The organism is Actinoplanes sp. NPDC026670 (assembly GCF_040638175.1).
Lineage (GTDB): Bacteria > Actinomycetota > Actinomycetes > Mycobacteriales > Micromonosporaceae > Actinoplanes.
In genome coordinates, this window is record NZ_JBEZXU010000081.1 from 1 (window position 1) to 50,161 (window position 50,161).

Sequence of the window (50,161 nt, forward strand, 5' to 3'; positions counted from 1 at the left end):
CGCAGGCGTTGCGCCAGTTCGAGCAGATGTCGGTCCGGCATACCGACCGTCGTACGGTCAGCAGCCAGCCGGTCGCCGCGGCCACCCTCGACGTGGAGCGGATCGGTCAGGCGACGAACTCGCTGCTGGTGGCGCCCAGGATCGCGGCGCTGTCGGCGACCACGACGCGGTAGGTCTGGCCGGGCATCAGGCGGGTGATCATCGCCTTGGCGGGCGAGTTCGGCGCGGTGTAGGCGCCGACGGCACGCCAGGCGCCGTTGATCTTCTGCTGGATCTCGGCCGGGCGGCCGATCGCGCCGGTCAGGGTCACCTGGACCTGCCCGAAGCCGGCCTTGGCCACGGTGACCGCGGCCCGGACCTGGTAGCCGACCGGCGCCGAGGTGACCGTGTCAGCCTTGACGACGACCTGGTAGGACGCCTTGGCGGAACGGTCGACCCGGACCTGGCCGAGGTCGTCGGTGCTGGTCTCGGTGCACTGCCGCGCGGCGCCGGTCTCGGTCACGCAGACCGACACGGCCTTGCGGGACCACGCCTGCTCGCCGGACTTGACGGTGAAGGTGGTGACGGTCGTGGTGCCGTAGATGACGTTCCCACCGGTGGTGTCCGCGGTGATCACCGGCGCGCCCTTGACCGGGGCGGTGGTGACCGGCGGGGTGGTCGGCGCCTTGGTAGGCGGCGTGGTCGGGGCCTTGGTGGCCGGCGGGGTGGTCGGCGCCTTGGTGGCCGGCGGCGTGGTCGGGGCCTTGGTCGCCGGGGTCAGCAGGTTCAGGGCGGCGAGCGCGTCGACGCGGCCGTTGCCGAAGTCGTTGTCGAACCCGGCCGGGCCGAGGTCCACGGCCGACTTCTCCAGGGTGGCCTCGATCTGGTCCGGGGTGAGCGAGCTCTGGTAGCTCTTCAGCAGCGCGGCGAGGGCAGCGACGTGCGGCGACGCCATCGAGGTGCCGCTCATGGTCTTGTACTGGCCGTTCGGGGCGAGGCTGAGGATGTCGGTGCCGGGCGCGGCGACGTCGACGTAGTTGCCGGCGTTCGAGTAGACGCCGACCCGGTCGTTCGAGTCGGTCGCGGCCACACCGATGACACCGGCGTCAGCGGCCGGGTACGACGTGGGGCTGCCCTGCTCACGGCTGTTGCCGACGGCGGCCACGACGGTGACGCCCTTGCTGCGGGCGTACTTGATCGCGTTGCTCACCGCAGCGACCTGCTGGGTGCCACCCAGCGACATGTTGATCACCTGGGCGCCGTGGTCGACCGCCCACGTGATGCCCTCGGCGGTGTCCGACATGTTGCCGCTGCCGTCGTCGCCGAGCACCTTCACCGGCATGATCTTGACGTCCGGGGCGACGCCGGAGACACCCGTGGCGTTACCGGTGACGGCGGCGATGGTGCCCGCCACGTGGGTGCCGTGCCCGTGCCGGTCGGTGGTGGCGCCAGCCTGGTCGGTGGTGGCGTCGAAGCCGCTGACCATGTTGGCGGCCAGGTCCGGGTGGGTGCCGTCGACACCGCTGTCGATCACGGCGACGACCACGCCGGCGCCAGTCGACTTCTGCCACGCCTCAGTCGTGTGGATCTTCGGGATGTCCCACTGCTTGGCACGGTAGGTGTCCGTGCCGGACGGGGCGCCCAGGGCGTACACCTTGGCGTCCATCTCCACACCGACCGCGCCGTCCGCGTTCTGCGCCGCCTCGACCAGCTTGATCGCGGAGGCCTTGTCGGTCGCCTCCTTGACCGTGACGACCGGGCGGCCGTCCTCGTCGATCGTCGTCGACACGATCCGGGCCGGCTGGGCCTCGGTGACCGTCGCCGGAACAATCCGCTCCGGTGCCGCGGTCAGCCCGTAGCTGACCGGGGCCCAGTCCGCCGACCCGCCCGGAAGGGCGAGGGCACCGACCGCGGCGAGCGCACCAGCAGCGACGGCACCGAAGGCGAACTTACGGATCTGGACGTTCTTCAAAACGGTTCCTCTTCCCCTCGAACAACTGGACTGACATCAGATTCGAGGGGAAGAGTTGTCACCGCCGGTGCCGGCCCGTTGCCGGTCGGGAGCAGCGTCTCAGGCCAGCACCGTCCCGCTCGTCGCGCCGAGGACGGCTGCGGTGTCCGGCACCAGAACCCGGTATCGCTGGCCGCTGACCAGGCCGGTCACCGAGACCCGGGCGACCGCGTCGTAGCTGGCGACGGTGATCCAGTCCCGCGCGACCGTGTTGTAGATCTGGATCTGCGCGCGCTGGCCGGCCACCCCGGTGATGGTCACCGTCATCATTCCCCGGCCGGACAGGCTCGCCGCCACCTTGGCCCGGACCGTGTACGTCGTGACCGGTGACGTAGCAGCCGTGGTCGTCTCGGTCTCGGCCGTCTTCACGAACACCTGGAAGCCGGCCGTGGCGGCGCGGGACACCACTACGGTTCCGCTGATGCTGGTCTTGGTGTCGGTGCAGGAGAAGCCAGCGCCCGCCTCGGCGATGCAGACCGACGCCGGCTTGTTCGCCCACGGGCTGCCCGACACGCGGACGGTGAACGTGGTGGCGGTGGCGGCGCCGTAGGCCACCTCACGGGTGGCGACGTTCGAGGTGATCAGGGGGTTGAGCTTCGGCTTGGGCGGGGCGGTGGTGGTCGGGCTGGCCGTCGGGGTCGTGGTCGGGCTCACCGTCGGCGCGCTGGTCGGCGGGGTCGTGGGGGCGGTGGTCGGGGCGGTCGTCGGCGGAGTGGTCGGGGCAGTGGTGGGAGCGGTCGTCGGGGCGGTCGTGGGCGGGGTGGTCGGCGCGGTCGTCGGGGGTGCGACCGTGGCGAGGGCGGCCACGGCGTCGATGCGGCCGTTGCCGAAGTCGTTGTCGAAGCCACTGCCGCCCAGGTCGACGGCCGACTTCTCCAGGGCGGCCTCGATCTGGTCCGGGGTCAGCGAGCTCTTGTAGCCCTTGAGCAGCGCGGCGACCGCCGCGACGTGCGGGGACGCCATCGAGGTGCCGTTCAGGGAGGCGTACGAGCCCTTGTAGGTGCTGATGATGCCGCTGCCGGGCGCGGCCACGTCGACGTAGCTGCCGGCGTTCGAGTAGGAGGCGACCCGGTCGGCCGAGTCGGTCGCGGCGACCGCGATCACCCCGGCGTCGGCGCCCGGGTACGAGGTCGGGCTTCCGGACGCACGCTCGTTGCCCGCCGCCGCCACCACGGTCACACCCTTGCTCCGGGCGTACGCGATGGCGTTGCTCACCGCCGCGACCTTGCTCGTCGAGCCGAGCGACATGTTGATCACCTGGGCGCCGTTGTCGGCGGCCCAGACGATGCCCTCGGCGGTGTCCGACATGGTGCCGCTGCCACTGTCGCTGAGCACCTTGACCGGCAGGATCTTCACATCCGGGGCGACACCCGACACCCCGACGCCGTTGCCGGTCACCGCAGCGATCGTGCCCGCCACATGGGTGCCGTGCCCGTTGCCGTCAGAGCCGGCCGCGACCCGGTTCGCGATCGCGTCGTACCCCTGGAGGACGTTGCCCTTGAGGTCCGGATGCGCGGAGTCGACCCCGGTGTCGATCACCGCGACGACGACCCCGCTGCCTGTCGACTTCTGCCAGGCGTCAGCCACCCGGATCTTCGAAAAATCCCACTGCTGAGACCGATAAGGATCAGATCCCGACGGTACGCCGAGCGCGTGCACAGGAGCATCCATCTCGACGCTGACCGCGCCGTCCGCCTGCTGCGCCGCCTCGACCAGCTTCTTCGCCGACGCCTTGTCGGTGGCCTCCTTGACGGTGACGACCGGCCGCCCGTCCTCGTCGATCGTGGTACTGACCACCCGGGCCGGCTGCGCCTTGCTGACCGTGGCCGGCAGGATCTCCTCGGCGCTCTGCGTCAGCCCGTAGGTGACCGGCGCCCAGTCCGAGCTCCCGGTGGGCAGCGCATAGACGCCGACGGCGGCGAGCGCGCCCGCCGTCACCGCCCCGGCGGCGTACTTGAGCAGCTGAACCTTCATCTTCGAAGCCCCTCCCGTTGCGGTCGGGAAGGAGCATCGGCGGCCCGTTGCGGGCGCTCATTCTTTTGTCAGTTGCAGTCGGGTAGTAGCGATCCGTCAGTACGGCCCGACGGTGAAGGTGGCGCCGCTGCTGATGATCGTCGGGTCCGCGGCCGGCCCGGCCGTGGGATCGCCGCTGGCCACCACGGTCAGGATGTAGGCGCCCTCAGCGATCGTCGTGTCCGGCAGTACCGAACTGTCGACCGCGCTCAGCCGGGCGGCCGCCAGGTCCAGCGTGCAGATCAGCTCGTTGTCGCTGATCACGACCACCACCGAGCATTCCGCCACGCCACGGTTGGCCGCCGCGTCGTAGGCGTCCTTCACCAGGAAGACATGGGCGTGACCGTCGGCCGGTGATCCGGAGGTGAAGTCGAGCGCTTCGAAGCCGGCGCCTAGGACGTCGATGTCCACGCTGCCGCCGACCGGCCCGGTGTTGGGCGTGATGGTGATGCTGTTGCTGTAGCTGAACGGGATCGGCGCGTCGGGTGTGCTGTCGTCACCGTCCTGGGCCAGGCCGTTGTCGTCCGGATCGAGGCTGCTCACCGAGCCGCCCGGCGCGGTGACGACCAGCGCCAGACCGGTGTCCGCGGCTCGCGGCCCGGTCGTCGCGGTGAAACTGTTCCCGTTCGCCGCGACCTTGATCCCGGTGAGGTCCGCTCCGCCGATCGAGGCGCTGAGCCCGGTGACGACGGTGCTGAAACCGGAGCCGTTCACGGTGATCGACTGACCGCCGCCGGCCGGGCTGCCGGCCGGGATGATCGACGTGATCACCGGGCGGGGCGCCACCGTGTAGACGGCCGTGGCAAGCAGCGTGCTGTCCGTGGTCGAGTCGGTGTCGTAGACGCAGACGTTCCACCGCGAGGAGTCCTGCCCGTCCAGGAGCACCAGTCCGTCCGGGTTGACCGTGCTCGGGTCGCCGTTCCCGTCCAGTTCCGGATAGGCGCCAGCGGGCACCTCGAAGGCGATCTTGCCGGCGGTGAGCCGCTTCACCGTGTCCGGCCGGACGATCAGCACCCCCGCGGTGGTGGCCGTCCCGGACGCGGTGATCTGAGCGACCTCCTGCGCGGTGGCGCGGCACGAGGTGGAGCCCGCCCCCACGAACTGGAACTGAACCACCGGAACGGTGCCCGCCGGAAACGGCCCGTCCGCTGCCGTGGTGCCCGTGATCATGACGCCGCCGCCGCTCGGGCCGGTGGCGCTGCTCAACGTCAGAACCGGCTCGGCCGCCGCAGCCGGGGCACTCGTGCCGGCCGCGGTGATGACGGTTGCGGCAACGGCGGCGAGAACGGCCCGGCCGACGAATTCGGACATCATCCAGCCCTTCGCGATCAGGTCACTCCGCGGCTTCCCGCAACATCTCCAATTGATCGGCGATGATGGGTGTGGCCTTCTCGGCCAACTCGCTCACCGCCGGATCGCTGCCTTTGGCGACCTGCCCGGAAAACAACTTCTGAGTCTCCTGGTGAGCGGTCACCTGGGTCGAAATGAAGTACGCATCGAATGCCCCGGCCGCGGTCGCCTCGTAGCGGGCGGTCAGTTCCTGCTGCTCGGAGTTGGGTTCGAGCGGGAGGTCGATATGGAGCGTGCGGGCCGCCTGCGAGAGCGCGGCATCCATGTGGATGTGGTTACGCATGAGGGTCGCCGCCACATTTTTGACCACCGGGTCGGTCGTCTTCTTCCATGCAACCTGACCTGCGGCTATCTCTGCGAGATTCACCTGATGCGCCTGCTTCATGAAGGCGATGTCGTGAGCGGAAGGCTCGGCCGCCTGCGCGGGAATACCGACCAACATCATCGGGAGGGCCAGTCCGATAACCAAACCGATACGGCGAATGTTCACAACAATCTCTCCTTTTCAAGTCAGACCGAGCCTACCGAAAAAGCCGCGCTCCCTAATGCGGATCGCAATTCCGCCGACCTCGACCCCGTCGTTTCACCCACGATTCTCAGTGATCACTCATGAAACTCTCAGGTGATTCTGGCTGGTTTTGCCCCGGGTTATCCGGACTGTTGGGACTATTGGGTTTCGAGGTCCGCCGACCCGACTTCGGCGGACAGCCAGCCGAAACTAAGGGACTTCGATGAGTGAAGAGGTCAACCACCAGCCGGAACAAGTGCAACGACCACTGAGCCGGTCCCGATGGGGCCGCGGTCGTATCGCCGCCGGGACTGCCGGGCTAGCCGCACTCCTCGGCGTCGGTGCCTACGTCATCACCGGCCAGATCGTCGCCGATGACGAACAGACCCAGGTTGCGCAAGAGATCCGGCGGATCGGCCCGGCCGGAACCGGGTCTGCGACACCGTCCGCCTCCAGTGCGCCACAGGCCTCCGAGTCGGCCACCGGCACCTCCGCCTCACCGACAGCGTCACCCACGCCGGTGCCGTCCGAGGTCGTCGAGGAGATCAAGGAAGCACGCCGAAAGATGGCCGCGGAAGGTGTGCCGGTCAAGCCTCCGGTCAAACCGAAGGTCGCCCAGGCCACCGCCGACGTCGACATCTCCGACAAGGGAACGCTCAAGGAGGGCGGCATCGTACGCATCATGTCCTCCCGCAGCGACCTCACCGGACAGCGCGAACTCGCCTATGTGGCCGGCGGCATCTTCAAGTACCGCAAGGCGTCGTGCTCGCAGACGTTCCAGTTCAGCACGAACCCGAGTCCGGCCAAGCGGGACAACTTGCTGATGTGCTGGCGGACCAGCGACGACAAGAGCGTGGTCGCGATGGTGGTCGACCCGAAGGGTCACCCCTCCCGCGAGAAGGCACTGGACGCGCTCGAGAAGAAGTGGCGCGACATGTGACCGATCGGCCACGGCACAGCGGCCCGGAGTGTGAACTCCGGGCCGCTGTTTCAGCTGTTCAGTTGAAGGTTCGGATCAGAACGAGGCGACCGTGAAGGTCGAGCCGCTCGACACGACCGAGAGCTCGTAGTTGGCCGAGTCCAGGCCGTCCGCGTCGTTCGCAATCGTGATCGTGTAGGTACCGGCCGGGACCGCGCCGCCACCCAGCGTCAGCTGGGTACCGCTGGTCGAGGCAACACTCGCGGTCAGCGAGAGCGTGCAGATGATTTCGGTGTCGCTGATCGGCAGCACGGTGTTGCAGTAGCTGATCGGCTTCACCGCGTAGGCCGTGAGGTTGGTGAAGGACTGTGCGTTCCAGGTGTTGTCGGTGAGCAGCACCAGGGACTTGCCGGCGGTGGGCACTGCGCTGGCGGCCACGTTCTCGAAGGACAGTGCGTCGAAGCCGGCACCGGTGATGTCCAGGACCGGGTTCGCGGTGTTGGCCGCCGTGTTGGGCGTGACGGTGATGCCGTAGTTGTAGGTGTACGGCTGGTTGGCGGTCGAGTCGGAACCGGCCGCCGTGGTCACCTTCAGGTCCACCGCGCCCGCAGCATGCGAAGTGGTGGTACCGGTGAAGGTCGAGGTGCTCTTCACCACAATGTTCTCGATCGCGCTGCCACCGAGCGAGGCCGTGATCAGCGCACCGGTGGCGGTCGGGATACCCTCCAGGCCAGAGACGGTGATGGCAGAGCCACCTTGCGCCGGGCCAGCCGCGGTGTTGCCCGCGGCGCCGGAACCGACTGCGAACTGCGCGCCGCTGACCTCAAGGTTGGCAGCCACGTTGTAGATGCCCGGCGCCGAGACTAGGGCCGAGGCCGCCGTGCTGCTGGCGTAGATGCAGATGTTCCACGGGGTGGCGACGTCGCCGCCGTTGACGAGCACGACGTCGGCCGGGATGGTGACGGCAACCTTCGCGTTCGAGATCTTCGTCAGAACGGCCTCGTACGGCTCGAGGAACGTGGTGTTACCCAGGTTCGCGGCCAGCGGACGGGTGTTCGGGCAGCTGTTCCGACTGACGATCGCGTCCGGCGTGCCAGTGAAGGCGGTGCTACCGGTCGGGGCGGACACCGTGACGGTGTTCTCCTGACTCGAACTGCCGGCGTTCGGCTTCACCGTCACCGCGGGCAGCGTCTTGTCGAAGGCGGTAAACGAGGTCGTCCCTCGGCCGTTCAGAGCGCTCGTCCCGGCCGTCGTTCCGGCGTAGGTACAGATGAGGTAGGACGTTCCAACCACCACGGTCGGCACTGTGATGGTGAGGACCGAGGTCGACGTCTTCACCGTGGCGGCAACAAGCACCGAGCTACTGGCCGCGGTGTAGGTGTTCGGGCAGGCAGTCACACCCGAGACGAACTGGGACGCGTAGGTCGAGGCGCTCCACGCGGCGGACGGCGAGGTCAGGGTGACCTTTTCGGCGGCCTGGCCGGTCGTCGCGCTCGGCACACCGAAGTTCACCGCAGTCACCGTCGTCGTGCCGGAACTGGCGAGCGTGTCGGTCGCGGCCGCGGCGTTGGCACCCGTGCCCTGGTAGAAGCATGGCTTGTAGGTGGTGCCGGCAGTCAGTGCCGGGGTGAGGATCCAGGACACCGAGGCCGAGAGGTCCTCGAGTGCTCCGGCCACCTCAACGACGCCGGTACCCGAGTCGTCGTAGTCGGTCGGGCAGGTCCCGGTGCTGGTGACGAAGCGAACGCCGTAGCCGTCGGCGGTGCCACTCCAGCCGGAGACATAGAGGACAGTACCGCCAGCGGCGGCGACCTGGCTCGTGTTGAGCACCAGGTTGGCAGCGGCCGCGGCCGGAAGGCCGGAGGCGGCCAGTGCCGCGGCGGTGGCCACCGCCGCGGTCGCTCCGGCCGCGAAGGGCCGGATGCGGGATCGAGCTTGGGACTTGCGCATGCGAGGTCCTCCTACGGTCTTACAACCGCATTCTCTGGATTGGGTGGGCCCGCGCGCACTGCAGACGGCGGGCCGTCTCAACCGGAAGCGTAACGCGCTAAAAACGAGGAATTGTCGGAATGGCGAAGTTGCTTCTACAAGCCCCTGACCAGCAAGAACTGTTCCCGGAAAGTCAGTCCAAGACATAAAGGTGGGCGGTTCGAGGCTGTCGCCCCGAACCGCCCGCACTATCATTCAGAAGACTCGCACTAGGAAGCTGCGACGGTGAACGAGGAGTTCGCCGACACGGTGCTCTGGCTGTATGTCGGCAGGGTTGTGTCAACACCCGTCGTGCCGTTGGTGACGAACGTGAGCGTGTACGCCCCGGCCGGCACACCGACCGGCTCGTAGAGCTTCACGGTGGTTCCTGTTTGAACGGTCACACCTGTACCCGACGACAGGGTGGCAGTCGTGCTGGTGGGAACCGCCACGATCGTACGCCCAGCCGGGATACCCGCGGTCGCGTCGACGACACGCCCGATGTCAGCGCTGGTGAAGGTGGCGCCACCGGTTGCGGTGATGGTCGCAGAACCGTTTGTGGTGTCGACCGCACTCGAGATGGTCCTCGACGCTGTCTGCCCGACGGTCACGGTGGCGTCGGTGTCAGCCTGTGCCGCCTGCACCGAGATGATCGCCTGGGTCTGGGAAATGACATCGACGATTACCGAGCCACTGGGAATCTGGCCGTCCGTGCCGGTGGCCGGGGTCTGCGTGATCGGCTTACCGATGTCGTCGGCGGTGAAGAAGTTGCCCGAAGCCGTGATTAGCCTGCTGCCCTGAACCGTGGTGATGGTCGGGACGGACAGCCGGCCGACGGCGATCTGCGGCGCGACGTCGCCAGCTGCGTTCAGCCGCTGGTCGAGACGCAGGGTACAGATCAGCTCGTTGTCGCTGAGCGGCAGAACATCGGTGCACTCCGACACCGGACCGTTGATCTTGTTCACCCCGTCGGAATTCGGGTTGTAGGTGCCCTTGACGAGGTAGATGTGAGCGTCACCTGTTGTGGCGTTGAAGGTGGTAGAGAGGAAACCGATGCCCTTGACGGCGACCGTCACGCTCTTCATGTCCGTGGAAGCCATGTTCGGGGCGACCGCAATGCTGTTGAGGAACGAGTAGGCGTTCGACAGCGACTTTACGCCAGCCGGCCCGGCCACGACGAGCGAGACGTTGCGCTCGACGCCGTGCATCGGTGTGCGGGCGGTGAAGGTGGTGTCGTTCACCGGTGTGATGTCCGTAAGCGGCAGGCCACCCAGCGTGGCCGTGAGGGAACCCGGCGAGGTCGGGAACCCTGTGCCACTGACCGTGATCATCGAGCCGCCGAGAGCAGATCCTGCCGACGGCGCGACCGAGGTCAGCGTGTGCACGACCGACGACGTATAGGGCGCTGAGGCGATCATCAGGCTTTGGCCCGCGGTCGTACCGTTGTAGACGCACATCTGGAACGGCGTCGGCACGGCCGGCGCCCCCGAGGCTAGCGCAGGTACGGTGACGGCGAGCCGGTTGTCGGCAGCCTTACGGGTCTTGCCGGCGAGCGGGTGATTGATCGTGTAGTTGTTCGAGGCCGTGAGCGTACGCGGGCACCGCTCGGACGAGTTGAACGTAACGCTCGGCGTTCCGACACCGAGCAGGAAGTTCGTGTTCGAGTCCATCGAGATGCCGTTGCCGCCGCCCCAAGGTCCGACCGTACTGCTCAGCGTCACCTGCGGCAGAGTCACACCATAGGTCGCGGCTCCTGCACCGACCAGCGTGGCGCTGGTCCCTCCCGTGTGAGAGTAGAAGCAGGCGACATAGGTCGTGCTAGGACCGGTACCGACCACCCCCGCCGGAACGTTGGCGCTCGCCGTGGTGGTTGTGGGGCGAGTGAGAGCCGAGGCCAGATTGCCCGGCGTGCCATAGGTGGCTGGACATCCGGTGGTGGATTCGGCGAACACGAGGCCCACCGCGTTGCCGAAGAACGGACTCGCGGTCGGAGCCGTGAAGTTGATCGTGTTGCCGCCACCGCTCGGTCCGCTGGAGGCGGAGAGCGTCGCCGTCGGAACGGCGGTGAAGGTCGGCGGTGTCGAGTCGTGCAGCGCAGCGGTGGCGGCGGCGGTGCTGTTGTAGACACACACCTTCCAGGTCCGCGGTGCACCTGCGTTCAGCGTCACTCCGGCGGGCACTGTGAACTGGGCCTCATCACCGTCGATCTTGGTGCCGCTGGCTGCCACCACGGTCTGTCCGGTAACCGACGTCGTATAGGTCGGGCAGGCAGTGACACCGGAGGCGAAGTCGGTGAAGAAGAGCGCCGAAGGGGTACCGGTGTCGAAGGCGGTAGCCGAGGTCACGTCGATCTTGACAACTGTGCCCGTCGGGCCGGCGACCGGCCCGAACGCGTCCGGGACGGCGGCAAAGGCCGCAGGCGCTCCGAGGAAGACGGAAGCACCGACCGCACTGGTCGTGAGGCCGGCGCATAGCAGCCGGGCTCGACTTCGGGACTTGAACTTGCGCATGCGAGGTCCTCCTACGGTCCCCAGTGGAACCGCTCACTAAGTAGTGGGCCCGGATACCCGGTCAGCTTCACGGGCCATCTCGCGGGAAGCGTAACTATTCGGGACGGTTCGGCAGGGTAGAGTCAGAAACATACTCATATGTCAGACTTCAGCAGCTCCAGCAACTAGGCTCTACCCCTCGCCAGCCCCGCATCGGCGATCTTGTGGAGTTGCGGCACGCCCCCGTCTCGCACCACTCCACAAGATCAAGAACCGGCCGCGCAACACCGAGTGGCGAAATAGGAATTGCATCAGGTTTGGCTTGCCTAAATTGAAGGAAGTAAGCCTTGCCTAAACATTCCTGTTTTCTGAGAAATTCGCGCGGAAATGGTGTATGGGCTCGAAATAATGGTTATGTTCGGCGGGGATATCTGCAACCTGGCCGAAGGAGATCTGTCGTGACTCAGATGATGAACATGCCTCGGGTGCAGACCTGCACCGTCACCGACTGTGGGTACAACCACGACGGATGCACGGCGTTCGCGATCACTATCAGTGAGATGAACTCCGCCTGCGACACGTTCGCGGGGGCGGGGCTCTCCGGTGGCATGGGTATCGCCACCGCACAGGTGGGCGCCTGCAAGCGGGCCGACTGTACGTACAACAAAGATCTGGAGTGTCAGGCTCCGGCCATTACCGTGGGCGCCTCGGCCGACAAGGCGGACTGCCTCACCTACCAGCACGCCTGACCGTATTCGACAAACAGAGACGAGCCGAAGGCCCGCATCCCGCACCGGGATGCGGGCCTTCGCGCGCTTGACACCGGCCAGACCGCGAGCTAAGTTGCTCTCAGATCGAGTAAGACTCAACTTGAGAAATACTCACAGCGAGAAGGACGGCGCGGACGATGGATGAGGCGAGCTTCCTGGCGGGGTACGACCCGCGGGACTACCCGGCGGTCGCGGTGACCGTCGACGTGGTGGCGCTGACCATCCGGGACGGGCGGCTCTGTGTGCTGCTCGTCGAGCGTGCCGCGCAGCCCTTCGCGGGGCGGCGGGCGCTGCCCGGCGGGTTCACCCGGGAGGAGACGCTCGACGCGGCAGCCGTCCGGGAACTGGCCGAGGAGACCGGGCTGACCCCTGGCGAGGGTGACCTCGACCGGGTCCACCTGGAGCAGCTGAAGACGTATGGCAACCCGGGCCGTGACCCCCGGATGCGGGTCGTCTCGGTGGCCTACCTGGCGTTCGCGCCGAGCCTGCCCGAGCCGACCGCCGGCAGTGACGCCGCCCGCGCCTACTGGGTGCCCGTCGAGGAGGCCACCGACCTGGCCTTCGATCATGACGAGGTGCTGGCCGACGGGCTGGAGCGGGCCCGGTCGAAGCTGGAGTACACGCCGCTGGCGACCGCGTTCACCGAGCCCGAGTTCACCATCGGCGAGCTGCGGCAGGTGTATGCGGCGGTGTGGGGCGAGGAGCTGCACGCCGGCAACTTCCACCGGAAGGTGCTGTCGGTTCCCGGGTTCGTGGAGAGCACCGGGGAGACCACGACCAAGGGCGGCGAGCGGGGCGGGCCGAAGGCGAAGCTGTACCGGGCCGGAGACGCCCGGCTGCTGCACCCGGCGCTGCTCCGCCCGACCAGGGAGGACCGGGTGCGATGACGACGATGACGTTCGAGGACGCGGTGGCACGGATCAGCACCGCCCGGAGCTTCCACGAACTGACCGACACCGAAAACGGCGCCGGGAAGGCGTACCGCAGATGGGCGAAATTGATCCACCCGGACACGGTGAGCGCGCAACGGCGCGCAACCGCGACGGACGCCTTCGCGAAGCTCTCGGCTCTCTACAAGCAGAAAGACGACTGGAAAACCGAGCCGTGGGGCAGCGGCGACGTCGCCGACCTGTTCGCCGACGGCGGCCGTCTGATCAAGATCCCGCGCTCCCCCGCAGACAACGATCTGATGGAGACCGAGGCGGCCGCGCTACGCAGGTTGTGGGCCGACGGCGACCCGAAGTTCCGGCCCTACGCGCCGCGCCTGATCGAGACCTTCGTCCACGAGGACGACCAGCGGCGACGCCGGTTCGTGAACGTGCTCGAACGGCAACGCGGCATGGGCAGCCTGGCCGAGATCAAAGGCGATCTGGGGGTACGGGAAGCGGCCTGGATCTGGCGCCGGCTGCTGACCGCGCTCGGCTGGGCGCACCGCGCCGGCGTGATCCACGGGGCGGTTCTCCCCGAGCACGTGCTGATCCATCCGGGAAGGCGCGGGCTGGTTCTGGTCGACTGGTGCTATGCGGGACATCGACCAGCGGCGATAGTGAAGGCGAGGGAGGACCACTACCCGCCGGAGGTGCGCCACGACCGGACCGCTGGACCCGCCACCGACATCTACATGGCGACGGTGCTGATGACGCGGCTGATGGGGTCGCGGATGCCCGTCCAGCTGCGGCGATTCGCCGCCGGCTGCACCTATGACGCGCCGCGGATGCGGCCGCAGGACGCCTGGGCCCTGTTGGGCGAACTAGACGACATCATCCCCCCGCAGTACCGGAACTGAGGAGCAGATCATGGGAAGCGGACACTGGTCCACCGATGTCTACACGGCGGCCGCCGGCTACCGGGCCGCGTCCGGCAAGAGCGCGTTCGACTACAGCGACTCGGGCGCCCGGACCGTGCACCCCGACCTGGACCCGGACGGCGTGTTCATGCGGGAGAGCCGGGACAGCGAGGAGCACCCGTTCAGCACGCCGATCGCGGTGCTGTTCGACGTGACCGGCTCGATGGGCACCGTGCCGCGGGTGCTCCAGACCAAACTGCCGCAGCTGCTGGGCCTGCTGACCAGGAAGAACTACGCGGTCGACCCGCAGATCATGTTCGGGGCGATCGGCGACGCCACCTGTGACCGGGCACCGCTGCAGATCGGGCAGTTCGAGTCGGACAACCGGATGGACGAGGACCTGGCGCGGTTCGTCCTGGAGGGCGGCGGCGGAGGCCAGAAGCACGAGTCGTACGAGCTGGCCCTCTACTTCATGGCCCGGCACACGATCCTCGACTCGATGGTGAACCGGGGGCGGAAGGGCTACCTGTTCATCATCGGCGACGAGATGCCCTACCCGCGGGTGAAGCCGCGTGAGGTGAAGGCGGTCATCGGTGACGACCTGCCGGAGCCGATCTCGACCGAGGACATCCTGACCGAGCTCAAGCGCAAGTACGAGGTCTACTACATCCTGCCGACGGCGGCCCACCACAGCGGTGACAAGGAGGTACTGTCCCGCTGGCGCAAGCTGCTCGGCCAGAACGTCCTGGAGCTGGACGACCTGGACGCGGTGTGCGAGACGATCGCGCTGACCGTCGGTCTTGGCGAGGACGCGATCGACCTGGACGAGGGCATCGCCGACCTGACCGACGTGGGTTCGCGGGCCGGCGGTTCGGTGGGCCGGGCGCTGGCGCCGCTCCAGCGGACCACGGTGGTGCGTTCGACGTTCGAGATCGCCGGGGGCCCGGGCGGAAACCAGCGGTTGTGAACGGGCACGTGGCGGTCGTCGACCTCGGTTACGGCGACGCCGGCAAGGGCACGGTGGTCGACTACCTCTGTGCTGCGTCACCGAAGAAGGCGGTGCTGCGGTTCAACGGGGGCGCGCAGGCCGCGCACAACGTGACCACCGAGACCGGACGGCACCACACGTTCTCCCAGTTCGGGTCGGGCACGCTGCGGGACGTGCCGACCCACCTGACCCGGTTCATGGTGGTCGACCCGCTGGCCCTGGCCGGCGAGGCGGCCGTGCTCGGCAATCCGTTCCACCTGCTCACGGTGGATGGGAACGCTCTGCTCGCCACTCCGTGGCATCGCGCCGCGAACCGGCGGCGGGAGGCCCGGCGGGGTGCGGAACGGCACGGTTCGTGTGGCATGGGCGTGGGCGAGACGATGGCGTACGCCGAGCAGCATCCCGATGCTCCCCGGGTAGGTGACGTGCTCTCACCGCCGCGGCTGCGGCAACGGCTGGCGGCGGTGCGAGCATCCCTGGGTGACTGCGGCATCCCGATCGACGACGTGGTGGAGGCGTTCACGCTGTTCGGCGAGTCGGTCCGGATCGTCGGCCCGTCGTACACCGAGGAGTTGCTCGCCTCGGGGCCGTGCGTGTTCGAGGGCGCCCAGGGTGTGCTGCTGGACGAGTGGCGGGGCTGGCACCCGCACACCACGTGGTCGACGACGACGTTCGGCAACGTCTCCGCACTCTGTGCCGATTTCACCCGGCTCGGCGTGGTCCGCACCTACACCACCAGGCACGGGGCCGGCCCGTTCGTCACCGAGGACCCGTCGCTGTATCTGCCGGAGCGGCACAACGGGCGGGACCCGTGGCAGGGCGCCTTCCGGACCGGCCACTTCGACGCGGTCGCACACAGATACGCCGTGGAGGTGGCCGGCGGTGTCGACGCCCTGGCGGTCACCCACCTGGACGTCCCGGAGCGCTGCCCCGATCTGCGGATCGTCGACTCGTACCGGACCGGCGACGAGGTCTGGGACCGGATCGTACCGGGCCCGCCCCGCGATCTGGAATATCAGGAGACGCTCGGCGCCCGCCTGACCGCGACCCGTCCCGATCGCACGACTCGGCCGGACGATTGGTGCGCCGCGATCTCGTCCCGCCTGGGTGCCCCGGTGCTACTGGAGTCCTACGGACCGCTCTCCTCGGACAAGAAGCTCCGCAACTGACTCAGGCAGACCAGGCTCGGACGATGTCGTCGGGTCCCCAGATCAGGTCCACGGCCCCCACGGGCAGATCGGTTCCCGAGCGGCTGACGACGACCAGGCCGCTGGTGCCGGGCTCGAATCCTGGAATCATCGGAGCGTTACGGCGCAAGTCGTCGAGATGGTGCCGGTCGAACGGGCCATCCTGCCACTTGATGGAGCCCGCAAACGCAATGCGGGAAGCGACCGGGGCACGGTCGGCCCCGACCAGGTCGATCTCAGGGTTGGCTTGCCGGTTCCACCAGCCGCCGACTTCCCATGTGTCGGTCCACGTCAGTTCCCCGGCGCCGGCGGCGATGGCGAGCGCGTCACGGATGATCGGTTCGACGGCGTTACCACGCCACGTGGACCAGCGTGCTTCGAGCACGGCTCGGGCGGCTGCGATCCGGTCGCGAAGGACCAGTTGGTGCACGTCCCGAAGGATGGCCAGGTACAGGCGCAGGTTGCTGTCGGCGATCCGGTACTGGGCCAATTTGCTGGGTCTGGTGGACAGCGGCTTGTCGACGGCGAGGATCTTCTTCTCGTCGACGAGCCGGTGCAGCAGCGGGGACAACGTGCCGGAACTGACCGGCCCGCCGCGGTCGCCGGCGGCTGCGGCGATGTTGCTGAAGGTCCGGCTGCCGAGCCCGCCAACTGCTTCGAGAACGCGTCGAGCCGTATCCGGAGCAGGAAACTCCGACGCCAGTGACTGCTCGGGAACGGTGAACAACGCCGAGGTCTTGCTGGTGATCTCCACACTCAGGAAGTCGGCGGGGAGAGACCCCGGCGACCATTCCAAACAGATGCCGGGCAACCCACCGGTGATCAGGTAGGCGTCGATGGCGTCAGCACCGCTCAACTCGGTCACCGCAGCAGTTTCGGCAAGGTTGAACGGGCCCAGGACCATGTTGGCGGCCCTGCCGTAGAACGGCCGGTCGTACTCGGTGAACCGCTGCATCATGTGCAGGTCGCTGCCGAGCAGCAGCAACAGAACGGGTTTGCTCGAGATGAGCCGATCCCAGGCGACCTGCAGATGCCCATCGAAGGTCGGGTCCTGCTCGGAGAGCCACGGTAGTTCGTCGAGCACCACGATGCTCGGTGCATCAGGCAGCACACCGGCGAGGACTCGCAGCATGTCTCCCCAACCACCCGATGGCGGCTGAGAAGGGAGAAGGTCCCGACCGGATGGAGTGAGCAGCGACGAGTCGCGCAAGGCACCGAGGAATTGGCCGACCGCTTCGGTACTCGACGCGCCTTTGACTGCGGTGTAGAAGCAATATGGCAGACCCGCCCGGTCGCACAGTTCCTGAACCAGTCGTGACTTCCCGACCTGTCGCCGTCCCCGGATGGCAACGGAACGGCCTCCGCCCGTACGCCGTATGCGGTCAAGGTCTTTGGTGAGCACGTCGAGCTCGGCACGCCGCCCAACGAACATCCGAGCCCCCGAAGCTAGATTCAATCTTACTTCGGAGCAATCTACCAAGACCCGGCTGCCAGGGGCGATCATCGATCGCACCCTGACGCCGGGGCGCTGATCGGACCTGACTCAGGTCCGGGTCAGCACAAAGACCGGGATGAGCCGGTCGGTCTTCTTGGTGTACTCGATGTACTGCGGGAAGGCGGCCGCGGCCCGCTCCCACCACACCTCCCGTTCCTCGCCGGACAGCTCCCGGGCGGTGTAGTCCTGCTTGACCTCACCGTCCTGGAGCTCGACGAGCGGGTTCTTGCGCAGGTTGTAGACCCACACCGGGTTCTTCGGCGCCCCGCCGAGCGAGCCGACGACCGCATACTCCCCGTCGTGTTCGACCCGCATCAATGCGGTCTTGCGCAGGAGGCCGCTCTTCGCGCCGACCGAGGTCAGCACGATGATCGGTTTCCCCATGATGTCGTTGGCATCGGCACCGCCGCTGGCCTCGTACTTCTCGGCCTGATTGCGCGCCCAGTCCGAAGTGCTGGGGGCGTATTCACCAGTCAAGGGCATGATTCCGATCCTACGCACCCGAACGGCACCCCACCGGGCCCTGAAACGCACTTCACCACCCGCACCTTTATCGCCAGGGCCAGCCACGGATGGGTAGGCCCACCGACCGAAGGGTGCTTACCAGATGCGGAAGACGGCGCGGCGTAACGTTCTTACTGGTGGAATCGCGGCGGTCACCGCCGCAGCACTGGGCGCGTTCGCGCTGCCCGCCGGGAGCCAGGCGTTCAGCCCGGTCACCTACGGAGTCACCCTCCCGGCGACCGTCTCCGCGGCCGAGCCGGTCCGGATCCTGACGACCTCGCGGGACGCCACCGGACGCCCGGTCTTCACCGTTCACGAGGCCTCCGACCGGGTGACCGCCGAGCGGATCATCTCGTCCGCCCGCAAGACCGCCGGCACGGTCAGCGTCGAGATCGACCGCCGGGTGCACGCCCTCGACATCCCGGACGACAACGACGAGTACCGCGGCGACCAGTGGGACCTCGACAAGATCAGCGTCCCGTCCGCCTGGGAGGAGAGCACCGGCTCCGAAGTGGTCGTCGCGGTGATCGACACCGGCGTGGACGGTGCGCACCCCGACCTGGCCGGCAACGTCCTGGCCGGATACGACGCGATCGACGACACCGAGGGCGGCGACACCGACGGCAACGGTCACGGCACCCACGTGGCGGGCACCGTCGCCGCGGTCGCCGGCAACGGCGAGGGCATCGCCGGCGTCGCCCCGGACGCCAAGATCCTGCCGATCAAGGTGCTCGACGCGGACGGCAGCGGCTACACCTCGGACACCGCCGAGGGCATCGTCTGGGCCGCCGACAACGGCGCGCAGGTGATCAACCTGTCGCTCGGCTCGGACTCCTCGACCGACGCCGAGGAGGCCGCGGTCGCCTACGCCCTCGAGAAGGGCGTCACGGTCGTCGCGGCGGCCGGCAACGAGCGCGAAGAGGGCAGCCCGACCAGCTACCCGGCCGCCTACGACGGGGTCATCGCGGTCGCCGCGACCGACGCCGACGACGAGATCGCCGAGTACTCCAACCGCGGCGACTACGTGGACGTGGCCGCGCCCGGCAGCGGCATCATCAGCACCTACCCGAGCGACCTCTCCGACGACGGCAGCGGATACGCCGAGCTGAGCGGCACCTCGATGGCGTCGCCGCACGTGGCCGCGGTGGCCGCGCTGCTCAAGGCGGTCAACCCGGACCTCACCCCGGACGACGTCCAGAACGCGCTCGAGCAGTCGGCCGTCGACCTCGGCGAGGACGGCTTCGACGAGGACTTCGGGCACGGCCGGATCGACGCGGCGGCCGCGCTGGAGGCAGCCGCCGGCGGTGGCGACGGCGGTGGCGGCGACGACGAGCTGGTCACGCCCGAGCTGTCGGCCGACGAGGGCGGGCTGGTCTCGTACGGCGCCGACACCGAGACCACGTTCCAGGTGAGCGCCGACGGCGAGGCGCTGGCCGGCCTGGAGGCGGAGACCTGCGTGTCGGTCGCCGGCGGCCGCTGGGAGTGCGACACCATCGAGTCCGACGAGGAGGGCGTCTACTTCGTCGAGCACACCGCGACGGGCGCCTTCAAGGTCCGGGTGACGGTCGTCGAGACCGACACCGTCGCGTCGGTGTCGGAGATCGTCGAGTACCAGGTCCGGGCCACCGTCTCGGCGAAGAAGTCGGGCAAGGGCACGCTGACCGTGAAGGCGGCCGGCGCCTCCGGGCAGAAGATGGCCCTCCAGCGCAAGGCCGGCGGCTCGTGGAAGAACGTCAAGAGCTACCCGGTCAAGGCCAGCACCAAGATCTCCGGCCTGGCCAGTGGCAGCTACCGGGTCGTGGTGGCCGGCACCAAGGCGGTCCAGGGCGTGACCAGCGGCACGGTCAAGCTCTGACCTTCCGATACCCGGCGGTCATCCGGGTGGGGTTTACTCGTACCTCATGAGCATCATCTCCCGGGGTTTCGGCGGGCGGCGGCGAGAGCCGTCGCCCGCTCTGCCGCCCGGTCAGTACCTCGCGCACGACTTCCCGGTCCTGTCCGCCGGCCCCACACCGCGGATCCCGCAGGAGCGCTGGAAGTTCACGATCGTCACCGAGATCGGTGAGAAGCACACGTGGGACTGGGCGGAGTTCACCGCCCTGCCGGCCGAGGAGATCACGGTCGACATCCATTGCGTCACCAAATGGTCGAAACTCGGCACCTCCTGGAAGGGTGTCTCCCTGGACACCCTCTTCGAGGACGTGGAGACCGCCGGCGACTTCGTGATGGCGCACAGCTACGGCGGCTACACCACGAACGTTCCGCTGGAGGACCTGCTCGACGGCAAGGCCTGGATCGCCTACGAGTACGACGGCGAGCCCCTGCATCCCGAGCACGGCGGACCGGCCCGGCTGCTCATCCCCCACCTGTACTTCTGGAAGTCGGCGAAGTGGGTGGACGGGCTCCGGATGATGCACGAGGACGAACCGGGGTTCTGGGAGGACGCCGGCTACCACATGTACGGTGACCCGTGGCGCGAGCAGCGGTATCACGGCGACTGACCTGGCGGGTGGCCACGGTCCGGTCGGCGCGGTGGGAGACGGGTTCGGCCCGCACCCTGGAGCTCGACATTCCGGACTGGCCGGGTCACCTGCCGGGTCAGCACATCGACATCCGCCTGACCGCCGAGGACGGCTATCAGGCCCAGCGCAGCTACTCCATCGCGTCGGCCGGTCCCGGGGCGGTCGAGATCAGCGTGCAGCGCCTCGAGGACGGTGAGGTTTCGCCGTACCTCACCGACGTCGTCGAGGCCGGCGACCAGATCGAGCTCCGCGGTCCGATCGGCGGCTGGTTCGTGTGGCGTTCCGAGTCGACGGCTCCGGTGACGCTCGTGGCGGGCGGGTCCGGGATAGTGCCGCTGATGGCGATGGTCCGGGCCCGCGGTCTGGCGGCGGGCCGTCAGCCGTTCCGGTTGATCTATTCGGTACGGACTCCGGCCGACGTTCTCTACGCGGACGAACTACGCCGTCGTGCCCGGTCCGACCAGGGCCTCGACGTGCAGTTCGTCTACACGCGTGAGGCGCCGGACGGATGGCCCACTCCCCCGGCGCGGATCTCGGTGGCGACTCTGAACACCCACGGCTGGCCACCCGACTTCGAGCCGGACTGTTTCGTCTGCGGCCCGACCTCGTTCGTCGAGGTGGCCGCCGACATCCTGGTGGCCCTGGGCCACGACCCGAAACGAATCCGCACCGAACGCTTCGGCGGCGCGTAACCCCCAAGCTGGCTCTCACCGACGTCTCGCGCCCGCTGAGACAGCGGTGAGAGCCAGCCGGGTGTCAGGAGAGCTCCAGCAGGAGGGCCTGTTCCGGGGTCAACAGTGGGGCTGGTAGGCCCAGCTCGGTCAGCACCCGGCCGGGGAGCGTGATTGCGCCGGCGGCCAGCCACGGGGGTGGGGCGTCCTGCACCGTGCGGGGCGGGACACCTATCGGGCGGACCGTGTATGAGCGGTCCGGGTCCAGGCCTGGGAAACGGATCGGCGGCGGCAGGGCGGCGGCCGGGCTGCCCAGGCTGACCAGGGCGTAGACCGCGTGGCTGCGGTCCTGAGCGACCACCCCGTGCAGCAGGTGCGCCGGGTCGGGCGAGTCCGCGCGGACCACCCGGCCGGAGTGCAGGAGCGGGCGCAGGCGCTTGTGCTCGGCAATCCATGCGGCGATGTCGGCCTTCTCGGCGGCCGACGCCCGGGTCAGGTTCCATTCGATGCCCGCGCTGCCGAACAGGGCGGTGGCCAGGCGGAACCCCAGGGCCGAGGTGCGGCCGGTGACGTGGGCGACCCCGTCACCGAGGTGGCCGCCGAGATACTCCGGCGGGATCAGGACTCCGGTCCAGCGCTGGATCGACTGCCGGTCGAGCGGATCGTTGGTGTCGGACGTCCAGAACCTGTCGACGAGCGGCAGGATGCCCAGGTCGATGCGGGCCCCGCCGGAGGCGCAGCTCTCGATCTCGACGTGCGGGAACGCCTCCTTGAGCGCGGCCAGCAGCCGGTAGAGCGCCCGGGTCTGCCGATGGGACACGCCGGGGGTGAGCAGGTCCCGGTTGTGGTCCCACTTGAGGAACGCGATCGGGTACTCGGTGAGCAGGGCGGTCAGGCGTTCCAGCAGGTGGTCGTAGGCCTTGGTGAGGTCGAGGGCACGCTGCCAGCGCCAGGTGGGGCCGCTGTCGAGAATCCAGTCGGGGTGTTCGCGGGCAAGGCGGGAGTCGGGGCTGATCATCTCCGGTTCGACCCACAGGCCGAACTCCATGCCGCGCTCGTGGACCCGGGAGATCAGCGGGTGCAGGCCGTCCGGCCACACCCTGTCGTCGACGAACCAGTCGCCGAGGGCCCGCCTGTCGTCGCGGCGGCCGGTGAACCAGCCGTCGTCGAGGACGAACCGTTCGACGCCCACCTCGGCGGCCGCGTCGGCCAGCTCGCTGAGGACGGCCAGGTCGTGGTCGAAGTAGACGGCTTCCCAGGTGTTGAGCACCACCGGGCGCGGCTTGCGCAGCGTGGACGTCGAGCGGATCCACGGGTGCAGGCGGTCGGAGAGACCGTCGAGACCGGTGTCCGAGAAGACCGCGACCAGCCACGGCGTCTCGTACGACCCACCCGGCGCGAGGCGGATCTCGCCGGGGGCGAGCAGCTCACCGGCGCCGAGGACGTGGTAGCCGAGGGCGGAGCGTTCGGCCCAGATCCGCTTGTCGCCGCTCCAGGCCAGGTGGACGGCCCACACCCGGCCGTTGCGGAAATTGAAACCGGGCTCACCGGCGACCATCAGGAACGCGTCGTCGTGGCCGGGGCGGCCGTGCCGGCTCTCCCGGCTCCAGATCCCGTGCCGGAGCGGGGCGCGCTGCGGGCTGCGCTCGTGCGACCAGAGGCCGGTGAAGTCGAGCAGTTCGGACGCCTCGGCCGGGAGGGGCAGCAGCACGTCCAGGTTCGGCAGGACGAGCTCGTCGTGGCCACGGTTCGTCAGCCGGTGCCGCATCCGCAGCACACCCTGTCCGGTCATCTCCAGCTCCGTGGAGACCTCTTGCGTGGAATCGGGGCTCGTCGACCGTACAACCAAGGTTTGATCTTGAAGTTGGGCCTCGGCGGTCCGGAAACCGTGACCGCTTTCGATCGCTGGACGGCCGGTCCATCCCTCTGCGAGGGAGGGCAAAATCGACAGCCGCAGCGGTACGTCGATCGAGCTCGGTGGCACCGCCGGCTCGAAGGCACCCTCCGCGGGTTCGAATTCTCCCAGGTCAGGGCCCCAATGGAGGATCGACGCGGCGGTGCCGCGGGTGTCGAGCACAAGGCTGACACCCGCGGCGCGCAGGTGGAACACGGTCACTCGGCGACCGGGATGGACTGGGCCTTCAGGTCCGCGATGGTCTTGGTCTGGGTGGTCTTGAGCGCGTCGAGCAGCGTGCCGGTGCCGGAGACGACGCCCTTGAAGCCGTCCGAGGCGGTGGCGTAGGTGCTGGTCATGGTCGGTCCCCAGACGAAGTCGGGCGAGACCTGGGTGGAGGCCGTCGCGAAGACATCGTAGATCTTCTGGCCGCCGTAGAACTCGACTCCCTCGGACAGCGCCGGGAGCTTCGCGCCGGCCTTGGTCGCCGGGTAGAGCTGCGCCTCCTTGTTGAGCGCGGTCAGCGCCTCCTCCGAGGTGTTCAGCCAGAGGGCGAACTTCGCGGCCTCGTACGGGTGCTTCGAGCCCTTGAAGACCGCGGTCGACGAGCCGCCCCAGTTACCGGCGACGGTGCCACCGGCGGTCCACTGCGGCATCGGGGCGACCGCCCACTTGCCGGACGTGTCCGGCGCGCCGGACTTGATGGAGTTGGCGCCCCACACCGCGGAGACCCAGGTCCACGCCTGGCCGGTGTTGTAGGCGTTGTCCCACTCGGTGGTCCACGGCGGGACGGCCGAGACGAGCTTCTTGGTGATCAGGTCCTGCCAGTAGTTGGCGACCTTGGTGGTGTTCTCGTCCTGGAGGTTCACGGTCCACTTGGTGCCGTCGTTGGCGAACCAGCGGCCGCCCGCCTGCCAGGACAGACCCGCGAACTGGCTGATGTCGCTCTGCGAGAAGTTGGTGATGTAGCCGCCGGCCGCCTTCACCTTCTCGGCCGCCGCCGCGTACTCCTCCCAGGTCGTCGGCACCGGGATGTTGTTCTTCTCGAACAGGTCCTTGCGGTAGAACAGCGCCATCGGGCCGGTGTCCTGCGGGATGCCGTAGACCGCGTTCTGCTCGCCGAAGGAGACCTGGTTCCAGGTCCAGTCGACGAACTGGTCCTTGGCCGCGGTGACCTCGGTGCAGTCGGCGAGGTTGGTCAGGCCGTCCTGCACCCGGAAGCTGGGCAGCGCGTCGTACTCGATGTGGCCCAGGTCGGGGGCGTTGCCGGCCTTGAGCTGGTTGAAGAAGTTGGCGTAGGTGCCGCCGTTGCCGTTCGGGCCGGTCTGGACCTTGACCTGGATGTTCGGGTTCTTGTCGTTCCAGAGCTTCACCACGTTCTCGATCCCGGGGATCCAGGTGGTGTAGGTCAGGGTGACGTTGCCTTCCGACGGGGCGCAGGCCTTGGCATCGGCGGCGGGTTCGGACGATTCGCCGGACGAGCAGGCGCCGAGTGCCAGCGCTGAGACCAGCGCGACGCTGAGTGACCGCAAACGCATGGTGTTCCTCATTTCATAAACGGGAGGGATTACTTGATGGCGCCGGAGCCGAGTCCGTTGCGCCAGAAGCGCTGCAGAAGCAGGAAGGCGATCACCAGCGGGACGATCGAGACGAGAGCGCCGGTGAGCACGAGCATCCGCAGCTCGGGGATCTGGTTCACCTGGGTGTTCCAGGAGTAGAGACCGAGCGTGACCGGGAACAACTTCTCCTCGCCGAGCATGATCAGCGGGAGCAGGAAGTTGTTCCAGACGGCCACGAAGTGGAAGAGGAAGATCGTCACCAGGGCCGGGAACATCAGCTTGGTGGAGATCGTGAAGAACGTGCGGATCTCGCCCGAGCCGTCCAGGCGGGCGGCTTCGAGGAGCTCGTCCGGAACGCTCGCGGTGGCGTAGATCCGGGCCAGGTAGACGCCGAACGGGTTCACCAGGCTGGGCAGGAAGACCGACCAGAAGGTGTTCGTCGCCTGGAACTGGCTGAAGATCAGGAACAACGGTAGGGCGAGGGCGGTGGCCGGCACAAGCACCCCGGACAGGACGATGTTGAAGATCGCCTCCCGCCCCGGGAAACGGTACTTGGCCAGGGCGTATCCACACATGGCGGCCAGCAGGGTGCCGAGCAGCGCGGCGCCGCCGGTGTAGACGACGCTGTTCAGCATCCAGCGCAGGAAGACGCCGTCGCGGTAGGCGAACAGCTCGCTGAGGTTGTCGCCGAGCGAGAAGTCGGCGAACCACAGCGGGGCCGTGTTGGTGAACTGGCTCCGGCTCTTGGAGGCCGCGACCAGCAGCCACCAGATGGGAGTCAGGAAGTAGAGTGTCGCCGCCCCCATGACGGCCATCGGCGCCAGGCGCTTCACTTGTCCCCTCCTCGCTGGGTCGCCTTCAGGAAGGCGAAGGACAGGACGCACGTCGCCAGGGCCAGAACCACGGAGAACGCCGCGGCCAGGTTGAAGTTCGGGATGGCCGACGTCGAATAGACGGTCAGGTTCGGCGTGTACGTGCTGGTCACCGCGGAACTGAAGCTGCGGAACACGGCCGGCTCGGCGAGCAGCTGCAACGTGCCGATGATCGAGAAGACGGTGGTCAGCACGATCGCCGGCATCACCAGCGGAATCTTGATGGACCAGGCGGTACGGATCGCCCCGGCGCCGTCGATCTTCGCCGCCTCGTACACCTCCTGCGGGATCGCCAGCAGCGAGGAGTAGATGATCAGCATGTTGTAGCCGACATACACCCAGGTCACGACGTTCGCCATGGACCACAGCACCAGGTCGGCGGAGAGCAGGTCGAAGCTGCCGGTGACCGCGGTGAACGGGGACAGGTTCGGGGAGTAGAGGAAGCCCCACATGATCGCGGCGACGACACCGGGCACGGCGTACGGCACGAAGAACGCCAGCCGGAAGAAGCGCCGCCCCTTGACCAGGCCGGAGTCCAGCAGCAGGGCGAAGACCAGGGCCAGGCCCAGCATCACCGGCACCTGCACGACGCCGAACAGCAGCACCCGGCCGATCGACTCCCAGAACGGCCCGTCGGAGAAGACCCGCTGGTACTGGGCGAGCCCGCCGAACACCTCGGTGGCCTTGCCGAACGTGCCCTGGCGCTCGACCTTGTACAGCGACTGCTTGATCGCGTACAGGATCGGGGCCAGGTAGAACGCCGCGAAGAGCAGGGCGAACGGGAGGATGAAGAAGGTCAGCGCCTTCCACTTGCCTTTCACCGGACCTCCTCCCGGACGACCGCCACGCCGCCGCCCTGGACTGTCAGCACGCCGTCCGTCGTCTCCCCGGTGACCAGGTCGGTTCCCCGGGCCGGGTGCTCGACGGGCTCCGTGCCGTGGTTGATGACGAAGAGGTAGCTGCGGCCGTCGCCACTCCGCCGCACGACCTCCACTTTGTCCGATTTATCGGACATGACCCCCGTGGCTTCGCGGAGGGTTTCCGACATATCCGTTTTAGTGGCGATGTACCAGGCTGTGCCGGCGCCGTGCTGATTCCGGGTGATGGCCGGGATTCCGGACATCGGGCCGTCCTGGAACGTCGCGATCACCGACGCGGTCGTGGCGCGCAGCCGCTCGGTCCAGAGCGTCCCGGTCCCGCCGTTGCTCAGGGCCACTTCCGAGCCGGGCAGCAGTGGGGCGAACTCCTCGGCCAGCACCCCCAGCACGTCCCGGAACGCCCCCGGGTAGCCGCCGAGCCGGATCCGGTCCCGCTCGTCGACGATCCCGCTGAAGTAGGTGACCACCAGCCGGCCGCCACCCGCCACGTAATCGGCGATCGCCTGGGCGTCGGTGTCACTGATCATGTAGAGCCCCGGCACCACGACGAGCCTGTAGCGGCTCAGATCAGCGCCCGGAGCGATCACATCGGTGGTCACGCCCAGCTCGCGCAGCGCCCCGTGGGCCGAGTGCACCTGGTCCAGGTAGGTGACCGCCTGCGACGGCCGGGCCTCCCCCTCGGACGACCACCACGACTCCCAGCTGAACAGCAGGGCGACCTCGGATTCGACCTCGGTGCCGGCCACCTCGCCGATCCGGTCCAGCGTCTCGGACAGTTTCAGCACCTCACGCCAGGCGACCGTGTCGGTGCCGGCGTGCGGCAGCATCGCCGAGTGGAACTTCTCCGCGCCCTGGGCCGAGGCCCGCCACTGGAAGAAGCAGAGCGAGTCGGCGCCCCGGGCCACGTGCGTCAGCGAGTTGCGGATCATCTCGCCGGGCGCCTTGGTGAGGTTGTGCGGCTGCCAGTTGACCGCGCCGGCCGCCTGCTCCATCAGCATCCATGGGCGGCCGCCGGCCAGTCCGCGGGTCAGGTCGGCGGCGAAGGACAGCTCGGCCACCGGGTCGCCGAGGCGGTGGTCCAGGTAGTGGTCGTTGGCGATCACGTCCATCTCCGGCGCCCAGGACCAGTAGTCCAGGTTGCGGATGTGGGCGGTGACCATGAAGTTGGTGGTGACCGGGACGGTGGAGTGCTTTCGCAGCAGGGACGCCTCGGCCCGGTAGTAGTCCAGCAGCTCGTCGGAGCTGAACCGCTGGAAGTCGACCAGCTGGGCCGGGTTGCGCAGGGACAGCGCGAGCCGGGGCGGCTGGATCTCCGACCAGTCCGAGTAGCGCTGGCTCCAGAAGGACGTGCCCCACGCCTCGTTCAGTGTCTCGATCTTGCGGTAGCGGGTGCGCAGCCAGGTCCGGAACGCGTCGGCGCTGGTCTCGCAGTAGCAGAGCGCGTTGTGGCAGCCCAGCTCGTTGGAGACGTGCCAGAGGGCCAGGGCCGGGTGGTTGCCGTACCGGCGGGCGACCCGGCCGACCAGGTCGAGCGCGCGGTCCCGGAAGACGCTGGAGCTGGGGCACCAGGCCTGGCGGCCGCCCGGGTAGCGAACCGTGCCGTCCGCGGCGACCGGCAGCGTCTCCGGGTACCGGCTGCTCAGCCACGGCGGCGGCGACGAGGTGCCGGTGCCCAGGTTGATCTTGATGCCGTGTGCGTGCAGCAGCTCGACGACCTCGTCGAGGTCGTCGAACCGGTACTCGCCCGGGCTCGGCTCGAGGTTGGACCAGCCGAAGATGTTGACGGCGACCAGGTCGACCCCGGCCCGCCGCATCAGGGCGGCGTCCTCGCGCCAGACGTCCGGCGACCACTGCTCGGGGTTGTAGTCGCAGCCCAGGCTGATGCCCGGAACCGGCATGCGCACGCTTTTCATAGAACTCCTGGTCAAGGAATGTGTGCACGTGCACACATTTCCGTGAGCCTAAACGGCGGTTACGGATGTGTGAACGTGCACACAGTAGGACTGGCCTGCGACGAGGTCAATAGCCCACAGCTACTGTTGACCACATGTCCCGGCCCCAGCCTCAGAAACGCGCCACGGTGCACGACATCGCGGCCGCCGCCGGCATGTCCCGGGGCACCGTGAGCCGCGTGCTGAACGGTGGATATGTCTCCGCCGAGGCGCGAGCCGCCATCGAGACGGCGATGAGCGACCTCGGCTATGTACCGAACAACGCCGCGCGAGCGCTGAAGATGCGCAGGTCACAGGCGGTCGCGTTCGTCGCACTGGAGCCACATTCGCTCTTCCTCGACGACCCCAACATCGGCTCGATCATGCTGGGCGCCAACGCCGCCCTGTCCCTCGCCGACCACCAGATGGTCAGCCTGGTCGTCGAGTCGGCCCGCGACACCGAGCGGGTCGCCCGCTACCTGAGCGGCGGTTTCGTCGACGGCGCCATCGTCGTCTCGGCCCGTACCAAAGATCCGATCATCCGAGTGATCAGCGACCTCGCACTGCCCGCCGCTTTCGTCGGCCACCCGCCCGACCTCGACCAGAACATCCCGTTCGTCGGAATAGACAACGTCGGCTCGGCCCGCGCCATCACCGAGCACCTGGTCACCACCGGCCGCCGCCGGATCGGCATGATCGCCGCCGCCCTCGACCGCGACTCGGGCATCGACCGCCTGGCCGGCTTCCGCGCCGCCCTCGGCCCTCTCTTCGACGAGACCCTGGTCGCCGACGTGCCGCACTACGACTACGGCTCCGGCGTGAAGGGCATGCGCGACCTGCTCGAGCGCGACCCGTCCCTGGACGGCGTCTTCGCCGCCTCCGACGCGATCGCGGCCGGCGCCCTGGAGGCGCTGCGCGAGGCCGGCCGCTCGGTGCCGGGCGACGTGGGCGTGGTCGGCTTCGACGACAGCACGTGGGCGGTCCGCTGCCAGCCGCAGCTCACCACGGTCCACCAGCCGGCCAAGGAGATCGGGTCGTGCGCGGCCCAGGTCATCCTGCGCCAGCTGCGCGGCGAACACCCCGATCCGGCCGGCCAGCTCCTGCCCACCCCGCTGGTGCTGCGCGACTCCGCCTGACCCGGCGGGTCAGCCGCGCAGGCCCCGGAAACGCTGGGTGAGGCTCGGCGGCGGGGGCGGCGGGACCGGGCGATGGACCGGCGGGGGCTCGGAGCGCCCGATCGGCCGGTCGTAATCGGCGGCCGCGATGGCCTCGACGGCCTGCTCGTCGGTGAAGTCCTCGGAGCCGGGGATGGAGTCGACGAACCCGACCAGCACGCCGTCACGCATCACCTGCGCCTTGAGCGCGGCACTGCCGTCGTCACCCCAGAGCGCCTCACGGCCGTCGGCCAGCAGGATCCGGACGGCATATCCGGAACGCCCGGCGCTCGGCAGTTTCAGATGAGCGAACACGTTGCGCGCCCGCAGTGTCTCGACCAATCGGCGGGCCCGGCTCTCTTGCATGATCCGACGCTAGCTCGCATGCCTGGAAGCACGCTGAAGATCCGCTTGGCGCGTACACGAAACATGACCTTGCGTGATAGCCCCAGGTCACATCGATGCATGTTACTACTTCTTAACAGGAATTTCACCGGATTCCTTTTCTCGGACACCCGGCCTACTGTGCGGTAACCGAAGCGCTTCGGTCCCCGGATCCCCACGTGGAGCATCGGAGGCCATCGATGAGAATCGTCAGTGTTCTCGTCACTTCGTCCGTCCTGAGCCTCGTCCTCGCCGCACCCGCCCAGGCGGCGAGCAGCATCGACTACGTCGCCCTCGGCGACTCGTACTCCTCCGGCGTCGGCGCGTCCGGCCAGTCCGGCACCTGCCTGCGCAGCAACAACAGCTACGGACCCCGGTGGGCCGCGGCCAACAGTCCGGCGTCGTTCCAGTTCCTCGCCTGTAGCGGCGCCACCACCGACGACGTCCTCAACAGCCAGATCCCGGCCATGAACGCCGGCGCCGACCTGGTCAGCATCACCATCGGCGGCAACGACGCCGGCTTCGCGCCGACCATCGTCACCTGCCTGACCTCCAGCGATTCGGCCTGCGCGGCCAAGGTCAACAGCGGCCGGGCGTACGTCGAGAACACCCTCCCGGCCGAACTCGACGCGACGTACGCGGCGATCAAGGCAAAAGCTCCCGGCGCCCGCGTGGTGGTGCTCGGCTACCCGCTGATCTTCGACACCTCGTCGGTGCTGTGCGAGATGAGCATCGCCAAGCGGAAGTCGATCAACGAGGGCGCCCGGGTGCTCGACGAGAAGATCAAGGAGCGCGCCGAGGCGGCCGGGTTCGTCTGGTCCGACGTGCGTGACGAGTTCACCGGTCACGGGGTCTGTTCGTCCCGGCCGTGGATCAACGGGCTCACCATCATCCCGCCGCAGAACTCCTACCACCCCAACGGCAGCGGCTACTCCAGCGGATATCTGCCGGCCCTGAGCGGCTCAGCCGCCTGACCCCGCGGGAGCCCGGTCCGCCGCCGAAGCAACCCATCGGCACCGTCGGCGGACCGGGACCCGCCGCCGAGGGCCGCCACCGTAATGGTCATGGCCCACCTGAACACGCTGCTCTTCCTGGTCGTCGTCGCGCTCTCGGTGGTGGCGCTGATCGACTGCCTGCTCACCGAGCGGTCGCGTCTCCAGTCGTTCCCGCGTGGCGCCTGGGCGGTGCTCATCCTGTTGTGCCCGATCTTCGGCCCGGTCGCGTGGTTCCGGTCCGGGCGCGCCACCCCGGCCCTCGTCCAGGCCGCCCCGATGGGCCCCGACGACGACCCGGAGTTCCTCCGCCGGCTGGCCGAGTCGTTGCGGGACCGCTGACCCCGATCCCAGGGGCGTTCAGCGCTGCGACACCGGTGGCTGCGGACCGCAGAGCGACCTGATCGCCCCCAGCAGCGTCGACCTGGTGAACGGCTTCTCCAGCAGCATGCTGTTGTCGTCCAGGTGCAGCTGCGGGCCGAGCGACGCCGCGGTGTAACCGGACATGTAGAGCACCGGCAGGTCCGGCTGATGGGTGCGCAGCGCCCCGGCCAGCTCCGGACCGGTCATCGTCGGCATCACCACGTCAGTGATCAGCAGGTCCGGCCGGGCGCCCGCGGCGACCTGGGTGACCGCCATCAGCGCGTCGGTGGCGACCGCGATCTCGTATCCGGCCGGTTCGATCAGCCGGCGCACCAGCTGCGCCACGTCCGGCTGGTCCTCGACGATCAGCACCCGGCCGATCACCGCGGTCTTCTGCTGCCGCTCCCCCGCCGGGCCGGTCTTCTGCTCGGCCGCCGGCAGATAGATGTGTACGGTCGTCCCGATCCGTGGCTGCGACTCCAGCTCGATGTGGCCGCCCAGGTTGTGCACGATCCCGGCCGTGGTGGCCAGGCCCAGCCCGGCCGCGGTCGGACGGGTGGTGAAGAACGGCTCCAGCGCCCGCTTGCGTACCTCGTCGTCCATGCCCGTGCCGGTGTCGGTAACCACCAGGTGCACCAGCTTGCCGGTCGGCGCGCCCTCGGCCAGCTGACCCGGCTCCACCGTCTCGTTGGTGGCGGTCACCCGGACCATCCCGCCGTGCAGCATCGCGTCCCGGGCGTTCGCGGCCAGGTTGACCAGCGCCTGCTCCAGCGGGCCGCGTTCGGCTTTCACCGGCCACACGTCCGGCCCGAACGCCAGGTCCAGGCCGATCCGCTCGCCGAGCGTACGGCTGAACAATGCCTGCACGTCGGTGAGCAGATCGGGGATCGGAATCACCTCGGGCCGATGCCCCTCGCTGCGGCCGAAGGCGAGCAGCTGATGGGTGAGGGTCCGCCCGGTGCCGACCGCCTCCAGGATGTCCTTGGCCAGCTGGTGGTGCGGCGAGTCCTCGTCGGCGGTGCCGAGGATCATGTCGGCCGACCCGGCCACCACGGTCATCAGGTTGTTGAAGTCGTGCGACAGGCCGCCGATCAGATGGCCCAGGCTGTCCAGCCGGCGCAGGTGGTCGAGCTGCCGTTTCAGGCCGCGGGCGTCGATGTGGTCGGTGGTGTCGGTGATCATGCACAGCACACCGGCGAACTCGTGATGCTCGTCCTGGACCGGCATCATGCTGATCCGCACGCTGCGCCGCGACCCGTCGGCCCGCATCAGCCGGGTCGCCCCGACCGTCGACCGGCCGGTCCGGCACTCGTTGATCCGCCGGTCCAGCTCCTTCTGGCCCACGTTGTCGAGGAAGCCCCGCAGCGACACCCCGATCAGCTCGGCCCGGGGCATGCCCAGGACCACGCCGATCGGCTCGTTCGCGTAGGTCGCCACCCCGTTCGGGTCCAGCTGCAGCACGCCTTCCGGGATCGTCTCCAGCACCCGGCGGTAGCGTTCCTCGGCGTTGCGCAGCCGCTCCTGGGCACGGGCCGAGCTCTCCGCCAGCGACAGCTCGCCGGCGATGTCCCGGGCCAGCTCCACCTCCTGGGTGGAGTAGGGGGCGTCCGGCGTGTGGCGGGTCAGGATCAGATAGCCGGCGTACGTGTTGTCGACGATCACCGGGCACAGGACGGCGGCGCTCACCCCGAGCTCGGGAGCGGCGAGCGCGGCCGCCGCCTCACCGGCCAGCACGATCGGGCGGCGGCTGGCCGCCAGGGTGGTGGAGAACTCGTCGTCCGGGGTCTGGCCGGCCCGGGACAGATCCCGGGCCAGCGGAGCCGAGCGTTCGTTGTCGAGATGGTGGTACGAGATCTCCTCGTAGTGCCCGTCGTCACGGAGCAGTTGCACGCCCGCGCCGTCACCGACCATGTCGGCGGCGGCGCGGGCGGCGGTGGACCGCACCTCGGCCGGGTCCGCCGCCGCTCGGCTGAGTGCGAGGGCGAGGTCGGCCAGCGCATACCGGAGGGGGGAAGCCATGACACCCATGAGCATCATGATTCGCGTTTGCCTGCCGATGTGCGGGCGATTCCCCGTAATTAGGGCTAACTGAAGAGCGCGCTGACCGACTCGCCGTTGTGTATCCGCCGGATGGCCTCGGCCAGCGCCGGAGCGATCGAGATGACGGTCAGCTTGTCGGTCGCCTTGGACTTCGGGATCGGCACCGTGTTGGTGCAGACGATCTCCTCGATCTCCTTCTCCGCGGAGAGGCGCTGCACCGCGTCGTTGGTGAGCAGCCCGTGCGTACAGGCCACCCGGACACTGCGCACGTTGCGCTCCCGCAGGCGGGCCAGCAGCTCGAACACCGTGCTGCCCTTGGCGATCTCGTCGTCCAGCACGATCACGTCCCGGTCGGCGACCTCACCGATCACCGAGCTGATCACCACCTTGTCGTCGGCGAACCGCTGCTTCGCGCCGGCCGCCACCTCGATCCCCAGCATCCGGGCGAACGCTGCGGCCTCCTTCGCGTTGCCCAGGTCCGGGGAGACCACCACGCTGTTGCTCAGGTCGTAGCCACGGAAGTGGTGGGCCAGCTCGCGCAGCGCGTGCAGGTGGTCCACCGGGATGCTGAAGAAACCGTGCACCTGTGGCGAGTGCAGGGTCATCGCCAGCACCCGGTCGGCGCCGGCGGTGGTGAGCAGGTCGGCGACCAGACGTCCCCCGATCGAGATACGCGGGGCGTCCTTCTTGTCGCTGCGGGCGTAGGCGTAGTGCGGCAGCACCACGGTGATCCGGGCGGCCGAGGCGCCTCGTGCCGCGTCCAGCATGAACAACAGTTCGGCCAGGTGCTCCTGGGTCGGCGGGACCAGCGGCTGGATCAGGAAGACGTCACGCTCCCGGCAGTTTCCCTGCAACTGCACCTCGATGCAGTCGTTGGCGAAACGGTCGATCCGGGTCGGCAGCAGCGGCACACCGAGGTGCTCGCAGATCTCCTTTGCAAGATCAGGATGGGCGGATCCGGTGAAAACGGCGATGTCGCGCACGGCCCGAGGATAAGAGGCCCGCCGACGGGGTCGAAACGGTGGTCCACCTCGACTAGCTTGACCTTTGTGAATGGTCTCGCTGTCGCCTGCCGCCGCGTGGTCCACATCTACCGCGCCGAGGCCGGTGACGTGGTCGCCCTCGCCGGTGTCGACCTGTCCATCGCCCCCGGTGAGACGCTCGCTCTGGTCGGCCCGTCCGGCTCCGGCAAGTCCACATTGATCGGCCTGCTGGCCGGCCTGATGCGCCCGTCCGCCGGCCGGATCAACATCGGCACCTACGACATGGGCAAACTCTCCGACGGCGAGATCTCCCGGCTGCGCGGCACCGAGATCGGCGTCGTCCTGCAGGGCGCCTCCCGCAACCTGCTGCCGTATGCCACGCTGCACCGCAACATCTGGCTCGCCCAGCGCCGGGCCGCACACACCCGCGGCATCGAGCTCGACGATCCGGACCGCATCCTCGACCTGGTCGGACTGCCCGGCCAGGGCCGCAGCCGCCTCGCCGATCTCACCCCCGGCGGCCGCCAGCGCGCCGCCCTCGCCGTCGGCATCGCCACCGGCCCCGGCCTGCTCCTCGTCGACGAGCCGACCAGCCGCCTCGACACCGCGGGCCGCGACGAGGTACTCGACGCGCTCGAAACGGTGAACACCGAACGCCAGACCACCATCGTCGTCGTCACCCACGACAACGAGGTCGGCGCCCGCCTCGGCCGGGCCGTCACCATCCGCGACGGGCGGGTCGGCGCCGAGGGCCGCGACGGCCAGGACTTCGCGGTGGTCGCCGGCGACGGGACGGTCCAGCTACCCCCGGAGGTCCTCGGCTCCTACCCGCCGGGGACGCTCTTCACCGTCCAGCACATCGAGGGCGAGGTCACCCTGGTGCCGTCCGGTCACGAGACCTCGGCCTGACGCTTCACCCTTCTGGGGTACGGCCACCGCTCCCACGGATCCACCCGGCCCCGGGCCTACACCGCGACGCGGGCGGCCCGTCCCGGCCGAAACGCGACCGCCGGGCTGACGCGCCCCGCACCGAAGACCGCGAGCCGTCGCCCAGCCCGGTAATACACCCACCATTCCAGCACTCAGCGACGGCCGACGGCCCCATGACGAGCCGGCGCTGTGACGGGCTGGTCAGGGGCGGGGCCAGGTGGCGGCGCCGTCGGCCAGGTGGAGTTCGCGGTCGCAGGCGGCGGCCGCCTCCGGGTCGTGGGTGGCGAAGACGACTGTGGCGCCGCGGGCCGCCTCCGCACGCAGCAGGTCGAGCACCCGCTGCCGGTTGGCGGCGTCGAGTTCGCTGGTCACCTCGTCGGCGAGCACGATGTCGCCGTGCAATGCGAGGCCACGGGCCAGCGCGGTGCGTTGCTGCTGGCCGCCGGACAGCTCGTCGATCAGCTGGTTCGCCTGGCCGGAGAGGCCCAGCGCCTCCAGGGACTCGGCGGTGCGCCGACGGGCGTCCGCGGGCGTGCCACCGGTCGCGATCACCGCCACCGACACGTTCTCGGCGGCGGTCAGGATCGCCGCGAGGCCGTTGTCCTGCGGGATCAGCACCACGTTGAGCGAAACGGCGTGATCCCTTCCGGTCAGCGCCGCCCCGTCGACCGACACTGTGCCCTCCCGCGGGCGCAGCAGGCCGGCCATCGCGTTGAGCAGCGTGGTCTTGCCGGCCCCGGACGTGCCGGTGACCGCCAGCAACTCTCCGGGGCGAGCGGTCACGGTCACTCCGGTCAGCACGGGGTGCCCGTCCCCGTACCCGAAATCGGCCTCCTCGACCGTCAGCGTCCCCATGCCCGTCTCCTCCCCATCACGTCATGCCGGACCACATCAATCACGCTGCACCGCCACACCGCGAACCCCGCCTGCCAGCCTCGCGCGCCGCGAGCCGGGCTGGCCAGCCTCGCGCGCCGCGAACCGGGCCTGCCGACCTCCGCCGCACGGTAACTGAGCGCTTCCGCCGCATCGGATGATCTTGATCGAGCCAGCCGGCCGGGCAAGATCCGCGACGGGCTTCGTGGTCCGCCCCGGCGATTCGCCACCACGAAGAAGCTTCTTCAAGGCTTTTGCCGTGTCGGCGGTCGATCCCTCTGCCGTGCGACGATTTCGCGCCCGGCCGGGCCTTCCCCCACCTTCGGACTGTCGCACCGGTCACACAGGCGACCGGGGCACCGGGCCGAGGCGGGAATGCCGTGCTCGCAGAGGATTCATCCCCGGCCAGCCTTGTAGATCTTGCACGGTTCTCCACCTTCGAGACGATCTTGCACGGTTCTTCACGTCTGGGCGTGGTCTGTCGTGCAAGGTCCACTGCGCCGGGGAGACCTTGCAGCTTTCTTCCCGTCGGGGCGTGGAAAGGGCTGCAAGATCGGCGCGAGGGTGAACATTCGTGCAAGATCCGCGAGCGGTAAGCCACGGACGACGAGCAGGGCGACGAGCCGGGACGACCAGCCGTGGTGAGGCGTCGCGGGCGAGGAACCGTCAGGAAGCGTCGCGGGCGAGGAACCATGGGGAGGCGTTGCGGGCGAGGAGATGTCATCCGTCTGAGGGCTGCCCTTCTCAAGCCGAGGTGGCTGTGCAGAGGCCTCAAAACGGTGGCGGACCGGCCAAGATCGCCGAGACTTCGGCAAGACGGCCAGCGCGAAGCGGTCGCCGAGAAGCGAAACGGCCAGCGCGAAGCAAGGCGGCCGGCACGAAGCAGGGCGGCTGGCACGAAACGGCCGACACGAAGCGAGGCGGCCGGCGCGAAACGGTCGGTGCGAAGCGAGGCGGCCGGCGCGAAACGGTCGGTGCGAAGCGAGGCGGCCGGCGCGAAACGGTCGGTGCGAAGCGAGGCGGCCGGCGCGAAACGGCCAGCGCGAGCGGTCATCGGGACTCGATTCGGCGGCGGAGGTCACGGCCGCTCAGGATCGCCACCAGGAACTGGGCCGCCAGCACCGCTCCGGCCGCCGCCAGCAGCGCCCCCGGCCGGGGCCAGGTGGGCATCGGCAGATCCGGTGGGGTGAGGCCGGCGAGTGGCAACCCCCAGCCGGTGAGCCGCCAGGCCGCGGCCACGACCAGCAGGCCGACGGTGGTCGCGATCACGACGAGCACCGGATAGGTCCAGAGTGTCGCCAGCCCGGCCGGCCGTGGCCGTAGTCCCTGGGTGCGAAGGGCGGCGAGGTCCTCGGTGCGGCGGGCCCGGTCGACGGCCACGGTGAGGGCGAGCGCCCCGGCCCCGAGAAGCCCGGCGAGGATCGCGGCGAGCAGATGGAACCAGAGCGCGACGGCCGGGCCCTGCCGGTCCAGCCCGGCTTTGATCTGGGCCGCGGATCGCTCGGACACCACCTGGAGGCCGTGCTCGCCGAGCCGGTCGAGGATGTCGGCGGGAGCTTGCGCGTTCAGCCAGACCTCGGGTTGTGGCACCAGTTTCGGGGTGACCGAGATCAGGTCGCTGTACTCCAGGTCGACGATGACACCGTGGCGGCCGAGGGCGGGCACCGCCGGCAGGGCGACGGCCGCGTCGATCGGGACGGTGGTGGCGCCCGAGTCGATGATCGTCCCGGAGGCGGGCGGGTTGCCCGCGTACGCCACAGGCAGCGGATAGGGCGTGGTGACCGGCTGGATCCAGGCCGTGTCGGCGACCGCCCCGGTGACCCGGAGATCGGCCCGGAGACCGTCGGGCGCGGCCGACAGCCGGGCCGACTGAGTGCCGCGCCACCGCTCGGCGTCGGTGAGCGGGACGGACGTGGCGGTGCCCAGCCCACGGATCACCATGTCGCCGGTGGCCTCGACGGCGGTGCCGGTCCCGGTGACCCGGATGGCGTTGAGCCGGCACTTGTTCTCGCAGATCGCCACGTTCTCCCGGTAGGTGTGCGTGCCGTTCTTCAGGTCGCCGAACTCGAGGAGCTGGACGCCCGGCCCGTCCATCGCGGAGAGGGAGACCGCCAGTTGCATGGCTCCGGACGTGGTGGCGGTGATCTCGACGGCGATGTCCGCGCCGGCGTAGACGACGGGCGGTGGCGGCTCCGCCGGGTGGAGCACCTCGCGGAGCCCGGCCCGGCTCGGGGCACCGTCGGCCCAGGCGGGCACCGCGGCCAGCGCCCGGGTGTCCACGGCCAGGCCTGGTGGGGTGGTGGAGCCGCCGGGGATGCGGACGGCGGCCATCGCGAACACGCCGTCCGGGTCGACGGCACGGACCGCGGTGAGCAGGTCCTGCCGGGTTGTCGACTGGACGACGAGGACCCGGTCGGCGCCGGTGCCGAGCGACGCCTCGACGTCCCGGCCACGGGCCGCGGTGTCGACCGTGCAGGCGGCGTATCCGGCGACCGCGACCGACGCGACCAGCAGCGCGAACAGCCGGCCGGCGCCGGGCCGGCGGGACAGTTGGAGGCCGGCGAGCGCGATCCCGAGCCGGCCCCGGGCCAGAGCGCGTACCGCGTACCGGCTGACCAGCGGAAGCAGCAGGCGGGCGGTGACCAGGGCGAACGCCAGCACGATCAGCGCGGGCGCGAACAGCCCGACCCCGGTGAGCGGGTCGTCGGAGAGGAAGTACTGGACGCCGGCGGCGATGGCGAGCGCTGCGACGATCGCCTCGGCGGCGGCGAGCCGGCGACGGTCGGCGGGCGGGGTGCGCCGCAGCAGCCGGGAGACCGGGCTGATCAGCTGCCGTCGCTGGGCCGCCACCGCGGCGACGAGGGCAGCCGCCGCGGCCAGTGGCGCGTACCGCAGCGAGGTGAAGGCCGGCGCTGTCCCGGCGCCCGGGAACAGCACCGCCGCGACGCCGTTGACCAGCAACTGCCCGGCCAGGCACCCGGCGACCGCCCCGCCCAGCACGGCGACCAGGCTCTCGCCGGTGGCCAGCCACCATCGGGTCCACCAGCGCGCGCCGCGGAGCGCCACCACGGCGAGTTCGCTCTGCCGCCCCTCGGCCCCGTAACCGACGGTCAGGTAGATGGTGAAGCAGGCCAGCAGCACGAGTGGCACGGCCAGCACCGGGACCAGCATCCGGGCGGCGGCGCGGCCCTCGTCGATCCGGTCGAGCAGGTGCGGGATCCCGCTGTCGAACTGGAGCGAGTCCTGGAGCTCGGCGGCGGTGACGTCGAGCCGTTCCATGTCGGCGCGGAGCTGCTCCAGCCGGTCGACGTCGAGGGTGCCGGGCTGGGCGATGCCGTCGATCGCCATGGCGGTGGTGGTCCGCTTCATCGTGTCGAGCGTCCCGGCGGTGGTGAAGACCGGTTCGCCGGGGCCGACGTCGGAGCCGGAGACGAAGTAGCCGTGCAGCCCCCAGTACGGGGCGGCCGGGTCGACGGCCCGGTAGACGCCGGCCACGGTGAGTCGTTTGGGTGGGCCGTCGGCATCCCAGGTGGGTGGCCGGGACAGGCCGTTCGCCCGGGCCGCGGTCAGGGTGATCGGGTCGCCGACGGCCAGTTCGAGCCGTTTCGCGGTGTCCTCGCCGAGCAGCACGTCACCCTCGCCGGCCAGGCAGCGGCCGGCGAGCACCAGCACGTGGGCGCAGAGGTCCTGGCGGAAGACGAACCGGGTCGGGCTGAAGTTGCCCGCCTCGAGACCGACCGTCGGCACCTCGGCGGAGTGGTAGAAGGTGAACCCGCCCAGCCCGAGCAGCAGCACCCGGCCCACGTCGGGGAACTTGATGCCGACGTTTGGTGACGCCTCCTGGAGGCTGTCGGTGGTGCGGCGGGCCACCAGGGTCCGCTCGCTCGTCGGCGCGGTCGCGATCTGGCCTTCGGCGACCGCGCGTTCGGCGGCGATCACGTAGGCCGGGGCGGCCACCGCGGAGGCGACCGCGAGCATCGCCAGCAGGGCCAGCGTGACGGCCTGGCCACGCCGGTTCCAGACCATTGCCAGGACCAGGGAGATCATCGGCCCGCCTCCCCGTCGCGCAGGCTCCTCATCAGCGGTTGCAGGGCGAGCCGGCCGGTCACGCCGAGCACCGCCAGCGCCACCGCCACGGCCAGGGCGGTCGTCACCGGGTCGAGTGGGCCGGGCGGGGGAAGTACGGCCCAGCCGTCGGTGAACGGCGGGACGGTCCGGCCGGTCACGTCGACGGCCAGCAGGGCGGCCAGCACTCCACCGGCGAGACCGGCCAGGATCAGCGCCGCGGTGCCGGCCCACCCGATGCTCACGGTGACCCGGCGGGGCAGGCCCTGGAGGCGCAGCGCGGCGAGCTGTTCGGCCAGCGAGCGGCGGTCCACGGTGGCGGCGACCGCGACGGCGGCCGCCGCGAGCAGCAGCGCGGCGACGCCGGCGAGCAGCTCGAACCGAACCAGGACGGCCGGGCCCTGGGTGCCGAGGCGGACGGTGTGCGCGGCCACGTCGGTGTCGGCGCTGACGGTCAGGCCGGCCGCGGTGAGGGCCTCGACGATGCCGGGGCCGGCGTCCGGTGCGAGCCACACCTCGAACTGCCCACCGGGGTCGGCGTCCGCGGCGAGGCGGCGGGTGCTGTCCAGATCGACGACGAGGCCCGAGCCGCCGACCGCGGGCAGGGCTGCGACATTCGAGATCACCTGGACCGGGGTCAGCTCCCCGTACCCCGGAAGAAGTGCCTCGTCGTCCCGCCAGCGGTCCGGAACCGGACCGGCGAGCAGGGCCGGCAGCGGCAGCAGGTGGTCGGATGCCCACGCCTCGACCCCCACCCGGTCCACCTCGGTGTGGTTCTCGTCGGCGGACAGCCGGAGGGTCCCGCCGGCCGCGACCAGGTCGACGGCGGCGCCGATGGTGCCGACCCGCCAGCGGCCGATGTCGCCGAGGGTGGTGCCGTCGAGGATGTTGGCGCCCTGGTCGAGGCGGCGCACGACGACCGCTGATCCGGCCGGGGCCGGGCGGACCCGCCCGTCCGGCGCGGGTGGGGTGGTCAGCTCCCAGCGGACGAGCCGGCAGCCGGGCGCGGCCGTGCAGCCGGTGACCGGCGCGGTCACGGTCTGGTCGCCGGGACGCAGCGCGCCGAACGGCGCCTTCACCGGTTCTCCGGTCGCCTCGTGCTGGAGGTGGAGGGTGAGCGCCACCGCCTCGCCGCTCTCCCGGCGGACGGCCAGGGTCAGCCGGTCGCCGGTGACCAGCGGCAACGGGGGCAGCGCGGCGGCCGCCACCGCGTCCGGCAGGGCGCCGGCCGGACCGTACTCGGGACGCCAGGCGGCGACCGAGCCGAGCCGGGTGGTGTCGACCTCGAGGATCTGGGCGGTGTCGTTGCGGTTGCGGACCACCGCCATCGCCTGGCGGCCGCCCGGGTCGGCGGCGCGCACCGCGGTCAGCAGGACGGTCCGGTTGGCCGCGGTGACGCTGAGCACCCGGCTGGCGCCGAGCTCGGATTCACTGCGGGCGGTCCGGCCGGCGCTCTCCGCGGCCCATCCGCCGGCCGCCGTGACGAACAGCGCGACCGCGACGACGACCAGCACGAACAGCCGGTCGGAGCCGGGCGACCGGGAGATCCGCAACGCGGTCAGGCCGACCCGCAACCGCCCGGCGCGCAGGGCCGCGGCGCCGCCCCGGTCGGCGGACCGGTTCAGCAGGCGGGCGGCGATCAGGCCGACCGCGAGCGCGACCAGGACCGGCGCGGCCCGGCCCAGGCCGTCGCCGGAGCCGGCCGACCGGACCTGGTAGAGGGCCGCGACGGCGATCGCGAGCAGGATCACGTCGACGAGGGCGGGCCGCCAGGAGCCGCGCCCGGAACCGGCCCGTTGCAGCAACGCGGAGACCGGCCGGCCGAGCACTGTGGCCTCGACCGTGGCGAGCACGGCGAGGCCGCCGGCCAGCACCGCGCCGACTGCCAGCGCGCTCCAGGCCAGGGCGGTCTGCCGGTCCACGGCGACCGGCACCGGGCCGGCCAGCGCCCACGCCGTCAGGTATCCGAGGGGAGCGCCGATCAGCGCGCCGCCGATCAGTGGGACGAGGTGCTGCCCGAGGGCCAGCCGCAGCCGCCCGGACCGGCTCACCCCGCGCAGTTTGAGCAGGGCGGCGTCGGCCCGGCGGTCACGCAACGTGTACCACCCGGCGAGGCCGAGGGCGAACCAGGTGAGGACCAGCAACTGGGCGCCGGAGGCCGAGATGCCGTCCAGGATGGTGGCGCGGTCGCGGACGATCGCCAGATGGAGCGGGGTGGCCTGGCTGCTGAGCCGGAGCTGGGACTGGCCGAGGAACCGGTCCGACTCGACCAGCGCGGCGCCGAGGTCGAAGCCGCCGTCACCGCGCAGCAGGGCGCCGGGGAGCACCACGTCGTACGCCACGGTCGGGCTGGCCAGATGTTTGTGCTCGAAGGTGGCGGTCACGGTGAACATCGGGTCGGGCCCGGTGACGGACCGGAACAGACGACTCGACCAGTACGTCCCGGTGGGGTCGGTCCGGGCGTAGAGCCCGGCCACGGTCAGCTTCAGCGGCACGGCCGAGGTGGCGGTGAGGACGGTCAGCACGTCACCGGTGGTCACGCCGAGCTGTCGTGCGGCGTCGTGGCTGACGGCCACCTCACCGGCGGCCGCCGGGCAGGCCCCGTCGAGCCGGACCCGGTCGCAGAACTCGTCCCGATGGGCGAGGTCGATGGTAGTGCTCGCCGACGATCCGCTCTGCACGTTGATCGACGCGGAGAGGCCACGGAGCCCGTCGCCGATCCCCTTCGGCAGGCCGGCCCGGACCTGTCCGGCGAACCGGTCCAGGGCTCCAGCCGGGTCGCCGCGGGTGTCGATGCGGCTGGTCACGGTAACTGTGCGCTGACTCGCCGGCGCCGCCTCCAGGTAGGCGTCGGCGGCCTTGCCCACGGCGGCGAACCCGTACCAGGGACCGGCCGCGGCGACGGCGGCCGCGAGCACGGTCAGCACCAGAATCGTCAGCACCTGCGCGGCTCGGGTCCGCACCGCGCCGAAGACGAGCGCGAACATTCACCCCTCCCCCGGTTGCGGGGGACGTTACGCGATCAGGAGGCTGCCCGGGGGCCCCTGTGGACAGCGGCGCTTAACCGGTTCACATCCAGCGGCGGTGTTTGAGGTAGAGGTACAGCCCGCCCGCCGACAGCACGATCAGCACCGTGCTGACCACGAACCCGGACCACTGCTCGTACCCGGGGTAGGGCAGGTTCTGGCCGAAATAGCCGGTCAGGGCGGTGGGGATGGCGATGATCGCGGCCCAGGCGGCGAGTTTGCGGGTGACCACGTTCAGCTCGTTGCTCTGCTCGGCCAGGTCGTCGTCGAGCAGTTCGGTGATCCGGGTCCGGGAGTGTTCGATGAGGTCCAGGGCGAGCCGGGCGTGGTCCTCGACGTCCCGGTAGTACGGCTTGAGATGTTCGCTGTCGACCAGGGAGCGGGCCACCTCGGGCATCGGGGCGACCGCCCGGCGCAGGGCGGCCAGGTGCCGGCGCAGGGTGAAGCCGTGCCGCCGCACGTCGCGGGGCGCCGGGCCGTCACCGAGCATCCGGTCCTCGACGGAGTCCATCGCCTCGTCGATCCGCTGGGCGATCCGGTACTGGGTGTCGACCACGAGGTCGAGCAGCGCGTACACCAGGAAGTCGACGCCGCCGGGCGGGCGCTCGCCGTCGGCCCACCGGTCCAGCACCGGCTGCATGTCGAACGGTGTCCGGTGCACGGTGATCAGCGCCTGCGGGGTGATGAACGCGCTGATCTCGGTCTTGCGCGGCCCTTCGTCGAACCCGACGGCGTACACGTTGAGGAACAGGTGGTTGTCGTAGTGGTCCAGTTTGGGCCGTTCGTGCTCCTGGAGGGCGTCCTCGACGGCGAGCGGGTGCAGGCCGAACCGGGTGGCGAGGGTCCGTAGCTCCTCGTCGGACGGATCGTCGAGGTCGTACCAGAGCACCCCGCCCGGCTCGTCGACGTAACGGCGGGTGGTCACGGCTTAGGATAAGCCGTGACCTGGATCGATCAGTTGCTGACCGCTTTCTATGACGCCAAGTGGCAGGTGACCGACGGTCAGGCGATCTACTGGCGGGAGATCGTCGGCAACGCGTTCGGCCTGGGGTCGGCGCTGTTCGGGTTGCGCCGCAACGCGTGGGCCTGGCCGGTCGGGATCGTCGGCAACGTCCTGCTGTTCACCGTCTTCGTCGGCCAAGCCGTCGGCAACGATCAGGGCACCCCGCTCTACGGCCAGGCCGCCCGGCAGGTGTTCTTCCTGGTCACCAGCATCTACGGCTGGTGGGCCTGGCGGCGCAACCGCCGGCGGGACCACGGCGCCGCCGTGATCCCGCACTGGGCGAGCTCACGGCAGCGCCTGGTCTTCATCCCGCTCGCGCTGGCCGCAGTGGGTGTCTGCTTCGTGGTGTTCCGCGAGGTCGGGGCCGGTTTCCCGGTCCCCTGGTGGTACTACCTCGCGGATTCGTGGATCTTCGTGGGATCGATGCTCGCGACCTACGCGATGGCCCGTGGCTGGGTCGAGTTCTGGCTGTGCTGGATCGCCGTGGACCTGGTCGGCGTGCCTGAGCTGCTGCACTTCGGCTACTACCCGTCGGCGATCCTCTACGCGGTCTACGCGCTCTTCGTCATCTGGGGTTTCGTGGTCTGGCTGCGGATCTCCCGCGCGGTCTCGTCCACGCCGGCCCCGGCGCCCGCCGCGGCCTGACGGCGCAGCATCCACAGGCTGACCGGCACTCCGGCCGCCACCAGGACCGCGGCCACCACCAGCGAGAACTGGTAGCCGGCCAGGAAGTCGCCGCCGGCGGCCTCGGTCCGGTTGCTCAGGATGGCGCCGAGCACCGTGACGCCGAGCAGGCCGAACACCTCACGGGAGACGTTGAGCATGCCGGAGGCGATGCCGGCCCGCTGTGGCGGCAGCGCGTCGACGACCACGGTGTTGAGCGGGATCAGCAGGCCGCCGCCGACGCCGTAGAGCAGGAACCACGGGAGCAGGTCGCCGTAGGTGGTGCCCTCGCCGTACCCGGCGATGCCGCCGATCGCCGCGGCCATCACGGCGAGACCGAAAGCGGTCACCCGGGCGACACCGAACCGGATCTCCAGACGCGGGGCCAGGACGGCGCCGGCGGCCGTGATGAGGGCCATCGGGATGAACGCCGCGCCCGCCTCTGTGGGCGTGAAGCCGAGCACGTTCTGGAGGTAGATGGCCATGTAGAAGTAGATGCCGAAGACACCGAAGGCCCACAGGCCCATCGCCAGAAGACCTCCGGAGAACATCCGGGACCGGAAGAACTTCAGATCCATCATGGCGTCGGCGTTGCGGTTCTGGAGCAGCACGAAGGCCACAGCCGCCACGGCGGCGACCGCGAATGATCCCAGGATGAGCGGCGAGGTCCAGCCCTCCGCGTCTCCTTCGATGAGGGCGTACGTGAGAGCGAACAGCCCGATCGAGGAGGAGGCGAGCCCGGCCGGATCGAGGCGGCGCGGCGACCACCCGTCCCGGATCGGCTGACGGGGCACGCTGACCAGGGTCAGGACGAGCGTGGCGACGCCGATCGGCAGGTTGATCAGGAAGATCCAGCCCCAGGAGACGTGCTCGCTGAGCACGCCGCCGGTGAACGGCCCGACGGCGAGGGCGAGCGCGCCCACCCCACCCCAGATCCCGATGGCGGTGGCACGTTCCTTCGCGTCCGGGAACAGCTCCTGGAGCATGGCCAGTGACGCGGGGGCGAGCAGAGCCGCGCCGATGCCCTGGACCGCGCGGGCCCCGATCAGCAGTCCCTGGCTGTCGGCGAGCCCGGCCGCGACCGACGCGCCTGTGAAGATCACCAGTCCGGCGACGAACGCGAGGCGGGTGCCGAGGACGTCCGCGACGCGGCCTCCGGCGAGCAGCAGTCCGGCGAAGACCAGGATGTACGCGCTGGTGATCCACTCGAGCCCGGCGATGCTGAGGCCCAGGTCCCGCTGGATCGACGGCAGCGCCACGTTGACGACGTTGTTGTCGAGGTAGGTCATGAAGGTGCCGAGCGCTACCGCGACCAGCGCCCACCACCGGCGATTCTTCTCCATCTAAGCCCCCTGTACGACGTACTTGTACGGTGTACATGTACCTCGTACATGAGACCCGTACGTCGTATAGTTGTCAAGTGACCGGTGATCGACTGACCAAGGCCGCCGTGGCCGACCGCGCGCTCCGCCTCGCCGACGAGGAGGGGCTGGACGCGGTGACGGTCCGTCGCCTCGCCAAGGAGTTGGGCGTCACCCCGATGGCGCTCTACTGGCACTTCAAGAACAAGGAAGAGCTGCTCCTGGGCATGGTCGACCACCTGCTCACCGACGTGCGGGCCGATGCGAACGTCGACGACCCCTGGCAGAAACGCCTACGCAGAGTGGTCGAGACGGTGGTCGGGGTGATGCGCGAGCACCCGTCCCTGCCGGTGCTCCTGCACTCCGTGGACAAGACGCGCACCGAGAGCTTCAACCGGGCGACGAACGACACACTCACCCTGCTGGCCGACGCCGGGTTCACCGTCGAGGAGGGGTACTGGGTGGCCACGTACCTCTTGAACGGTTGCATGGGCGTGGTGAGCGGGCAGCCGGGGTGCCCACCGGGGACGCCGGCCGACCAGGAACTGGAGTGGCGCCGGCAGAAACGGGTGCAGCTGGAGGCCATGCCCGCCCACCGCTTCCCGATGATGATCCGGCTCGCCGAGTCCTATCGCGACGAGCCTGACATGGACCGCTACTACGCCTTCGCGGTCGATCTGCTGATCGCCGGCGTCGAGGCGATGGCCCCCAGACGATAGACAGACTTCCCTGAAGGGGCGTGCCGGCACCGCGCGGCGCGCCCCTTCTTGCTGCCCATCAACGGACAGATCGACATATCTCAGTGCATCTTTTTGCAAGAGGACGGCAGAGGCTTCCAGAAATTGAAAGAAGTTGCTAGCTTCCACGTCATGTGAACGCGGGATTACCGACTCGTTGAGCCCGCATCTCCCCCGTAACACCGCCCGTCCCCGAGGTGGTTGGAGGCCCCCGTGTCCCGAATACTCCGCAGAGTGCTGGCCGCGCTCTGCGCCGTACCCCTGCTTCTTCTGACCGAACTGCCCGCCGCACACGCGGCGACGACGGTGACCGTCTATTACCAGGCGCCCACGTCCTGGACGACGGTGAACATCCACTACGCGCCGACCGGCGGCTCCTGGACGACCGTGCCCGGCGTCGCGATGAGCGCCTACACCGGCTGTTCCGGCTGGTACTCCAAGGAACTCGACCTCGGCGCCGCCACCGGCATGCAGGTCGTCTTCAACAACGGATCCGGCACCTGGGACAACAACTCCGGAGCGAACTACAGCGTGGGTACGGGCACCGTCACGATCTCCGGTGGCGCGGTCAGCTCGTCCGTCCCGTGCAGCACGGCGAGCAACTCGGCCACCGTCTACTACAAGACGGCGTGGACCACGACGTACCTGCACTACGCGCCGACCGGCGGCTCCTGGACCACGGTCCCCGGCGTGGTGATGAACGAGGAGGCCTGCACCGGCTGGGTCCGCAAGACGGTCAGCCTCGGCACCGCCACCACCTGGGCCGCCACCTTCAACAACGGCTCCGGGACCTGGGACAACAACTCCAGCAAGAACTACGCATTGGGTACGGGTACGAGCACCGTCAACGGCGGCGTCGTCACCGCGAACGCGACCAGCCCGTGCGTGACAGCCCCGGCCGACACCACCGCGCCGACCGCCCCGACCGCGCTGACCGCCACCGCCGCGGGCACCACGGTCACCCTCGGCTGGACCGCGTCCACCGACAACGTGGGTGTCGTCGGTTACCGGATCACCCGGGGCAGCACCGTGCTGAGCAGCTCCACCACCGGGTACACCGATCGGGGCCTCAGCGCGAACACCGCCTACACGTACCAGGTGCAGGCGCTCGACGCGGCCGGCAACCTCTCCACCGCCGCCTCGGCGACCGTCACCACCGGCGCGGCCGACCCGGCCCCGGCCGGCGGCGAGATGCTCGGCGGCGACCCGCGCAAGGACAGCATCTACTTCATCCTCACCGCGCGGTTCAACGACGGCGACACCACCAACAACCGCGGCGGCAGCCAGCACGTCAAGTCGGGCAACGCGGCGAACGACGACCCGATGTTCCGCGGCGACTTCAAAGGCCTGGTCGACAAGCTCGACTACATCAAGGGGCTCGGCTTCTCGGCCATCTGGATCACGCCGGTCGTCCTGAACCGCTCCGACTACGACTTCCACGGCTACCACGGCTGGGACTTCTACGAGGTCGACCCGCGGCTCGAATCCGACGGGGCCTCCTACCAGCAGCTGATCGACGCGGCCCACGCCAAGGGCCTCAAGATCTACCAGGACATCGTCCTCAACCACACGTCGCGGTGGGGCGCCAACGGCCTCTACACCCCGACCGTGTACGGCGCGCGCGACAACGACTGGAAGTGGTTCTACAGCGAGAAGGTCGCCGGCAAGACCTACAACCCGCTGGAGGAACACCAGGGCAACGACTCCACGATGACCGCGGCGCAGAACGCGCTCGCCAAAGGCCGCCCCTACAACGGCGACCTGTGGAGCACCACCGCTCCGGCCACCAACACCTGCCCCAACTACGGGGTGGCGACCGGCGGCAAGAGCGCCGAGGGCTTCGCGCTCTACAACTGCCAGTGGCCGCTGCCGACCAACAAGTCGTTCCCGTCGACGCTCTTCCACCAGTGCTGGATCGGCAACTGGGAGGGCGAGGACGCGCGCTCCTGCTGGCTGCACGAGGACCTCGCCGACCTGAACACCGAGAACGCCGTGGTCCAGGACTACCTGATCGGGGCGTACAAGAAGTACATCGACATGGGTGTGGACGGTTTCCGCATCGACACCGCCGTGCACATCCCGCGCGTCACCTGGAACCGGCGCTTCCTGCCGGCCTTCCAGGAGATCCTCACCCAGAAGTACGGCGCCACCAAGGCCAAGGACTTCTACATCTTCGGTGAGGTCGCGGCGTTCGTGAACGACAAATGGAACCGTGGCTCGGTCAACCACTCCGCCCAGTTCTTCACCTGGAAGGAGCGGGCGACCTACTCGTCCGACGACGTCGCGGCGGCGCTCGAGCAGTTCAACTACGAGAACAATCTGGGTACGGGCAACCAGCCGACCAGCACCAACGCGTTCCTGTCGGGCAACAACTACCACACGCCCGACTACTCGAAGTTCTCCGGCATGAACATCATCGACATGCGGATGCACATGAACTTCAGTGACGCCAACAACGCGTACTGGAACGGCAAGGACTCGGACGACTCGGTCAACGACGCCACCTACAACGTCGTCTACGTCGACTCGCACGACTACGGGCCGAACAAGTCGTCGACCCGCTACACCGGCGGCACCGACGCGTGGGCCGAGAACATGACACTCATGTGGACGTTCCGTGGCATCCCGACGCTGTACTACGGCTCGGAGATCGAGTTCCAGGCCGGCAAGCAGATCGACTGCGGCCCGACCTGCCCGCTCGCCACCACCGGCCGGGCCTACTACGGCGCCAACGTCGCCGGCAGCGTCACCGCCAGCGACTACGGCGTGGTCAGCTCGGCCAGCGGCCAGGTCGCCACCACACTGTCCCAGCCGCTGGTCAAGCACCTGCAGCGGCTCAACCAGATCCGCCGGGCGGTCCCCGCCCTGCAGATGGGCCAGTACTCGACCGAGGGTGTCAGCGGCAACATGGCCTACAAGCGCCGCTACACCGCCGGCGGCGTGGACAGCTTCGCGCTGATCGCGGTCTCGGCCGGCGCAACGTTCAGCGGAATCCCGAACGGCACCTACGTCGACGCGGTCACCGGCGACACGAAGACCGTCACCGGCGGCTCCCTGACCATCGACCTGAACGCCAAGGGCAACCTGCGCGTCTACGTCCTCTCGACGAGCGCCACCCCGGCGCCCGGCAAGATCGGCTCCGCCACCACCTATCTCAAGTAACCACACCCCGCATCCCCACCAAGCGCGCCGGCCGGCCCCCAACCCGGCCCGCGCGCCCCCCTGCCCCCCCCAACCCCACCCCCCCCCCCCCCCCCCCCCCCCCCCCCCCCCCCCCCCCCCCAACCCCCCCC

37 protein-coding genes are annotated in these 50,161 nt (G+C 69.5%); 16 read left to right on the top strand and 21 right to left on the bottom strand.

Annotation, left to right across the window (positions count from 1 at the left end; genetic code table 11):
• Nucleotides 1-106 precede the first annotated feature (106 nt).
• The 4 genes from AB0E94_RS45565 to AB0E94_RS45580 form a co-directional block, all read right to left on the bottom strand.
• Nucleotides 107-1,951, bottom strand: a complete 1,845-nt coding sequence (locus tag AB0E94_RS45565; protein ID WP_360340505.1) for a S8 family peptidase — start codon at nt 1,949-1,951, stop codon at nt 107-109.
• Between the two features lie 99 nt (nt 1,952-2,050).
• Nucleotides 2,051-3,964 carry a S8 family peptidase gene (locus AB0E94_RS45570; RefSeq protein ID WP_360340508.1) on the bottom strand — a complete coding sequence of 638 codons (1,914 nt, stop codon included), beginning with the start codon at nt 3,962-3,964 and terminating at the stop codon, nt 2,051-2,053.
• A 96-nt stretch (nt 3,965-4,060) separates the two neighbouring features.
• Nucleotides 4,061-5,314: an IPT/TIG domain-containing protein gene (locus AB0E94_RS45575; RefSeq protein WP_360340511.1), complete on the bottom strand. Its 1,254-nt coding sequence runs from the start codon at nt 5,312-5,314 to the stop codon at nt 4,061-4,063.
• A 22-nt stretch (nt 5,315-5,336) separates the two neighbouring features.
• The gene (locus tag AB0E94_RS45580; RefSeq protein WP_360340514.1) at nt 5,337-5,843 is read right to left on the bottom strand and encodes a DUF4142 domain-containing protein; all 507 of its coding nucleotides are present in this window, start codon (nt 5,841-5,843) and stop codon (nt 5,337-5,339) included.
• Nucleotides 5,844-6,084: 241 nt separating this feature from the next.
• Here AB0E94_RS45580 and AB0E94_RS45585 point away from each other — a divergent pair, with 241 nt between their 5' ends.
• Nucleotides 6,085-6,801, top strand: a complete 717-nt coding sequence (locus AB0E94_RS45585) for a hypothetical protein (RefSeq protein ID WP_360340517.1) — start codon at nt 6,085-6,087, stop codon at nt 6,799-6,801.
• A 75-nt stretch (nt 6,802-6,876) separates the two neighbouring features.
• Here the strand turns inward: AB0E94_RS45585 and AB0E94_RS45590 are convergent, their stop codons facing one another.
• Together AB0E94_RS45590 and AB0E94_RS45595 are read right to left on the bottom strand one after the other, a co-directional pair.
• Complete coding sequence (locus tag AB0E94_RS45590) at nt 6,877-8,916, bottom strand: hypothetical protein (RefSeq protein WP_360340520.1); 2,040 nt, start codon at nt 8,914-8,916, stop codon at nt 6,877-6,879.
• Nucleotides 8,917-8,978: 62 nt separating this feature from the next.
• Complete coding sequence (locus AB0E94_RS45595; RefSeq protein WP_360340523.1) at nt 8,979-11,258, bottom strand: IPT/TIG domain-containing protein; 2,280 nt, start codon at nt 11,256-11,258, stop codon at nt 8,979-8,981.
• A 437-nt stretch (nt 11,259-11,695) separates the two neighbouring features.
• Here AB0E94_RS45595 and AB0E94_RS45600 point away from each other — a divergent pair, with 437 nt between their 5' ends.
• The 5 genes from AB0E94_RS45600 (at nt 11,696) to AB0E94_RS45620 (ending at nt 15,950) form a co-directional block, all read left to right on the top strand.
• Complete coding sequence (locus AB0E94_RS45600) at nt 11,696-11,986, top strand: DUF1540 domain-containing protein (RefSeq protein ID WP_360340526.1); 291 nt, start codon at nt 11,696-11,698, stop codon at nt 11,984-11,986.
• Between the two features lie 158 nt (nt 11,987-12,144).
• On the top strand, nt 12,145-12,894 hold the full coding sequence (locus AB0E94_RS45605; protein WP_360340529.1) for an NUDIX domain-containing protein: 750 nt from the start codon (nt 12,145-12,147) through the stop codon (nt 12,892-12,894).
• Complete coding sequence (locus AB0E94_RS45610; RefSeq protein WP_360340532.1) at nt 12,891-13,793, top strand: molecular chaperone DnaJ; 903 nt, start codon at nt 12,891-12,893, stop codon at nt 13,791-13,793. The genes AB0E94_RS45605 and AB0E94_RS45610 overlap by 4 nt, the downstream gene beginning before the upstream one ends.
• Before the next feature lie 10 nt (nt 13,794-13,803).
• Nucleotides 13,804-14,760: a hypothetical protein gene (locus AB0E94_RS45615; RefSeq protein WP_360340535.1), complete on the top strand. Its 957-nt coding sequence runs from the start codon at nt 13,804-13,806 to the stop codon at nt 14,758-14,760.
• Complete coding sequence (locus AB0E94_RS45620) at nt 14,757-15,950, top strand: adenylosuccinate synthetase (RefSeq protein ID WP_360340538.1); 1,194 nt, start codon at nt 14,757-14,759, stop codon at nt 15,948-15,950. Before AB0E94_RS45615 ends, AB0E94_RS45620 begins: the two co-directional genes overlap by 4 nt.
• A gap of 1 nt (nt 15,951) precedes the next feature.
• Here AB0E94_RS45620 and AB0E94_RS45625 read toward each other — a convergent pair whose 3' ends face one another.
• The gene (locus AB0E94_RS45625) at nt 15,952-17,400 is read right to left on the bottom strand and encodes an ATP-binding protein (protein WP_360340541.1); all 1,449 of its coding nucleotides are present in this window, start codon (nt 17,398-17,400) and stop codon (nt 15,952-15,954) included.
• A gap of 111 nt (nt 17,401-17,511) precedes the next feature.
• Nucleotides 17,512-17,946, bottom strand: a complete 435-nt coding sequence (locus AB0E94_RS45630) for a nitroreductase family deazaflavin-dependent oxidoreductase (protein WP_360340544.1) — start codon at nt 17,944-17,946, stop codon at nt 17,512-17,514.
• A 124-nt stretch (nt 17,947-18,070) separates the two neighbouring features.
• On the opposite strand from AB0E94_RS45630, the gene AB0E94_RS45635 reads away from it, so the two are divergent.
• From AB0E94_RS45635 to AB0E94_RS45645, 3 genes are read left to right on the top strand one after another with little or no spacing between them, the layout of a single operon-like run.
• On the top strand, nt 18,071-19,822 hold the full coding sequence (locus AB0E94_RS45635; protein ID WP_360340547.1) for a S8 family peptidase: 1,752 nt from the start codon (nt 18,071-18,073) through the stop codon (nt 19,820-19,822).
• 46 nt (nt 19,823-19,868) lie between these two features.
• Nucleotides 19,869-20,468: a sulfite oxidase-like oxidoreductase gene (locus AB0E94_RS45640; protein WP_360340550.1), complete on the top strand. Its 600-nt coding sequence runs from the start codon at nt 19,869-19,871 to the stop codon at nt 20,466-20,468.
• Nucleotides 20,438-21,181 carry a ferredoxin reductase gene (locus tag AB0E94_RS45645; RefSeq protein WP_360340553.1) on the top strand — a complete coding sequence of 248 codons (744 nt, stop codon included), beginning with the start codon at nt 20,438-20,440 and terminating at the stop codon, nt 21,179-21,181. The genes AB0E94_RS45640 and AB0E94_RS45645 overlap by 31 nt, the downstream gene beginning before the upstream one ends.
• 64 nt (nt 21,182-21,245) lie before the next feature.
• On the opposite strand, the gene AB0E94_RS45650 is transcribed toward AB0E94_RS45645, so the two are convergent.
• The 5 genes from AB0E94_RS45650 to AB0E94_RS45670 are packed head-to-tail and all read right to left on the bottom strand — an operon-like array spanning nt 21,246 to nt 28,276.
• Nucleotides 21,246-23,276, bottom strand: a complete 2,031-nt coding sequence (locus AB0E94_RS45650; RefSeq protein ID WP_360340556.1) for an alpha-galactosidase — start codon at nt 23,274-23,276, stop codon at nt 21,246-21,248.
• Nucleotides 23,273-24,592, bottom strand: coding sequence for an extracellular solute-binding protein (locus AB0E94_RS45655; RefSeq protein ID WP_360340559.1), 1,320 nt, complete (start codon nt 24,590-24,592; stop codon nt 23,273-23,275). Before AB0E94_RS45655 ends, AB0E94_RS45650 begins: the two co-directional genes overlap by 4 nt.
• A gap of 29 nt (nt 24,593-24,621) precedes the next feature.
• Complete coding sequence (locus AB0E94_RS45660; RefSeq protein WP_360340562.1) at nt 24,622-25,446, bottom strand: carbohydrate ABC transporter permease; 825 nt, start codon at nt 25,444-25,446, stop codon at nt 24,622-24,624.
• Nucleotides 25,443-26,306: a sugar ABC transporter permease gene (locus AB0E94_RS45665; protein ID WP_360340565.1), complete on the bottom strand. Its 864-nt coding sequence runs from the start codon at nt 26,304-26,306 to the stop codon at nt 25,443-25,445. Before AB0E94_RS45665 ends, AB0E94_RS45660 begins: the two co-directional genes overlap by 4 nt.
• Nucleotides 26,303-28,276 carry a beta-galactosidase gene (locus AB0E94_RS45670; protein WP_360340568.1) on the bottom strand — a complete coding sequence of 658 codons (1,974 nt, stop codon included), beginning with the start codon at nt 28,274-28,276 and terminating at the stop codon, nt 26,303-26,305. The genes AB0E94_RS45665 and AB0E94_RS45670 overlap by 4 nt, the downstream gene beginning before the upstream one ends.
• 134 nt (nt 28,277-28,410) lie before the next feature.
• On the opposite strand from AB0E94_RS45670, the gene AB0E94_RS45675 reads away from it, so the two are divergent.
• Nucleotides 28,411-29,430, top strand: coding sequence for a LacI family DNA-binding transcriptional regulator (locus tag AB0E94_RS45675; RefSeq protein WP_360340571.1), 1,020 nt, complete (start codon nt 28,411-28,413; stop codon nt 29,428-29,430).
• A 9-nt stretch (nt 29,431-29,439) separates the two neighbouring features.
• On the opposite strand, the gene AB0E94_RS45680 is transcribed toward AB0E94_RS45675, so the two are convergent.
• On the bottom strand, nt 29,440-29,814 hold the full coding sequence (locus AB0E94_RS45680) for a hypothetical protein (RefSeq protein WP_360340574.1): 375 nt from the start codon (nt 29,812-29,814) through the stop codon (nt 29,440-29,442).
• 218 nt (nt 29,815-30,032) lie between these two features.
• Between AB0E94_RS45680 and AB0E94_RS45685 the strand changes: the two genes are divergently transcribed.
• Entirely contained in the window at nt 30,033-30,806 is a 774-nt protein-coding gene (locus tag AB0E94_RS45685) for an SGNH/GDSL hydrolase family protein (RefSeq protein WP_360340577.1), read from the top strand.
• 90 nt (nt 30,807-30,896) lie between these two features.
• On the top strand, nt 30,897-31,166 hold the full coding sequence (locus tag AB0E94_RS45690) for a PLD nuclease N-terminal domain-containing protein (protein WP_360340580.1): 270 nt from the start codon (nt 30,897-30,899) through the stop codon (nt 31,164-31,166).
• Nucleotides 31,167-31,184: 18 nt separating this feature from the next.
• Here the strand turns inward: AB0E94_RS45690 and AB0E94_RS45695 are convergent, their stop codons facing one another.
• Together AB0E94_RS45695 and AB0E94_RS45700 are read right to left on the bottom strand one after the other, a co-directional pair.
• On the bottom strand, nt 31,185-33,206 hold the full coding sequence (locus AB0E94_RS45695; protein ID WP_360340583.1) for a response regulator: 2,022 nt from the start codon (nt 33,204-33,206) through the stop codon (nt 31,185-31,187).
• Nucleotides 33,207-33,271: 65 nt separating this feature from the next.
• Nucleotides 33,272-34,210, bottom strand: a complete 939-nt coding sequence (locus AB0E94_RS45700) for a ribose-phosphate pyrophosphokinase (RefSeq protein WP_360340586.1) — start codon at nt 34,208-34,210, stop codon at nt 33,272-33,274.
• Nucleotides 34,211-34,276: 66 nt separating this feature from the next.
• On the opposite strand from AB0E94_RS45700, the gene AB0E94_RS45705 reads away from it, so the two are divergent.
• Nucleotides 34,277-35,119 carry an ATP-binding cassette domain-containing protein gene (locus tag AB0E94_RS45705; protein ID WP_360340589.1) on the top strand — a complete coding sequence of 281 codons (843 nt, stop codon included), beginning with the start codon at nt 34,277-34,279 and terminating at the stop codon, nt 35,117-35,119.
• A gap of 222 nt (nt 35,120-35,341) precedes the next feature.
• Here the strand turns inward: AB0E94_RS45705 and AB0E94_RS45710 are convergent, their stop codons facing one another.
• The 4 genes from AB0E94_RS45710 to AB0E94_RS45725 form a co-directional block, all read right to left on the bottom strand.
• Nucleotides 35,342-35,995 (bottom strand): ATP-binding cassette domain-containing protein, encoded by a 654-nt coding sequence (locus AB0E94_RS45710; protein ID WP_360340592.1) that lies wholly within the window; start codon nt 35,993-35,995, stop codon nt 35,342-35,344.
• Between the two features lie 1,068 nt (nt 35,996-37,063).
• Nucleotides 37,064-40,060 (bottom strand): FtsX-like permease family protein, encoded by a 2,997-nt coding sequence (locus AB0E94_RS45715; protein WP_360340595.1) that lies wholly within the window; start codon nt 40,058-40,060, stop codon nt 37,064-37,066.
• Nucleotides 40,057-43,065 (bottom strand): FtsX-like permease family protein, encoded by a 3,009-nt coding sequence (locus tag AB0E94_RS45720; RefSeq protein WP_360340598.1) that lies wholly within the window; start codon nt 43,063-43,065, stop codon nt 40,057-40,059. The genes AB0E94_RS45715 and AB0E94_RS45720 overlap by 4 nt, the downstream gene beginning before the upstream one ends.
• Nucleotides 43,066-43,147: 82 nt before the next feature.
• The gene (locus tag AB0E94_RS45725; protein ID WP_360340601.1) at nt 43,148-44,029 is read right to left on the bottom strand and encodes a magnesium transporter CorA family protein; all 882 of its coding nucleotides are present in this window, start codon (nt 44,027-44,029) and stop codon (nt 43,148-43,150) included.
• A gap of 15 nt (nt 44,030-44,044) precedes the next feature.
• Between AB0E94_RS45725 and AB0E94_RS45730 the strand changes: the two genes are divergently transcribed.
• Nucleotides 44,045-44,752 carry a nicotinamide mononucleotide transporter family protein gene (locus AB0E94_RS45730; protein WP_360340604.1) on the top strand — a complete coding sequence of 236 codons (708 nt, stop codon included), beginning with the start codon at nt 44,045-44,047 and terminating at the stop codon, nt 44,750-44,752.
• On the opposite strand, the gene AB0E94_RS45735 is transcribed toward AB0E94_RS45730, so the two are convergent.
• A complete protein-coding gene (locus AB0E94_RS45735; RefSeq protein ID WP_360340607.1) occupies nt 44,659-46,113 on the bottom strand; it encodes an MFS transporter in 1,455 nt (484 codons plus the stop codon). The two genes, AB0E94_RS45730 and AB0E94_RS45735, sit on opposite strands and share 94 nt — an antisense overlap.
• A gap of 77 nt (nt 46,114-46,190) precedes the next feature.
• Between AB0E94_RS45735 and AB0E94_RS45740 the strand changes: the two genes are divergently transcribed.
• Together AB0E94_RS45740 and AB0E94_RS45745 are read left to right on the top strand one after the other, a co-directional pair.
• Nucleotides 46,191-46,850, top strand: a complete 660-nt coding sequence (locus AB0E94_RS45740) for a TetR family transcriptional regulator (RefSeq protein ID WP_360340610.1) — start codon at nt 46,191-46,193, stop codon at nt 46,848-46,850.
• Between the two features lie 231 nt (nt 46,851-47,081).
• Nucleotides 47,082-50,030 (top strand): carbohydrate binding domain-containing protein, encoded by a 2,949-nt coding sequence (locus tag AB0E94_RS45745; protein WP_360340613.1) that lies wholly within the window; start codon nt 47,082-47,084, stop codon nt 50,028-50,030.
• Nucleotides 50,031-50,161 lie beyond the last annotated feature (131 nt).

Coding starts and splice junctions, on each gene's coding strand:
- AB0E94_RS45570 (WP_360340508.1), bottom strand. CDS start 3,964: ATGAAGGTTCAGCTGCTCAAGTACGCCGCCGGGGCGGTGACGGCGGGC.
- AB0E94_RS45575 (WP_360340511.1), bottom strand. CDS start 5,314: ATGTCCGAATTCGTCGGCCGGGCCGTTCTCGCCGCCGTTGCCGCAACC.
- AB0E94_RS45585 (WP_360340517.1), top strand. CDS start 6,085: ATGAGTGAAGAGGTCAACCACCAGCCGGAACAAGTGCAACGACCACTG.
- AB0E94_RS45590 (WP_360340520.1), bottom strand. CDS start 8,916: ATGTCTTGGACTGACTTTCCGGGAACAGTTCTTGCTGGTCAGGGGCTT.
- AB0E94_RS45595 (WP_360340523.1), bottom strand. CDS start 11,258: ATGCGCAAGTTCAAGTCCCGAAGTCGAGCCCGGCTGCTATGCGCCGGC.
- AB0E94_RS45605 (WP_360340529.1), top strand. CDS start 12,145: ATGGATGAGGCGAGCTTCCTGGCGGGGTACGACCCGCGGGACTACCCG.
- AB0E94_RS45610 (WP_360340532.1), top strand. CDS start 12,891: ATGACGACGATGACGTTCGAGGACGCGGTGGCACGGATCAGCACCGCC.
- AB0E94_RS45615 (WP_360340535.1), top strand. CDS start 13,804: ATGGGAAGCGGACACTGGTCCACCGATGTCTACACGGCGGCCGCCGGC.
- AB0E94_RS45625 (WP_360340541.1), bottom strand. CDS start 17,400: ATGTTCGTTGGGCGGCGTGCCGAGCTCGACGTGCTCACCAAAGACCTT.
- AB0E94_RS45630 (WP_360340544.1), bottom strand. CDS start 17,946: ATGCCCTTGACTGGTGAATACGCCCCCAGCACTTCGGACTGGGCGCGC.
- AB0E94_RS45635 (WP_360340547.1), top strand. CDS start 18,071: ATGCGGAAGACGGCGCGGCGTAACGTTCTTACTGGTGGAATCGCGGCG.
- AB0E94_RS45640 (WP_360340550.1), top strand. CDS start 19,869: ATGAGCATCATCTCCCGGGGTTTCGGCGGGCGGCGGCGAGAGCCGTCG.
- AB0E94_RS45655 (WP_360340559.1), bottom strand. CDS start 24,592: ATGCGTTTGCGGTCACTCAGCGTCGCGCTGGTCTCAGCGCTGGCACTC.
- AB0E94_RS45670 (WP_360340568.1), bottom strand. CDS start 28,276: ATGAAAAGCGTGCGCATGCCGGTTCCGGGCATCAGCCTGGGCTGCGAC.
- AB0E94_RS45675 (WP_360340571.1), top strand. CDS start 28,411: ATGTCCCGGCCCCAGCCTCAGAAACGCGCCACGGTGCACGACATCGCG.
- AB0E94_RS45680 (WP_360340574.1), bottom strand. CDS start 29,814: ATGCAAGAGAGCCGGGCCCGCCGATTGGTCGAGACACTGCGGGCGCGC.
- AB0E94_RS45685 (WP_360340577.1), top strand. CDS start 30,033: ATGAGAATCGTCAGTGTTCTCGTCACTTCGTCCGTCCTGAGCCTCGTC.
- AB0E94_RS45690 (WP_360340580.1), top strand. CDS start 30,897: ATGGCCCACCTGAACACGCTGCTCTTCCTGGTCGTCGTCGCGCTCTCG.
- AB0E94_RS45695 (WP_360340583.1), bottom strand. CDS start 33,206: ATGGCTTCCCCCCTCCGGTATGCGCTGGCCGACCTCGCCCTCGCACTC.
- AB0E94_RS45710 (WP_360340592.1), bottom strand. CDS start 35,995: ATGGGGACGCTGACGGTCGAGGAGGCCGATTTCGGGTACGGGGACGGG.
- AB0E94_RS45715 (WP_360340595.1), bottom strand. CDS start 40,060: ATGATCTCCCTGGTCCTGGCAATGGTCTGGAACCGGCGTGGCCAGGCC.
- AB0E94_RS45720 (WP_360340598.1), bottom strand. CDS start 43,065: ATGTTCGCGCTCGTCTTCGGCGCGGTGCGGACCCGAGCCGCGCAGGTG.
- AB0E94_RS45735 (WP_360340607.1), bottom strand. CDS start 46,113: ATGGAGAAGAATCGCCGGTGGTGGGCGCTGGTCGCGGTAGCGCTCGGC.